This is a genomic window from Bacteroides sp. 51 (assembly GCF_010500965.1).
In the GTDB taxonomy this organism is placed as follows: domain Bacteria; phylum Bacteroidota; class Bacteroidia; order Bacteroidales; family Bacteroidaceae; genus Bacteroides.
The window spans coordinates 57,672-98,366 of record NZ_QVMI01000036.1 but is presented as its reverse complement, the minus strand read 5'-3'; the positions used below and the strand labels follow the sequence as shown (position 1 = coordinate 98,366).

Genomic DNA, 40,695 nt, shown 5'->3' with positions numbered 1-40,695 from the left:
AGATAGAAATTTAAAGTTGCTTGAGCCGTATGAAGGGAAACTTTCACGTACGGTTCTTAGGGGGGGAGGGGGCAGTAATGCCCCTGACCTACCCGGCAAAGCGATTGCGAAAGAAGGTATGGCAGAGTACATTAAATATCTCTTTAAGACTGTTCGTAAGTTCTTCGGCGAAGCTATTGTTGTTACGCAGGAAGTGGACGATATTATCGCTTCTCCCATCGTAAAAGAGAGTATTATCAACAACTCCGACTGTAAAATCCTGTTAGACCAACGCAAATACATGAATAAGTTCGACAGTATTCAGGCGTTGCTCGGACTGACCGAAAAAGAAAAATCGCAGGTACTCTCTATCAATATGTCTAATGTTCCCAGTCGTAAATACAAGGAAGTGTGGTTCGGTTTGGGTGGTGTTCAATCGGCTGTCTATGCCACAGAAGTTAGTTTGGAAGAGTATTACACATACACAACAGAAGAATCCGAAAAACTGGAAGTGATGCAGCTTGCCGAAAAACTGGACGGGAATATGGAACTGGCGATTAAGCAAATTGCCGAGAGCAAACGACAGGAGTAACACCATGAAAAGAAAAAGTGATAAGCCGGCTACGGCACTGCAAATACAAACCTCTTTTCCACTTCGTGATATATGTGGGACATGGGAAAGCCTTTGCGGTTCTCCAACTATTAGGATATACCATGACGGTAGTCGATTCCGGTTGCAGTTTATTTACAAACACGATACGGCGTTTACCGTCCCACTCATCCAATGTTGGGGATATACCTTTTTCAATTTCTACGGTATGATACGCATTGCCTACGATAGTGAGCGGGATATACTTCTGCTCACTACCGAAGGCGAATACAAAAGAGTGTACGATTAAGGTACACAAAATCAATAATCATTAAAAAGTAAAAAGTATGAAACGAATATTTATGTGCCTTGTAGTGGCACTTTCAATGTTTTCTTTTCAGGCGAAAGCACAATGGGTCGTTTCTGATCCAACCAATCTGGTGCAGAATATCATCAGTGCAATACAGGGTACTTCGACGGCATCCAATATGATAAACAACCTGAATGAGAGTATCAAAATCTACAAACAAGGTAAGGAATACTACGATGGTGCGCCCGTATAGGTGATATAATAAATATAGCATTGGCAAGCTATTAGGTATGTGTTCCAATAAATTACCTATCATCACCAGCTTATCTGCCCACGAAAGGACGGCAGGGAGTATAGCACGCTGGAAAGCCATAAGTCAATTAGTTATCAAATTGCAACTGAATGGGGAGATGAAACAGATAGATATGAGGATAAAATCCAAACTGATTAAATGATAGTCCAAGTGGTCATAGTACGGTCTATAGTGAAAGATAGCTTAACTCGCTATATCGTAACACCTCTGATGCGAGCGTCGTGTAGCAGAGGCAGGAACTTGTTACGACACAACTGCAATAAGCAGGAACGGACGGAAGTCATATCCGACAATCTATCACAGCCATGTTATTGTATCATAAACGGGGATTGCCTAAACCAGAAAGCCAGTTGTAAGGCTATGAGGTACCGACCTCTGAATATCTGGCAAGGCAACGGAGCTTCCGTAGTAGTCCGAGCAAGGGAAAGCCTTGTACATGGCGAAGGGAAGCAGCTAATAATTTTAATACAAATAAAGGAAAATGTGAGAGACATTATGAGAAATCCAGCGAATGTATTAAACAGTCTAACGGAACACAGTGAAAATTTTAATTACAAGTTTGAACGCCTGTACCGTATCTTATTCAATGAGGAAATGTATTATGTTGCCTATCAACGTATTTATGCAAAACCGGGTAATATGACAGCAGGTGCAGATGGACAAACCATTGACCAAATGAGCCTGAGCCGAATTGAAAAGTTGATAAACTCATTGAAAGATGAGAGCTATCAACCACAACCCTCAAAAAGGGTGTATATCCCAAAGAAGAATGGGAAAATACGTCCATTAGGTGTACCAGCTTTTAATGATAAACTTTTGCAGGAAGTGGTCAGAATGATATTGGAAGCCATTTATGAAAGACAGTTTGAAAAAACGTCCCACGGTTTTCGACCTCAACGAAGTTGCCACACTGCATTATCCGATGTCCAGAAGACATTTTCAGGTGTTAAATGGTTCGTAGAAGGCGATATTAAAGGTTTTTTCGACAATATCAGTCATGAGATATTGATTGGCATTTTGAAAAAACGTATCGCTGACGAAAGATTTATTCGCCTGATTAGAAAATTTCTGAATGCAGGTTATATCGAAGACTGGAACTTTCATAACTCCTATAGCGGGACACCGCAAGGGGGAATTATCAGCCCTATCCTGGCAAACATATACCTTGATAAGTTAGATAAATTCATGAAAGAATACACCGAGAAATTTGATAAGGGGAAAGAACGGAAGAGAACAAAACAGGCAGTATCACTTGAAGGTAAACGACACCGTATTCTGAAACAATTGAAATTGGTAGAAGATGAAAACGAAAGGTCAGAATTGATAAAGCAATACAAGACTTATCAACAGGAAGGTTTGCTGTATTCTGATGGTGATGAAATGGATATAAACTACAGAAGATTCAAATACGTGAGATATGCAGATGATTTTCTAATTGGAATTATTGGCAGTAAACAAGAAGCTATCATTATCAAAGAGGATATCAAGAACTTCCTCCATGAGAAACTGACGCTCGAACTGTCTAATGAGAAAACTCTCATTACCCATGCGGAAAATGCTGCAAAATTCCTCGGATATGAAATCAGTGTACAAAAGTCCAATGACACCAAAAGGAACAAATATGGAGTATTAAGACGTGTCCACAATAAGAGGGTGCAATTAACTCTTGGAAAGGATTTATACAAGAGAAAGCTACTCGAATACCGTGTTTTAGAAATAAAACTCCATAACGGAAAAGAGTACTGGAAAGCAAAATCCCGCCCCAAACTTTCAAACAACAATGACTTTGAGATTCTTGACAGGTATAACAAGGAAATAAAGGGCATGTATAATTACTACTGTCTGGCTAACAATTGTAGCAGCCTGTCAAAATTTGGTTATATCATGAAATATAGTATGTACAAAACCTTTGCGCAGAAATATCGGACAACGATGTCGCAAATCCGAAAGAAGTACACCAAGAACGGGCATTTTTCGGTTAGATACTATTTAAAAAATGGTACAGCCAAAGACTTAACCTTTTACCATGGTGGGTTCAAAAAGAAAAATCCAATGAAAATTATGGATTTAGACAGCTTACCAAAATTTACATACTATGCTACAAATACAAACCTTATAGACAGGTTGAAAGCAGAAAAATGTGAGTTATGCGGAGCAGTAGATAAGTTAGTGATGCATCATGTCAGAAAATTAAAGAATCTACAGGGAAAAACTTCCTGTGAGAAACAGATGATGGCTCGCAAACGAAAAACTATTGCCATTTGCAGTAAGTGTAACAAAAAACTCAGTAACAATGAATAGATTGATATTATTAGTAGAGAGCCGTATACGCGGAGACGTGTACGTACGGTTCGGGGGCGAGTGTCCGAAAACCCACCGTAGTAATACGGCAGGGCGTTGGATGCTTAGCCTACCCCTGAAGTCTGTTCACAATTTGGTTAAAGATGCCCGAAAAGTAAAAAAGACTATTGAAATGGTCAGCGAGATTACCAATATCTATGTTACCGGATTTAATAAAATGGTGGGTGATCCCAATTTTACACCGAATGAACTGGCGGCAATCTCGACAGGTTACGCCAAACTGCTGGAAGAAGGGGGTGCACTGGTAACGGATTTGAAAAACGTCGTTACCGGAAGCAACGGGCTTTCTTTGTCCGATAAGGAGAGAATGGATGCGATAGACCAGATTTACAACAAGATGTTGGAGTATCGTAATCTGACAAAATACTACACTCAGAAAAGCATTTCCGTGTCTTATATCCGCGCCAAAGAAAAGAACGATACGGATAGGGTATTATCTCTTTATGGCAGTCCTGCCGAAAGGTATTGGTAATCAAAATTAAAACAATCAGTTATGAATTTTGATAACCTACATCAGATTCTTGCGAATCTGTACCAAGATATGATACCTCTTTGCAGCAACATGATTGGGGTTGCAAAGGGGTTGGCGGGGCTGGGAGCTTTGTTCTATGTGGCTTACCGTGTATGGCAGGCATTAAGTCGAGCAGAGCCTATCGACGTGTTTCCGCTTCTTCGCCCGTTTGCAATCGGTCTGTGTATCATGTTTTTTCCAACGATAGTTTTAGGAACTATCAATGCGGTTATGAGTCCCATTGTTAAAGGAACAAACGGCATTCTGGAATCCCAGACACTTGATTTGAAAGCCTATCAGCAACAAAAAGACCAGTTGGAATACGAAGCACGGGTACGTGAAGGCAAAGCATGGCTCGTTGATGACGAAGTGTACGACCAAAAAATGAAAGACCTCGGTATTACCGACACGCCCGAAATTATTTGCATGTGGGGCGAAAGGCTTTGGTATGATATTAAAGCATGGTTCCGGGAAGTAATCAGGGATTTCTTTGAGCTGCTGTTCAATGCTTCCGCATTGGTAATCGACACAATCCGAACCTTCTTTTTAGTCGTGCTGGCCATACTGGGGCCTATTGCGTTTGCCTTTTCCATTTATGACGGATTTCAGGCAACACTGACCCAGTGGCTTGCACGCTATATCAGTGTCTATCTGTGGCTGCCTATTTCTGATATTTTTTCCTCTGTTCTTGCACGGATACAGGTATTAATGCTTCAACAGGACATCGCACTGCTGCAAGATCCGAATTATATACCTGACGGTTCAAACGGAGTGTATATCGTATTCCTGATAATCGGCATTATCGGATATTTCACGATTCCGACAGTAGCAGGTTGGGTAATACAAGCCGGAGGAATGGGCGGATATACCGGAGCGGTAAATAAAACAGCAAGTAAAGCGGGCGGTATTGCCGGAGGTGTTGCCGGATCGGTAGCAGGTAATGTCGGAGGTCGCTTGCTTGGTAAGTAAGCGGCAAGCCGCCGCAGGCAATTAACAATTAATCAAAAAAATAATGGAGTTCAAAAGTTTAAAAAATATTGAAACAAGTTTCAAGCAAATAAGGATTATCGCCATTGTGTTTGTCGTATTGTGTGCCGGGATTACCGGATATGCAGTCTGGAACTCATTCAGCTTTGCTGAAGCACAACGGCAGAAAATCTATGTATTGGACGAAGGAAAATCGCTTATGTTGGCTCTTTCGCAGGACTTATCACAAAACCGTCCTGTGGAAGCCCGTGAGCATGTGAAACGGTTCCACGAACTATTTTTTACGTTATCCCCCGATAAAAGCGCCATTGAATCGAATATCAACAGGGCATTGTTCCTTGTCGATAAAAGTGCATTCAAATATTATCAGGACATGCAAGAGAAAGGCTACTACAACCGAATTATATCGGGGAATATCAATCAGATTATTCAGATTGATTCCGTAGTCTGCAACCTCGATGCCTATCCTTATAAGACTACTGTGTATGCAAAGCAAATGATAATCAGGGCAAGCAACGTAACCGAACGTAGTTTGGTTACACGCTGCGACCTTAGAAACTCTGTCCGGAGCGATAATAATCCACACGGCTTTATCATGGAACGCTTTGAAATAATAGAAAACAGGGATTTACGAACAATAGACCGATAAGCCATGATAAAGAAGAAACTTACAGCCGTAAGGGACTGGATGGAAGACGGTCTGCGGTCATTGTTGGGACAGATAACACCTGACGGACGGATTATTATAATCCTTGTAATGCTTTTTGTATTTGGTGCCGGTTCAATTTACATGACGGTTTCTTCCATATATAATATGGGAAAGAAAAGCGGTCAGGAGATGCAGATAGAACATATCAAACGCTTGGAACTGGAGCATACGCAAAAAGCGGATAGTATAAACCAAATAAACAGATTTGATTATGAGTAATGCAAATGAAGGTAACGAACTAAAACCGGACGTTACAGAAAAAAAGAAAGAGAGTAAGCCTAAAAAGGAGCTTACTCCGCAGGAGATTCAGAAGCGAAAAAAGATGCTTGTCTATCCCTTGTTCGTTTTGCTGTTCATCGGGTCGATGTGGCTCATTTTTGCTCCTTCAGGCGATAAGGACGAACAGCAACCTGACGGTTTCAACTCCGAACTGCCTATTCCCAAAGATGAAGCAATCGTAGGGGATAAACGGACAGCCTATGAGCAAGAAGCCATGCAAAACAAGCAAAACGAAAAGATGCGGAATTTACAGGACTTCGCTTTTATGCTCGGAGAGGAAGAAAACCGTAAGGCACAGGAAGTAAATACTTCTATCCCGTCCGACAATCAGGAAGTAGCGACTAACAATCGCACTCCACAAACGGGAATCCAATCATCGGCTCACGCCTATCAGGATGTAAACCGACAGTTGAATGACTGGTATGAACAACCTGTAACAAAGGTAGATGACCAAGCGCAAATAGAAATGGAATCCCGTATTCAGGAGTTGGAAAAGCAACTGGCTGAAAAATCGGCTACTGACCAACAACTGGAACTTATCGAAAAATCCTATGCGATTGCAGCCAAGTATATGCCCAATACGCAGGAACAGGCGCAAACAGCACCGGTAACCGATATACGGGAGAAGGTTGTTCCGAAGCCCGTTTCACAAGTACATCAAAGTGTTGTTTCGCTTTTGGCTGCTCCGATGGAGAATGATGAGTTTTTGGAGCAATACGGTAAACCCCGAAACATGGGATTTATCACGGCTGCCGGAAACGAAGCGGTAACGGATAAAAACAGCATCAGGGCTTCGGTATATCAGACTATTACTCTTTCCAATGGAAAAGAATTGCAACTACGTTTATTAGAACCTATGCGAGCCGGAAATATGCTGATTCCTGCTAATACAATTCTTACCGGAAGTGCAAAGATTGGCGGGGAACGCCTGCACATTACCATTACTTCAATCCAATATGCAGACAATGTGATACCCGTTGAAATGGAAGTGTACGACATGGACGGTATGCAGGGTATTTCTGTTCCGAATTCGGATGAAATAACCGCAATGAAAGAGATTGCCGCCAATATGGGTACATCAATGGGTAGTAGTATTACCATTACGGACGATGCAGGTTCACAACTTGCAGCCGATTTGGGGCGAAGCCTGATTCAAGGGACATCGCAATTTTTCAGTAAGAAAATGCGTGAGGTAAAAGTTACCCTGAAAGCAGGTTACAAAGTATTGTTACTCCCGAAAGCATAAGTAAAATAATCAGGGCGAAAGCCCACCACTAAAAAAAACCAATAGTAATTAACAATTAAAACAATTTTCGTATGAAACGATTTCTTTTAATGATTGCGGTATCTGTATGTGTATTTACCGTCAACGCACAGGAAGTAGTTGAAGAAAAAGCTACTGTAACACAAACTAACCCCTCTACGGGCGATTATTTTGAAGGTCTGACCAGACCGCTGACCTTTAACCGGATGATACCTCCGTATGCACTGGAAGTTACTTTCAGCAAAACGGTACATATTATTTTCCCGTCAGCAATCCGCTATGTAGACTTAGGTTCTGCCGACCTGTTGGCAGCCAAAGCAGACGGTGCGGAAAACGTTCTTCGTGTGAAAGCTGCGCTTCGGGATTTCTCCCGTGAAAGCAATCTGGCGGTTATTACTGAAGACGGTGCATATTATACTTTTAATGTAAAATATGCCGATGAGCCTGTAAAATTGAGTGTCGAAATGACCGACTTTATCCACGATGGGGAAGCAGTAAACCGACCGAATAACGCAATGGAGATTTACATGAGGGAGCTGGGAAGCGAATCGCCGTTACTGGTTAAGCTGATAATGAAGTCTATTTACAAAAACGACAATCGGGAAATAAAGCATATTGGCTCTAAGCGCTTCGGTATTCAGTACACACTCAAAGGAATTTACACGCACAACGGCTTGCTTTATTTCCACATGCAACTCAAAAATTCTTCCAATGTGCCCTTTGATGTGGATTACATTACTTTCAAAATAGTTGATAAGAAAGTAGCCAAGCGTACCGCTATTCAGGAACAGGTAATCATGCCATTGAGGGCGCACAATAATCTGACATTGATAGGGGGTAAGAGAACGGAACGGGTGGTGTTTACCTTGCCGAAATTTACGATTCCGGATGATAAGCATCTTATTATTGAACTGAACGAAAAAGAGGGCGGACGGCATCAGTCGTTCGTGGTGGAAAATGCCGACCTCGTGAGATCCAAAGTAATCAACGAACTCAAAGTAAAGTAAGATGAAACGGTTATCTATTATCGTAACGTTTGTGCTGTGCCTGGTCTTTGCAGACCAAGCCCATGCACAGCGTTGTTTACCCGGTATGCAAGGCATACAGGTAACTGGTGGGATGGTGGACGGATTTCATTCATCAGATAATAAAAACGAATTGGGGTATTATTTCGGGTTATCTATGGCCACCTATACCAAACATGCCAATAAGTGGGTATTTGGTGCAGAGTTTTTGAATAAATACTACCCCTATAAGGAAGACAGGATACCTGTCAGCCAGTTCACGGCAGAGGGCGGTTATTACCTGAAATTCTTATCAGACCATAATAAGATAGTCCTTTTCTCTTTGGGCGGATCTGCACTCGCCGGATATGAAACAAGCAATTGGGGAGAAAAGACACTCTTTGACGGTTCCACGCTTCGGGATAAAGACAGCTTTATTTATGGCGGTGCGATTACGTTGGAAATGGAAACGTATTTATCCGACCGTGTTGTATTTCTTTTGACTGCCCGTGAGCGGGTATTGTGGGGGACATCGACGGGGCATTTCCATACGCAGTTCGGAGTGGGGTTAAAGTTTATAATCAATTAATATATGACTACAATGAAAAAGACATTAGCATACTTCTTATACACGCTATTGCTATCGGCAATAGTCTGTGCCTGTAGTGACAATTTGGATGTTCAGCAGGTTTATTCATTTGATCTTGTTACTATGCCCGTCCAGAAAAAAATCGTTCAGGGCGAAAGTGCGGAAATTCGCTGCCAACTGGTAAAAGAGGGCGACTATGACCAAGCAAAATTCTTCATCAGGTATTTCCAAACAGACGGAAAAGGCGAACTACGATTGGATGATGGGCGTGTATTATCGCCTAACGACCTTTATCCTTTGAAAAAGGAAACGTTCAGGCTTTATTATACTTCTCATTGTACCGACCAACAGGTGATTGATGTGTACATCGAAGATAACTTCGGTCAGGTGGCACAAAAAAACTTCAGTTGGCAGAATGACAAAGGAGAGGAAGAAGATACAGAAGACGAGGAATAAGAAAAGTTGAATGAGTAAAGTACCCGAATTGTTTCGGGTACTTACTGTATTTACAGATTGATTATGAAATATATAATAACGTTCTTCATTGCGTTGCTTCATCTAACAGCATGGGGACAGCCAAACAGAAAATCGGAAATAGCAAAATGTACGGAACAGGCTTATTCAGTAAAAGAGTTTCAGCGTATAGCCGATTCCATGCAAATGACTATCGAAGAGCTATCCGACTATCCTGTAATTTTTCCGATTAAGAAGCCGTTACGGATTTCATCAGGCTTCGGAATGCGTTATCATCCTATCTATAAGATACGGAAATTCCATACAGGGATTGATATACCCAAAACAAAAGGTACTCCTGTATATGCCACTGGAAACGGGATAGTAGTCCGTAAGGGTTATTGTTCGGGATATGGGAACTACATAGAGATTGAACACGCAGGAGATTTCCGTTCATTTTACGCACACCTGAGCAAGACAGTAGTAAATATCGGGGATTCGGTAAATGTCGCTACACAAATTGCTTGTGTGGGAAACACGGGAGTAGCAACTGGTAGTCATTTGCATTATGAAGTCCGAAAAGGTAAACGTTTCCTGAATCCGACCGGGTGGTGCTACTGCCTGATTGAAATATGGAGCAAACAAATTATAAACGAAAAAACAGCATGAAATTTCTTACCACATATTTACAGCCCGGAGAGGAAATAATGTATAGGGCACGGATACATATATTCTTGTTCCTGCAACCTGCCATACTATTGGCTATCGGGTTTATGTGTTATTTTGATGAAATGAAAATAACGCATTATTTAGGAATCACACTTCTGTTCTTAGGATTGGTTTCCCTCGTACAACGTGTGTTAGTGAAAGTTGGTTCAGTCTATGCCGTAACCAACAAACGAGTTATTATTAAAACGGGAGTAATAAGTCGTAGGACAGTTGAACTGGTACTTGCTAAATGTGAGGGTATTCAGGTAGTACAAGGTATTGCAGGGCGTATTTTCGGATATGGCTCTATAGTGGTTACTACGGGTGGAGCTACCAACTGTTACTATTATGTTGCCAATCCGTTCCGGTTTAAGAGGGCGATAAATATACAAATTAGATAGTTTTTGATAATTCTAATTTCTATTACAAAAAGCAATCCGAAGCCAATTAAAGGTTTCGGATTGTTCATTAATTGGCTTTTTGTTACTTTTTCTCCCGCCAATTTTCTTTGCTCATGGAAAAAGTAACGGGCGAAAAATCGCCCGCCTGTCATTTCTCTTGTTCCTTTTTTTGAAGTTCCTTCAGTTGCTCCAACATATACCGATGATTTTCACCAACTGTATGCCCCGAAGCCATTTTGTAGGGGCTGTCGGAGCAATTAATACATTGCTGAATAGCTGCTCTAAGGTTGGTAACTTCAATTCTGTTTCCTTCAATGTCCTTTATTGTTGTCATACTCTTTGAATTATAGTTTTTTCTTTTTTAGTAACCATTCGTCCCGCTCTTTTCGGCATTGTTCCAATGATTTGGCAACCGTAGAGAACAATTCTCCGTCCGTGTGGCGGTAGTCGTATTGGTAATATTCCGTACCTCTGAATGCTCCTGCAATAAATGTTGTGTAATTCTCTTTGCCTTGCTCGCATACTGAGCAACCGTTTTTGTTGATTGAATTTGTTTTCATTGCTACTTAGTTATGTGTTGATAATCTTTAATATAATCCTGTTTTTCAAGCCACTCTATTATGTTCTCCATATTGTATTCGGAGGTTATGATTGCCGTATCCCTTGAAAACTGCGTAAAACGGCTACTTTCGTAGTTGTCTATCCATTCCTTTAGGTTTACCGTTCCCCATGTGCTGTAATTCTGTGCAAACATTCGGTCAATCTCGGCTATCTCTTTATTGAACTCGACCACGATAGTTTGATATTTGTCGTCAATGATTTCAAGGTGATGCAATGAGCCGAACTCATCATGTAGGCGAGCCGAACTCCAATCGCTTTTGTAGGTGTGATTACCCCATCTATGTGGGTTATCGAAACGCACTTTAACTTCTGCTGTGTACTCAGTTATCTTGATTTCTTCGATAACGCCTGTTACCATTAAGCCTGTAAAAATGCTCTTACAACGCTTGCCTATAATACTATCGTTTACTTCTATTGTTTTCATGTCTATTTGAATTTTGTGGGCAGATTACTCCGCCCGGTTTATAAATTATGCTGCCAATCGTTGTTCTATGAGTGGCATATTGCTATTTACAAGTGAAAGTATCTGACTATGGTGTTCGCTGTTCTTGTTGCATAAACCCCTACATTGGATTACTTTCAGTTTGGAAATAGATACCTCTACGGTTTCAATGCGTTTGCCGTCAATGGTTGCCGAAAGGATAAGGGAGTCTTCTTTGGTCGAATAACTACCTACACAATGGTGCATCGCTTGTCCCTCTGCTACTATCTCCTGTACGCTTTCAAGTACACGGACACTGATACGCCCATCGGAAAATATAAGTCCGAAAAACTTAGCTTTAATCGCCCTAAATTCGGCTTCTTTTTCAAGTTGCTTTTCCAACTCCGCTTGTGCATCGGCTTTGGCTTTCTTCAGCATATATCGGTCATGCTCGGCTTTAAGGTCGGCAGGGCATACATATTTGGCGTTATACAGGTCTTTGCCGAAGAAACGGAGATTGTCTATATAGTCGCACCAAAGCGTAGCATCGTTGATTTTGTAGCCGTTTCGGATGCAGATGCGGACGGATTGCCAATACCTGTCGATATTCTTCCAACCGCTATCCATGATGCGTTTTAATAGCTTGGTATATCCTGTCTTCATAAGCGTTTCGGCTCGGCTGTCGGTCAGTAGGGTACGGAACAGGTCTAACGGCTTTTGTCCGTATAATCCCTTTTTGTAGCCTGTTCTTTTCAGTTCGGGGATTAGTTTCATTCGGGGGTAAACCACGCCTGTAAATATTTTGTCATATACATTTATGTAATATTTGTTATTGCTGTTCTCGCTACGCAATTCCAAATCGGTATGGAATATCCACGCATCATAGTAACAAGTACCCATTGTCTGACGGAGTTTTGCGAATGTGCAATGTTTACCATTGGGAGCAATCCACCGTTGCATAACTTCTGAATAGTCGTATTTAGGCGTTTCTCCGACCTTTACCGAACAGAATAGCATTACAGAGCGCAATACCTGATAACCTGCATGGGTGGTTACTACCGTCATGTAGTAACGAGCGTTGAATGTTCGTTTCTTGGTGGTTTCTACCTTCAGTTTGGTATTACAGTTCGGACAGTTACAGTCCGTTAATGTTGCAACCAAATACCCTGCTCCCTGCCACGAATGACCGCATTTAGTACAGGTTATTACTCCCTTATCGGTTCTGCGCCCGATATGGTCGATACCATTCTCATAACCCCATTGAATTTGCTCTTTCGTGAGTTTCGGCAGGGTTTTACTCGCTTCTACTACTTGTTTTTGGAATTTATTCTTCGCTTTCATAGGATAATGCTTAAAAATCAAACAAAGATGGTTGGGGATTTAATACTACTTTCTTGCTTTTTTTGACAGGCTGTGTTATCTTCCTGTATGCTTCGTCCTGTGCCTTTTGTATAGCATCTCGGCGAGCCTGTTCCTTTTCTTCTTCAGTCAGTTCTACTACATGATTTACTACTACATGGGCGTTTATTTGCTTACCGATTTCGATATTATCTTCATCATAATAGTGTACCGCCATTGAATAGATTTCATCGTCTGCAAAACCATTGCAACCGCTTTTCTGTACAGTATTGAGAATATAGGTAACACAATCGTCAATATTCTTTTCGGGTTTGCTGTATTGGAATGAGAACAATACATCTGTTTCGGCTCTCTTATCTAAGTATGCCTTAATTGTATTTTTGAAATGATTTGATGCTTTCATACTTTTGAGTGTTGTGGGGCAGAAAGGCTCTGCCCCGTATTACTACTTAATCCAATCCGAAATAATAGGCTAAACGTTGCTCTTGTGATTTAGGAAAAATCCAACCTGCCAACTTCTTACCGTTGAACGTCAATCGGCTGTTAAAGCGTCCGCCCATTGCTTTGAGTTCGTCTTTTATGGCTCTCGTTTCTCCGAATACCGCTACCGCTTTGGCTGAATATTCTACCAATGTGCAACCGCTATTAGTATCTGTTGTGGGATTACTATTCTTTGGTGTTGTGTCAGACTTGCTGATATGTATGTTGTCTTCGTTCCCTGCGGTGTAGGCAAATTCCTCTATCGTGCGCTCACGGTTATATACAGGCTCTTTTTCAATTATCCAACCGCTATACTTGCTTTTCCCCAAGTAATAACCGTCGCCCATGCTGTACTTTTCCCTGTGTTCGTAGTCCTCGTTAAACTCGGCTAAATAGGCGGTTTCATCAAAATTGGATGCGTGTTTACGCATTTCGGAAAACAAGTCCCTTTTGTGCTTGGAAAAACCTATGATAACCGTCCGCTGTGTGCTGTATGAGTAGTAGTCGGTATAGCTGTCGCTTTCGTTTTGTCTTAACCGTGCTACGATAACCGCCTGTGCATCTTCGGGAAATATCTCGGCAAAGCGTTTGCGCCCGATTTCCTTAACCTGCTCTACTCTGATTTTTTCCTGCTCGGCTTCGGCTTCCTCTGCCTTTTTCTGTTGTTGGGCTTGCTGAAGAAGCATTGTAACCTCGAAACTGTCCATGAATTGCGGGTTTTCGCTGTCATAGTAATAACCAATACCGAATTTTTCTTTCAATGGTCTGATAATGTCGGCTGTTTGATACTCCTTTGTACGCAGGTTAATCAGCTTATAAGCAATGCCCCAATCGTTTTTGCGGATTTCATAGACAACATACCTGTCGTAACTGTAACCCTCCATTTGGATTATTTGATTAACCTCTACGACTTGTTTGGCTCTGTCAATTTCCTTATTTGCTCCTAATAAAAATACTTTGCTCATAACTCTAAATTTTAAGGGATTATAAAAAGGAGAAAAGAATGAGAAAAAACAGGATTATAGCACCTAAACCCACGAAGAAGGAGAGGATACCCCGAATAACAGGAAGAAAGAGATACAAGCCCACTAAAGCCCAAATAAACCCTGTTCCCCACACGGAGCAACCCAAAGCCACGAGAACGATTTTTACAACCAATTTTATGCTAATTGGAAGGTTACTACCTTGTTTCCTATTTTTTACTATACTTCTCATAATTTCTGACTTTTTTTTTATGCCGTATCGGAGCCGGTGTACTGACCTTATGTTTCGGATACGTGAAAAGGTCGGCTGAATCCGCCGAAGACAAATTTTGAGGGAATAAATACGCTCGCCCGTAGGGAAAGAGGAAGATTTTTCAGGCAACAATTTGGCGACAGGATTAGCCGAAATACCTTTGTATCCTGAACATGGGTCAATAAGTACCCGGTTTGATACTCGCTAATGAGGAAGAAATTATACCGGAGAGAAGTGTAGTAAAAAGAAATTGGATTGACCTATAATTCATGTTTACAACATATAACATGCAATCGCTTTCCATATCGAAGGGAAAGGCTTATTTTTGTAATCTTATTGCGGGATTGATATATGAAAAAAATAAATGAATATTTAAACAGGCTAATTCCAATTGCTGATGAACTGATTTCAGCAGAGGTTGACTTGTATTCAAGTCCCGTTCCCGCGGGCTTTCCAAGTGAAGCCTACAACTATGTTGAAAAAGGAATTGACTTTAATAAGTTGCTTATCAAAAGTAAGGAAACGACGTTTTGTTTGATTGCGGGAGGAGATAGTCTAAGTGGAGATGGAATCTTTCCCGGCGATATGCTTGTTGTAGATAAGCTGGAAGAGCCTTATGAAAATGCCATTTTAATTTTTTCGATAGATGGAGAGTTTACGATGAAGCGTCTTGAATATCGAAAAGATCATGTAGCATTAATATCGTCAAATCCGGCTTATAATCCTATCATAGTGAAAGAAGGCGAAGAACTTAAACGTTGGGGAGTTCTCCGATATGTAATAAAGGAGTTCTGAGTATGTATGCTTTGTGTGATGGTAATAATTTCTTTGTTTCTTGCGAACGAGTCTTTGATTCTTCGTTAGAAGGCAAACCTGTCATTGTGCTATCGAACAACGACGGGTGTGCCATAGCAAGAAGCAATGAAGCCAAAACATTAGGCATTAAGATGGGTGCGAATTATTTTGAAATTGAAAACCTCGTTAAAAAGCATAATGTACAAGTTTTTTCTACAAACTATGTTCTTTATGCTGATATGTCCATTCGGATGAAAGGATTATTATCTCGGTTTTGCCCAGATGTAGAAGATTACTCTATTGATGAAGCCTTTTTGGATTTCACTGGCTTTGATAAAATAGATTTAAGAAAACATTGCCTTGAAATGGCTCGAACAGTCAAACAAGGCATTGGTATTCCTGTCAGTATCGGTGTAGCACCGACTAAAACATTAGCGAAAATTGCCAATAAGTTTGCTAAAAAAAGAGGCTGTCTCACAATGATGAGATGGCCTCATATTTTTTGGGGAGGATTATACAAAAGCAGCAAGCCTTCATTTCACAAAACAAAGACTTGCTTATGAGCTTAAAGATTTGTATCTTTAAGTGTCTCCTCAAAAACAAATATAATGTTTAAATCCTACACTACCAACGATAATCTGTTATTACCTCCCTCTTTAGGTGAGCTAATCCCTGATAATGATCGCGTTCGTGTTGTTGATCGTATCATTGAACAGATTGATTTAACTTCTTTGTACCGCAAGTATTCTCGTTTGGGCAGCCACGCTTATCATCCTCGCTTGATGCTCAAGTTGCTTGTCTATGCTTATTTGCGTAATGTATATTCTTCCCGGCGTATCGAAGATCTTTGCCGTAAACCCGTATCAGTAAGATTGCTGAGCAACTAAATGAGCTTTGGGCGTATGCCGAGTCTGTAACCAAGCAGGAGCTGATGGAAGAAACACCTCTGCTTGCTGAAGATATCAGCGCCGATAAAGTGGCTCAGGTGGTGGATCGTATCGATGAAGCTTTGCGTGATGTGGATTGTGACAAGAAGGTAAAGCAGAAAGTAAAACGGGTAAAGAAAGCCTGGCCTGAACAGTTGAAGCGTTATGAGCAGCAAGAGCAAATTCTTGATGGTCGGGGTAGCTACTCTAAGACTGATCCGGATGCAACTTTTATGCGTATGAAGGAAGATCACATGTTAAACGGTCAACTCAAACCGGCTTTCAATGTACAAATCTCTACCAATGAACAATTCATCAGTAACTATACCCTTCACCAAACTACTGCAGATACCACAACATATACTGAACATATAGAAGAGTTTAAGTCATTATATGGCTTTTACCCTCAGGAATCTATTGCTGATGCCGGATATGGGAGTGAGGAAAATTATCTTTATGCCAGAAGCAAGGGTATTAATACTTTTATCAAGTATAACTACTTCCATAAAGAACAAACAAAGAAGTGGAGAACGGATCCCTTTCGTTCTTCTAACTTCTACTACAACGGTACGCAGGATTGCTTTTACTGTCCAATGGGACAACCTATGAGATGCATCGGAAAGCGTAAATAGTACACCAAAACGGGGCTTGAGCAAGAAATACATGTATATCAAGCCGTTCGTTGTCAGGGATGTCCACTAAGATCACTCTGCCACAAGTCAAAAACAAACCGTAGGATAGAAGTGAATCACAGATTGAACAAACTCAAAGCGGAAGAAAAAGAGAAACTGCTCTCACCCCAAGGGTTTGTACATCGAAGCAATAGGCCACAGGATGTGGAAGCTACCTTTGGAAATCTAAAAAACAACAAGAACTTCAAACAATTCCTTTGCAAAGGCAAAAACAAAGTTGAGGTGGAGTTTGGGTTACTGGCTATTGCACATAATATAGCTAAAGTAGCATCATAGGGCCAAAATACCTCCCCCTATGAAACCTTTATTAAACCGGAATATTGGAAAAAGGGATTATATGAAGCAATGTAGACAATAAAAAAGAACGAATCGGAAACAAAAGAGAAAAAGCAATCAGAAAAAAGGAAAAACGAAAAAAGGCCATCTCATCATTGTGAGACAGCCTCCTTCTTGTGATGTTAGGGCTGTTTAGTTTCCAAATATACTTTTGCTTTTATATACCTGGATAAATATATTTATCAGTTACCCATTGGTTTCTCCGAACGGAGAGTTGGTGTAATAGGCCAGTAAAACTGCTGCCAATCATCTGGATGACAAGGGTCGAAATCCTGCCATTCAGAACGAAGATAGTATATGAGTGGGATGTTGTTGGCCTTAAATCCCATCACTATAAGTTTGCATATTTCGAACGCACCAAAAGCATTTGAGTGAGTATCATCTTTAAGTTCTTTCGTCTGCCCAATATAAGCGTTAGCTGGATAATAAACAAAAAGTCGCTTACTCAGAGAATCACCCAACGAATTGTATAGTTTGGTTGTAGATATAGTAAGGTCAATGAGTGGTATGTTTTCACGTTCAGCCACAGCACGGATAGCGGCAGGATAGTCTCCATGAGTGGCATTGATCTTATTATCTTTAAAGTTTCGTCTCTCAGTAGGTGTAACCAGTATTATTTGAGCACCTCGTGGACGTAATTCATCAATGAATCGCTTAAGATTGTAGGCAAAGTTATACCATGCACCACTACCTGGCTCACGATCTTTTTCGTCATTATGACCAAATTCAATTAAGATAAAATCGCCTTGTTTCACTTCATTTGCAATCTTTGCTAAACGGTTCTGAGCAATAAATGATGTTGTACGTAATCCACTCATGGCAATATTTTCAACGGAGATGTGCTCATCGAACCAGTAGGGAAGAATTTGCCCCCAACTAGTATATGGTTCAGCATCTTGGTCAGTCACAGTGGAATTTCCACAAAGCCAGATTTTATGTTTTATATGATTTGGTTCAATCCTGATTCTACTGACTGCTGGAGCATAGCCATTGAACTCAAGGGTCAGTCGATCATCCCATCCCCAGTCTTTTCTTTCGCGTTCCTGTAGGACGACATATTTCTCACCATCAATATATGGCATTCGTACATTCACATTAAATGTAACATCACGTAGTTCTCCTTTCTTAGTTGTCATTTTTTCAATTACCATTCGCCTTGTCTCAGCCCGTAAAGTGGTAACTCCAGCATAATCTTTGCTACCAATTGTAACTGTTACTTTGTAGTCACCTTCGGGTACTTTAACAGAGAAGAACATTGGTTGCATCTGTTTTTTTGATATGGAAGATGTACCTCGTTCATATCCATAACCAGTCTCTTCGCTATAGACTGGCTGTGACTTGGTCATATCAAAATCAAAGTTTAAAACTTGCCCACACACAGTAGACATATTATCAATCATCGGCAATAACACTACCAGTAAAATTATAATCTTTCTCATTGTATAATGTTTATTGTGAAATTATAAAAATGGACTTACAAAATCCTCTTGTGAACTTACAGATAAGGGAATGAACGATTTTTATTATAATCTCTAAAAAAGTGATAAAGCAAACGAATATATTATTATTTTTGGCAGATTCCAATAGTTCAACACCAACACTCAGAATTTGATTAGGTAGAAAATTTTCTATTCCATATCCTCAGTATCTTTATCCAGATTTATGACTCCGGCGGATTTTATATACATTGAAGGTGAAACTCCAAATTGCTCTTTAAAGCATCGACTAAAATAAAATGGATGGCTAAAACCAACTTGATAAGAGACTTCACTTACATTATAACGACCATCTAACAATAACTCAGCAGATTTCTTTATTCTAATAACCCGGATATATTCGTTTGGAGAATACCCAGTGACACCGCGCACTTTCCTAAAAAAAGAGGTCCGACCCAAATTCATTTTCGCAGCAAAGTCCTCAGCATTAAGTTCCGGATTACCTATGTTTATTTCTATTATAGTATGCAGTTTTTCCAGAAATTTCTTATCTGTATCAGAAGAAATTACAGGTTGTGCAATACCTGGATTACTGACGAACTTTTTCCGTAATATTTCCCTTTGGTTAATAAGTTGAAACATTCTGGCCAATAGGAGTTTAGGACTGAATGGTTTGGTTATATAAGCATCTGCACCACTTTCAACCCCTTCTAATTGATTTTCGGCTGTATCCATGGCAGTTAACAAGACAACAGGAATGTGACTGGTTTCAAAATCATTCTTTATACGCCGCGTCACTTCATATCCGTTTAGCCCAGGCATCAGAACATCACAGACGATGAGATCGGCATCGCATGTTCGTGCTTGTTCAAGGCCAGAGACGCCATTCGACGCTGAATAGATTTCGAAATAAGTACTAAACTCTCTTTCAAGGAATTCGCGTACATCCACATTATCCTCAATAATCAGGATTTTCTTTTTATTTAAAGGAGTTATAAAATGAGGTTCCTCTTCTTGTAAAGGATCTGTAGCAAAACGTTTCAACATGAACGTCTCTTTAGTCAAAGGATTGGAAGACAGAAAATCGCTTTCCGTATATCCAGAAGAAGATAACGGCAGATAAACCGTAAATACTGATCCACCGCCTTCATTTTCATGGAAAGTTATATTACCTCTATGTGTATTAACTAATTCATATGTAAGGTGCAAACCAATCCCCATGCTATCATTAGAAAAATTACTTTGCATAAATCGAGAAAAGAGTTGAGATTGTTTTTCTTTGGGAATACCAATACCATTATCGGTAACGGTAATGACTAGCTTATCCTGAATTTTATCTACAATTACAGACATTGTAATTCTTCCTTCGTCAGGTGTATATTTGAATGCATTGGAAAGTAAGTTATAGACAATCTTATCCAACTTGCCTCGATCAATATACATGCGACAAGAATCGACAGAGGAAACAAACTTAAATTGTATTTTCTTCTTTGTGGCCGTTTCGCTGAAGCTATCGTATATATCGTATAAGAAAGCTATTACATCAACCTCCTGAATGGAAAGCGAAAGCTTCTTATTCTGCATCTTTCGGAATTCGAGTAACTGATTTACCAGTCGCAACATACGTTGGGTATTCCTTTCCATAATTCGAATAGAGTAAGTCAGTTCCTTGGGGAGCTTACCTACGTTTTCTATCTTTTCGAGTGCTCCTTGTATGAGGGTTAGCGGTGTACGGAATTCATGAGAGATATTTGTGAAGAAAATCAGTTTATATTCTGTTAGCTGTTTTTCGAAATGTATACGATTTCGTAGTGTATTAAACTTATAGATGGTGCGATATGCTACATATGCTGCTGCAATTATCAATATACAATAAAGAATATACGCCCAGATGGTTTTCCAAGAAGGAGGGGCGATCGTAATTTGCAGTATTGTTTCTTTATCACTCCAGGTGCCCACAGCATTACAGGCTTTCACATGAAGAACATAGTGTCCGGGCGAAAGATTTTTGTACGCTGCAAAGTTTAACAGTGATACATTATTCCACTCTTTATCGAAACCTTCGAGCATATAAGTAAACTTGGTTCCATTTAAAGTCTGATAATCCAATGTGGAGAATTCTACTATAAAAGAATTTTGAAAATGTTTCAGGTTTATCGCTTCGGTATAACTCATGGCAAGCTGCAAAGGAGAGTCGGTATCGCCAGGATGAGTGGATATTCCATTGATTTTCAAATCGGTCAATACTACATTGGGTATATTGTGTTGTTTTTTTATTTTTGTCGGATCAATAACCAACAAGCCATGATCGGTTCCAAAAAGCAGACGTCCATCCGAGAGCAGTAAGGAACTCTTTTCAATATATACATTGCCGGGAGTTGAAGTGCCAAAGATGAAATTTTCGAAATGCTCGGTTTCGGGCGTAAAACGAGACATGCCGTAACCGGTAGTCATCCATAACTTTCCTTCCTTATCTTCGATTATAGACAATAGCATATTGTTAATTAAACCGTCAGCTGTGGTATAATGAACAAATTGCAAGTTGTCATAATTGCCATTAGGTATGCATAAACTTACACCTCCACCCATTGTCCCAAGCCAAATACGTTCCTTGCTATCATAGAAAATAGACTTAACTTCATTCCCCGGCAGAAAATCATTGTCGTAGGAATAGCGGTAAAAATGATGTGGATTTTGTATCAACGAGTCTGGATGAAACACGCAGACCCCATCATCGGTACCCACCCACATCCAGTTATTTTTATCACTCGTAATTATACGAACTTCGCGCTGACTGAAATTATCCTGTAAAAAATGCTTAAAGACATATCGCCCGTTATCCGAAGGAATAGCCAGCTCTAAACCACCACCAAAGGTGGCAACCCACATTCTGTCTTTATGATCACAAAATATATCAGAGATTTTATTATGGCTTAACGAATGGGAGTTATCAGGTTCGTTCACATACCAACGACCATCAATGCAAAGTCCGTCCCCACCCGTTCCTACCCACAATTTGCCTGATGCGTCTTGAAGAGCACGAACAACCATGGTAGAGCAGTATTTACCGCTATATGTTTTTTTCGTCAATCCGGCATTATATTTATATAAATAACCTTTGCGGTTTCCCATCCATATTTCGCCATTATTCATCTGCGTCAGCATACGAATGGAACTGGATTGGTTGATGAGTTGATTATTATCGGGATAGATACGCGACTCTCCACCATTCACAATAGAAAGATGCGAAACACCCGACGACTCTGAACTTACCCAGATACTTCCCGTACGATCCTCCATAATATAAACCAGATTGTTTGAGTTTATCTGGTTGTATCCTGCCTGCTGGTAGGTGTAGCGCGCCATCTCATCTGTATCCGGATCATAAATATACAGGCCTTTGTCGTAAGTAGCAATCCAGAGTAGTCCGCGACTGTCTTGAATAACATTAAACCATTTTACATGAATCAATTCGTTGGAAAGCATAAAATCGAAATTCCTGACGTTTCCGTTCTTTGAATTGAAAAAGCGAAGCTGACCATAACTATTATAAAGCCACAGATTTCCGGCATTATCCCATTGTCTATGGGCATCAGGCATGTCAAAAGAACGATCATTTACAGGTTCCAAAGTAGAAAGATCAAAGACCTGCGTGTTTTGCTTGGTCACTATTATCCATTTATCACGGAAACGAAAATTTGTAATAGTCCGAAAAGGTTGACCGGCATTAGCCAAACTCATAACAAACCGGGCTTCTCCTCCATTTATACTCTGACGATAGACATCACCTTGTGCTGTAAGAAAGATTAAATGTGATTCGTGGATGAAAGCAGATAATATATGAAGTTCTCTGACCAATATTTCAGTTTGATCATTATAGACCTTGATTATGCCACTTTGAGTGCATATCCAGACATTATCCAAGCTATCTTCCAGCAATTGGGTAACATTATTTTCCGGAAGTTTTCCATTTTCCTTTCTGAAAACTACCGAAGAGAATTCACCTTTATTGTAACTGATTTTTCTACACCCATACAGATTGTGCCATAACCATGTATCGCCATTCGTCGTGTTCAGCATTCCCGTATATTTGTCTTTGTATTCTCCACATCCAGTAAAATCGACAAAGTAATTGCGTCGTAGGTCATAGCAACTGTAGAGTTCGGGAGATGTTTTAACCCAAAGGAATCCATTATTATCTTCAGACACCTCAAGCACATGTCTATCGGCCAATGATATGTGCTGACCTTTTTCCGGGCGAAATGTAACGAAGGAATAGCCATCATATCGACTTAAACCGTTAAGGGTACTCATCCAAATAAAGCCTTTACTATCCTGGTAAATATGGCGCACCAGATTGTCGGCTAAACCTTCATTTATAGTAAAAAAGGAGGAACGTATGTCTACCGAGGCTGAAACAGTCTTGAGTAAGCAGATACAAAAGGTAACTATTAAAATAAATCGGTGTTTCATAGTTTGTTTATTGCGGATGATTATCTCGTCACAAAGATAAAAAAACCGCCTGATAATCATCTATCGAACGGTTTTTTCCTCTTGTATATAGTTGGTACTAATGAGTGGATAGCTTCAACTTTGCCGGCTTAAGCCCCTGCGTAGAGGCCGTAAGCATAACACTGCCAGGGTTACAACCCGCCCGTAAAATAACAAGTGCGCTACCTTGATAGAGCCGTCGTTCATGTCCCACGTGTAGTTCTTCGGAACGAATGTCTCCATTATCCACAGCAACAATACGAGCATCGCCTTGCAATTGGAAACTCACAGCGTGTTCTGCCTGATGTACCCGGCGACCTTTAGAGTCGACTGCGAAAACGCGTATATGTTGCAAGTCCAATCCGTCAGCCTGCCAATTGCAGTTATCTGCTTCTAATTGTAGAGCAACAGGTTTGCCTGTGGTCTCCAGTTTATGACGAGCTACTTCTTTGCCGTTTATACGTGCAATAGCTGTGATATTTCCCTGCTGATAACCGATATCAGACCAATGTATAATATTGCGCTTTTCCGGATTATCCTTTTCGTTTTCCCTAACACCCACAGATTTGTTGTTAATAATCAGTTCAACTTCATCAGCATTGGTATAAATATAAAGGTCCACTATACTTCCTTGTTCATAGTTCCAGTGATCGGTTAAAGGCAGTATACCTACTTTAACCTCATTCCAAACCTCGGGGTTATTATCAGCTTTGTTCATTACGCTCATATGCACTACAGGAGTATCATCGAAGAGGCTTTTCATAAGCCAGGCCTGGGGCTTCGGTTCTAAAGACATCTGAAACACTCCACGATCCCAGCCTTTACGCGGCCAACCGCCCGACTCTCCGAGGTAGTCTATTGCTCCCCAATAAGCCAAACCGATTACTTTATCAAGTTCCATTCCGTAATAATTGGGACCCATACCATTGACACTAGCTTCGCTTTGGTAGAATATTTTATTGGGATACATCCGGCTATCCTCTTTAAAGTCTTTGTAGCGATAGTTGTAACTGGTTATTTCTGTTTCGAGAGCCAGTTCAGGTGGTAAATCCGCATTTCCGTTGCGACGGCGTGGAAACATGGCTACGGTAGTGGGACGGGTTTTATCATACCTTTTCACCAAAACATCCTGGAGTTTATAGGGTGTTACTCCCCAGTCGTAATATTCGTTCTCCCACCACATTTGCAGTTCGTTACCCAAGCTCCACATAATAACAGAAGGGTGATTACGGCTTCGCTTGATAAACTCAGGGATGGCTTGTGGCCATAATTGCATCCAGGGGATGCGATAACCGGCATATTGTTGACTCCACTTATCAAAAAGCTCATCCACGATGAGTATACCGTATGTATCAGCCAGCTTGAGAAAACTTTTGCTGTAAGGATTGTGGGAGCAACGGATATGATTAACACCAAAAGCCTTGAGTAGCTGAAAACGTTTCTCAATGGCACGTTCATAGGCAGCAGCTCCCAAGGCCCCAAGTTCATGATGATTGGCAATTCCTTTGAGTAGTACTTTCTTCCCGTTTAGTTCAAAACCGGAATGTGGTGAGTAGGCTATGGATCGTATTCCGAAAGTTTCCGTCAGTCGATCTATGATTTCCTCATTTGTTATACGATTGCGGATTGTAATTTCAGCAACATACAGGTTAGGAGTTTCACAAGACCAAAGCTTAGGCATCTCTATAGTAAGCTGCGGTAACGGGTATTCGCGTACCCTATAGCCTTTTCCCAATAGCAAAGGATGTGTCTGTTCAACTATTAGGTGACCTTCGGGGTCGAAAACACGGACGCAAATTTCCGTATCAAGATCCCGACCGGAATTGTTTTCTATTTCAGTTTGAATAGCCACGGTTGCCTGCCGGGCGGTTATCTTTGGAGTGGTGATGTATATACCGTGCCGGGCAAAAGAAGCATCGGCATTTGTTATAATGAAATTCACATCACGAAATAGCCCACCACCAGTGTACCATCGGGAGTTTTTTGGCGATTGGGTATCAGCTCGCACAGCAATAACATTCTCAGTATCAAACCGAAGATATTTTGTTATATCTATTTCGAAACCAAGGTACCCATAATTGGTTTCTCCTATTTTCATACCATTGAGCCAAACATCGCCTACCAGCATGATTCCTTCAAAATCAAGTAGCACTTTACGGTCTTTCCATGAGAGATGTGGGACGAAGGTTTTACGATACCAACCCGTTCCCATTTCTTTGTATCCACGAGCACTAAGACGTGTGCGAGTGTTGGCTGCCGGATTGAGGCTACCAGTCTCGGTTGGATCGGGCTCAACCCAGGGCTGCCCAATCTGGAAGTCGTGTGGCAAGTCCACATTCTGCCACAGTGAATCGTCCAGTGCAAGGTTAGCCCCATCGGGTAAATCACCTGCATGAAATTTCCAGCCCAAATTTATGTTTTGAATGCTCCGTCCGTATTCTTGAGAAAGAAGTCTTACTGTTGCTGGAAGAAGAAAGACTATAAGAAAAATATATTTTAGTTTCATAAGATTTATATCTTCTATTTATAGAGTTACCATGCCACAATGTCATCCACAGTTACAAAGCTATCTGTACTTCCAAACCGCGCTTTGCTCTTATCGCTCCACACAGGCATTACACCGGTTACTTCTATTTGCAGTGTATAATCAGTTAAAGGAAGCACCGGACTTAGAAAACGCATATTCCGATCTGTTTTCTTGCTATAAAAATCAACCAATGTAGAAAGAACTTCCTGTTTATTGGCATTCAATATACGAATGCGGGCATAACCACTGTTGGCATTCGATTCGCCAACGATGGCTATACGAGTACCCCGGAAAGAAGCCTCGAGTGTACTACCTTCAACCCTTGAAGTTAACTGACCGTTGTCTGTATTCCAATCGGTCTCGTTATTTAGTTTGAAACGATTTCGGACGATTGGGGTGCTTCCCTTTAGGGGATCGACCTGTTGCAATTTATCAACATCCCAGCTTTGCCAATACTCAGGGATGGAAAGATGCTCGCCATCGACCGACATAGGCATCCAGACATAAGTAGCAGCGGATGCCTGATGAGGATACGACCAACGGTCGCCCATAAACATTGGAATGGTATCCGTACCGCGCACCAGTGGAAATACAAAAGTGGTTTGCGAATAGTAAGTGAGGCTACCTTGAGGAGCAAAGAAACCTTGACGTGTCCAGGGACCTTCGATAGATGAAGCTGTAAAATAGTAGTTGTCGTTTTTCTCCCAACTGGTGAGATCGGAGTAAAGGAGGTAGTAAAGACCGTTCTTTTTGAACATAGCAGGCGATTCGCCTGAAGCTTGCAAATGCTCCAATATTTTAGCTTCGGCTGAACGGTAATCTTCGCTCAACCGGTAAATGATTCCATGATGAATCAGTAAATACCCTGTCCCGTCAGTATCCTGAAAAGTACCCATATCCCAGCGGCGAATGGGTTCACCTTCAAAAAGCAGAGGACCATGAAACTCATAGTCTCCGGCAATAGTTTTGCAAGTCGCATAGCCGATATGCGGATCTTTGTATCCCATATCATCGGCATGCATATACATCACATACTCACCTGTGGATGGGCATTTCATGACTTTTACACGTTCGCCCACGCGATTAGGACCGAGGATGCCTTCGGGCTGAACCCCTAAAACCACATTCTCGAACTTCCAGGTTACTAAATCGTCCGAAGAGTAACAGCTAAATCCCGGAAAGGCATTAGACTGATCAGATTTCCACTCTCCAAAAAGATAATAGCGACCACCATCTTCCACAATGCAGGCACCATGTGCATTTACAATGTTGCCATCGGTATCGTACCAAGGAACGCCGTTGCGAATAAGTTTATGGTAATCCTCGGTAGAGTTAACCGTACAGCCGGCAAAGAAAAAGATACATATTAAAATACAATGTTTCATACTTTAATGGAGTGATTTATTAAATAATACCTATATCGTTAAAGAAGAGGTCACTTCCGCCTATTTTCAGAAGTGACCTCTGTGTCATCCTGTTCTTTCTACCATTATTTTCTTGCCGATTGATCTGCCTCTACCGGCCAGTATGGATTTTGATAGATAGGCGATGTTTCCACACTCTTGCCATCCGATGCTGTCAGCAGGAACTGGTTCACCATTATTGGCGTGAGGTAGTGCGCCATTTTCCACGTCAGTCCGTTGTATCCACTTTGCTTAGGCGTCTTCTGGTATGGACGAAGATATTCGCTCTTATCACGTGAGGAGACTGTTGCCGCATCCGTTTCATCGGCAACCAAATCTGTGTACCAGCTTTCCATTGACGTTCCCCAAAGGTGGAATCCCTCTATGTGGTAAGCCGGTGTAGACATCAACTGATCCATTGCTCTCCAACGGCAAAGATCCATGTAGCGCAATCCTTCTGCCAGCAATTCGCTGCGACGTTCACGGCGTATATTATACAGGGTGGCATCCGTCAGCAATTGCCCGGCTGAGTATGCTCCCCAATCATTGGGGGCTTCATTTGTCATAATGGTAGCGGCAATCGTGGCATCGATATCATCGCTCACGTGTGCTCGTCGACGGATGATCTGCCAATATTCTCGTGCCGCAGCATCAAGTGTACCATTGCGTTCATAGCTCGCCTCCATATAGTTGAGCAAAGCTTCAGTGGCCCGATAGCCGATTGATGCAGTGAATCCATGACTGTTCAGATAATGCTTCTGGTTGAATGATGCCCCTTTGCGCAACAAATAACCCGTAACCGATCCGCGATCGTTTGTTGTTACCTTTGGATAAGGCTCCGTCAGCCAAGCCTCAGTACCAATCGGATTTTCGTACAAGATATTCTTTTGTCCCGGCTCTTTGAGAAAAAGTACCAAGCGAGAATCGCGATTCCGGCGTACATCAGCAATCTCCTTGTCACCCATATAATATCCATCGCCGTTAGCATACGTGCCATGCGTGTACACTGGTGTACCGTCGGCCATCAGGAAGTTGTTTACGTAAGCGCGAGTTACACCTACACTATTATTACCTTGGTTGGCATACACATTTACGTTGTGATCCACCAGGTTCTGTGCATACTGGCGCCACAGAAGTACCTCAGAAACAGACGACAAATCGTCTTGTGCAAACATGTCATAGTATGGATTGGGAGTTTCGGTAGCTGATTGCTGCAGGCTACCCGTGTTTTTTGTCAACTTTCCCTTATATGCCTCGGCAATGGTTTTCGATGTTTCCATAGCTATATCGAGGAAGTAATTTATTTCGCCATCGATGCTACCTGTGGGATATTGATATCCTGCATTATACTCCTTTTCAGCTCCTGGCCATCCTTCACCACCCGGCACAAAAGCTGTACCTTTGAAGTACTTCAGCCAGGTACCTTCAACAAGTGCCACACGCGATTTCAGTAAAATAGCTGCATCTTTGCCAATACGGATAGTAGACATGGTTTTAGCACCCAACAGGTCGATAGCTTTATCCAGATCGGCAAGAATAAAACGCGCCACCTCGTTACGCGGTTTACGCATACTAGCCTCGGTAAGTATTTCCATATTGTCAGGAAGCGGTTCGGTGATTATAGGAAAGTCACCAAACATCTGGTAACGCTTAAAGTATTCACAAGCGCGCAAGAAGTACATCTCACCCAGATAATGCTTAATCTCGTTGAGGTCGCCCTCAATGATATTGGCACTACCGTCTGCCGCCTCTCCATAACGTGGTAGTACATTGGCTAAGAAAAAATTACACTTATAGATATGTGTAAATAGCCAATTGTTTCCTTCTTTGTTAGGCACTTTCCAGAGATCGCTTGTAAAACGGTTGTGCACATCTTTCCCCGTTTGATTGTCTGTACCTGCGTCTTGTGCAAAGATACCATACGTATTGCCTGTTCCATGTGAGGGCAGAATATCCGAGTACAATGCGTCGCAGTAAGAACGCATTTGTGATGCATTTACGAAATATGTTTCGGGAGCAATCTTCGCCTTCGGTTCGCGATCCAGAAAGTCATCACAGGCCGATAGTCCAGTCAACAGGATTATAGCCGCAAGAATTTTATATAAATTTCTCACTTTCATTGTATGTATTAAATTAAAGGGTTACACTTAAGCCAAACGACCAGGTCTTGGATAACGGGTAGGCGTTGCCCGACATGTACGTCTGTGAGTTATTCTTATTATTGCTACCACCGTTTATCGTTTCCGGATCGAACAACTTCGTCAGATTCGTACCTGTCCATAAGTTCTCTCCCGAGAGGAATACGCGGCACTTCGTTAGTCCAATCTTTTGCATCCATGTTCCCGGCAAGGTATAGCCTATCTGGAAGTTTTTCAGACGGATATAAGATGCATCAAGCAAATAACGAGTTTGCGTACGGTGATTCATTGAGGTTCCATTATCCACAATAGGGCGTGGATAGTAAGCATCCATATTGGCAGGTATTTCGTGTCCGGGTAACCCGATGGGTTCAGCACGGAAATAATCTTCGTGTACTTTAAACCCGCGTGATCTCCACACACCTGAATAAATGCCCCAAAAGTGACCCGTATTCTGGAAGTAATCGCGTTTCATTACACCCTGAAAGAAACAACGCATATCGAAACCTTTCCAGTCGGCACTTAAGTCAATACCAAAGAAATAGCGTGGCGTACTATTACCAATAACTTTCAGGTCGCCATGGTCATCCAACGTGCGTGCACCTTCGGTAATACCAGGTTTTCCATCCAAGTCGGCATACATAATATCTCCGGCTGCCCATTTATTGCCAAAAGCAGCTTGTCCACCCACTTTATCAAGATGTGCTTGCATTTCAGCATCTGTTTTAGCAATACCTACGGTTTCTAATCCCCATATTTCGCCCATCTTTCGACCAGCCATATAAGAGTCTATTGAATTGGTGCTGTTACCCGGATAACTTTCGATGTAAGTTACCGCATCGGACAGGGATACCCCCACGCTATATCCCAGACCGTTCTTCAATCGATCACGCCAGTTCACTGACAGTTCCCATCCTTGAGTTTTCAGGTCACAGTTGTTTGTTTTAGGCACATCAGTACCCAATGTTTTAGGTAATTCCAGTGCTGGTCCAACCATATTGTCAGTATAGCGTACATAGTAATCAAATGAACCGGTAAGGCGATTGGAGAATAATCCAAAATCAACTCCGACATCCCATGTGCGTACTGTTTCCCAGGTAAGTGCTGTACTGATTAGTTCGCCCACACTGGAAACATCTGGCTTAGCGCCATTATTGAGCCATGTGCCTGTTGAGGGTTTCAAATCCATGATGCGATATGTTGGATACCAGCCTGAGGTATTTTGATTGCCCAACTGCCCATACGAAAAACGAAGTTTCAGCAGATTGGCCACACCCGATAATGGTTCCCAAAAACTTTCGTTGGAGATGTTCCATCCGGCTGAGAATGATGGAGACGTTTCCCACCGGCTTCCCCTGCGAAAGCGCGATGTCCCATCGTACCGATAGTTTACTTCGGCAAGATAGCGTCCTTGGTAGTCATAGTTCAAACGTCCGAAGAAGCCAGCCGTAGCCCACTCACTTCCATTACCTTTCACCGTTGTAGCCATAGCACTCCCTTTTCCGTTAGTTCCGGTAGTGAGATCAAAGTAAGGCATACCCTCTATCATTACACCGTACCGTTGCACAGATGAGACATCTTGCTTCATCTCTTCCGATTGAAATCCTGCCATCACCTTCACATTGTGGGCATCAAGAAAAGAATGGTTGTACTCGCTATAAATATTCAGATTCATATAGTTCTCCTTCTTCTGTTCCTGATACAGATACGAGTTCTTCTGTGTATCAATCAGGTTACCCTCTACATTGTGATCGTAACGCGGCAAGGAAGTTTCTTTCAGATCATAATTCATGATGCTGTAGTTTAATTCTACATGTGTAACCCAATTCTTTATGGGTTCAAGAATCAGTGCTCCCTGATAATAATGGCGATCCGTAACGGACGAACGCTTGCCACCCAGTGCCATAGCCATAGCCGGATTTCCACCGTCATTGCCGTTGCCATAATAATACCCATTCGGATCTTTCACAGGCAGATTGGGCCAGGTTGAACGACCGAAGTTATCGTAAAACGAATCACCGAAATATGTTGGGCGATAGTTCTTGCTCCGGGTAAAGCGAATGTTGTAGTTAAATTTCAGCCAATCTGTAATAGTGGCGTTCATTTTCCCTGTCAGGTTATAACGATCCAGTCCATCGTCGGCATGGCGTAGCAACCCACCCTGTTCCAGATAATTGAATGAAGCATAGTAGTTAACTTTCTCGCTACCACCCGTAACACTCATATTATGTTCTTGCGAGAAGACCTCACTCTTGTAAATCTCCCTATACCAATCTGTATTGGCATAGGCATTAGTGTAAGGATCGTACTGTGGTTTACCCCATTGTCCGTTAGACGAAGCCGGCAGGTTAGTTGTTAATATTCCCGCCTGATAATCGAGCATATTCTGCATCACCTGATCCGAAAAGAATTGGTTGGAGCCATTATTAAAATGAGCAGCGTTGAAGTAGTTGGCAAATGTGTACGAATCCATTGACTCGGGCAGGTTGATCGGCTTTGAAAAGCGGAAACTATTATTATAATTCACCGAAATCTTTCCTGCCTTACCACTCTTGGTTGTAACAAGTATTACCCCAAACGGTGCGCGCGAACCATAAATAGAGGAAGCCGCAGCATCCTTCAATACGGAGATATTTTCGATATCCTGCGGGTTCACACTGTTCAAGTCACCTTCCATACCATCAATCAGAATCAGCGGAGAGCCACTCGAACCTTCGCCAATAGTACCTGTACCCCGGATATTAATCTTCATATCCTTATCCATCTCTCCGGTGTTCGTTGTAATCTGCAATCCCGGCACAATACCTTGCAAGGCCTGGGTAGCCGATGTTACGGGACGTGATTCCAGGTCTTTAGCATCGGCAAGTCCCACGGAGCCTGTAAGGTTTACTTTCTTTTGTGTACCGAAGCCTACCACAACTACTTCATCCAAAGTTTGTGTATCTTCCGACAATACGATTCGCATGGTTTTGCCTGTTTCTGCCTTGATTTCCTGGGACACATATCCAATATAAGATATTTGCAGGATAGTATTCGATGTTACGGATAGAGAAAAATTACCATCAATATCGGTAATAGTACCATTCGATGTACCTTTTTCCAGTACACTGGCGCCAATAATGCTCTCTCCGCGAGGGTCTACCACTGTTCCGGTGATGTTCCGGTTCTGTGCCAGGGCGGTAGTTGCTCCTGCAAAAAAAACGATAGCTAAGAGCATCTGCCGGAAGATGGATGCACAGTTACCGGCATGTTTGTTGTTTTTCATACTGATAAATTAAAATTAAACAAATTAGATATTAGGTCACATTTGCATGTGAAGTGACACACAAAAATAGAAGTAACAATTCTATTAGCTTGCTTAATAATAAGAGTAAAACCTAACTATCAGTTCCTAATTTCTATAATCTAGTCCAAAAAGGTTGCGCGAAGTCAATAGTGTACTAAATCATAGGTATTTGTTATTTTATTATATGTATATAACGGATGGTGATGTACGGAATATGAAATTGATGACTGAAATAGTCGCAAATAACGACTTCTATATTTGAAAAATACCAGAAATAAGATCGTCTGTAATAGGCCACAGGATGTGGAAGCTACCTTTGGAAATCTAAAAAACAACAAGAACTTCAAACAATTCCTTTGCAAAGGCAAAAACAAAGTTGAGGTGGAGTTTGGGTTACTGGCTATTGCACATAATATAGCTAAAGTAGCATCATAGGGCCAAAATACCCCCCCCCTATGAAACCTTTATTAAACCGGAATATTGGAAAAAGGGATTATATGAAGCAATGTAGACTATAAAAAAGAACGAATCGGAAACAAAAGAGAAAAAGCAATCAGAAAAAAGGAAAAACGAAAAAAGGCCATCTCATCATTGTGAGACAGCCTCAATTGACACTGAAGAAAAGAGAATAAAAGCTCTTCAGCAAACAGAGATTGGAGACGTTTGGGGCATCGGAAGACAGCACAGTAAACGATTACAGGAAAAAGGGATTCACACTGCTTATGACTTCACACAACTGCCACAGGCGTGGGTTCGGAAACACATGACGGTGGTTGGAGAACGCACATGGCGTGAGCTTGTGGGAGAGCCATGTATAAAGATGGCTCCGGTCGAACCGGATAAGCAAAGCATTATGGTTTCTCGCTCTTTTGGGAAGATGATAGAAGATTTTGCCATAGTAAAAGAAGCGGTTGCTAATTATGCTTGTATGGCTTCGGCTAAATTGCGAAAGCAAAAGAGTTGTGCAAAATCGGTTCTCGTTTTTATTGATACCAATCCTTTCCGACAAGACTTGCCCCAATATAGTCAGCATATTATCATTAATCTTCCGGTGGCAAGCAATTCAAGTATGGAAATTGTGGACTACGTTGCGGAAGGATTAGAGAAGATATTCCGTCCCGGCTATAAATATAAAAAAGCGGGGGTGATGTTGATGGATATTTGTAATCAAAATGCCGTGCAAGGGAACATTTGGGACAAAATCGATCGTGAAAAACACAAACGTTTGATGGAAGTATTAGACCGCACCAATGATAAATATGGTCGTAATACGCTAAAGTAAGCAGTTCTTGGTGACGGTGAGCAATGGAAAATAAAACAAGAGCGACTATCGCCTTGTTATACCACAAGGAAAAACGACTTCCCTAAAACCAAATAGATATGTGTTTCTACAATAGTCAAAGTAAACGGGCATTAGCTTTAGCCAAGCGTTATGGAAGAAAGACAGATATTCTTGAAATTTGGCAGGAAATCATGGAGGAAAAACGCAGGAATGGTGAAATATTAGACCTTACTGAAGGTGCGTATAGCATTCCCGCCTTCAAAAGTCCGTTCTCGGCAATTATTACCCATTCCAACCAGCTACAACCCATGTGGTGGGGACTTGTCTCTCACTTGACAAAAGATAGGGAAACCATTATCGAAAAAGACAAAAAGAACTGGTATAAAAATGCAAGGGCAGAAAGTGTGTTTGAAACATGGCCATATAAACTGGTCATATCCTTGCAACGCTGTATTATTCCATCTACCGGTTTCTTTGAGTGGCATGAAAACCCCAATGGCTCGAAAATACCATACTATATTCACATGCCTGAAGCTGAAATCCTCTCAATCGGTGGAATGTGGGATTTGTGGATTGACCAGATGACAGGAGAGAAAATCTTATCTTATGTGATGATTACTACTTCAGCGAATTCCTTGATGAAAGAAATCCATAACAGTGGTCAGAATCCATATAGAATGCCGTTAATCCTCCCTGACAAGGATATTGACAACTGGTTAAACCCTAATTCGCCAAAGCAAGACATCATTAGTATGATAAAGCCGTTTCAAGACAATGAATTGGAAGCATATCCTGTTGATAAGGATTTTCGAGAATTGGAAAATATCTTCAATCCAGACATTATTCGGAAGATTGCATGAATCATCCAACATGGAGATATGAACAAAGTGCAATAGTATATATTTCAACTTAAATCACTATCTTTGCGGAAGTATTAAGACTGTATAATTGTAGAACTCAACATTCTACAATTCATATATATAACATAACGTTCGCTGAACGTCTCACTACGAAAACTGGCAAGTTTTATCAAAAGAAGAGACCTAAGTGCAATGTTCATGCTATACAACTGTATAGCGTGGGCTTGCCTGTCTTCTTCTTTGGGTATGCCAGTACCTCGTGGTGGAGCAGTGTGAGTTCCACGCTTCTTTTTTTGGTCTGGCGAATGTTCTTGAAGGATGAATTTATAAAAGGACAAGGGCATGAAAAAGTTGAAATTGTACATTACGGCATCGAATGATGGTTATATCGCTACACCAGACAGCGATTTGGATTGGTTAATCGGCTATCCCGTTCCTTCGAAAGAAGATCACAAAAACTTTGTAGATTCGGTCGATACCGTTATAATGGGCGGTAATACCTATCGCAATATGCGAATAATGGATATTCTCTGGCCATATGAGGATAAGAATGTCTATGTTGTTACGCGCAATCCAATAATGGAGAAAGAAGGAGTGAATTTCATTACCGAAAATGCTGTTGAAGCAATCTCTAAACTTAAAGCTGAGAACGGGAAGGATATTTGGCTTGTTGGTGGAGCCGAACTAACATCAATGCTTCTCGATAATGATTTAATTGATGAAATTATTATCACATATATTCCCGAAACTCTCGAAAAGGGAATATCACTATTCTCACAAAAACCTGAAGAAATGGGTTGGGTTTTAAGCGAGGATAAAATATACGACAATAACGCTGTGAGAAAGAATTTCATAAAGGCGTAGCAGATATATAAAACAGAAAGCCTACTTCGCATCGAAATAGGCTTTCTGTTTTATATGATTTTCTTAAATACCTTTCTTTTCGTAGCATTTACTACCATCAGGAGATAGGTAGAAATCGAAAGTTTCTTCTTTAGGAGTTCCCGATAGTTGAACGGAATACTTGCATCTGACAATAATCGCAAGTACATCACTGGTGTTTCTTTTATCGTATCCTTGTAAGTTATCAGGCACAAGGTTTTTGAGTGAATCTATACGGGTATTCATAACGGCAATATCCGCATTGTATTTATCTATATCACTCTGTTTTTTGGTTTGAGCCAATAGATCTTCACTCATTTTCTTGGCAAGTTCAATACGGCTGATTACTGGTTGCTTATCTTTTCTAAACTCGTCAGTAAGATAAGCGATACTGTCGGCAACGGTAACATTACCCTGTTCGTTTAACTCAACAATTTTGAAGTTGAGATTTTCTTTTGTGTCGCTACCTTTTAGCAGATAGCCAGTAATGGTTTTTTCATAGTTGCTCTTTGATGAGTTTGAGCCGCACGCAGGAAACCAAGAAAACCGCAATTAATAGATAGATTACATTTTTCATGACTATATTTCTGTTTATAAGAGTTTGAATTAATTTAATGTTATTGCAGGAAGTTTTGATGATAGGTTGTACACAATCAAAACATCTGCTTCTCTTTTCGGTTTCGTCCGGGTATATTCGGTTAATGCTTTCATAACCCATTCCCTGAACGCTTGCGCTTCAAACGAAGCTATTCGATAACTGACAAAAATCAATGCTTCCAGATTGTATAAAGTCATTTCACATTGACGACCGCTGTTCTCGTATTTGTGTATTTGCGTAACGTTTTCTTCCCGCAATAAGCCTGATTTGAATATTGACCGCAGGTTATTACCAACCGAGCTAACAAATACGTTGAATAAATCAGCTATCTCATGCTTTGTCATCCACAGGGTGCAATTTACGAGTTTTGCTTCAACAATCAGCTGACTTTCATCATTTTCTTTAATTTTGATATATCCCCGTTCCATAATTATATTATTCTTCTTCATCTTGTTGAACATTAAAACCAATGCGCTTACGGGGCTTGTTTTCCTGTTCCTTTTGTGAAGCAAGTTCCGTAAGAGCCTGATAAATATCGCTGAACTGCATATTGGTTTCTATCATAAAATCCTCCAATTTACGATTTAATTCAGCGTAACCCAGTGCATATTGACGTAAAGCAACGAAAGCCCTTATAATTGATATATTTACTTGAATAGCTAAAGGACTGTTGAGTACACTCGAAAGTTGGGCGACCCCTTGTTCGGTGAATGCGAATGGGGGATAACGACTACCTCCCCAACTTGAGGTGCCAAAATTGCACCTCAAGTCTTCGTTTTCACTATCTGTTAGTTCAAACATAAAATCCTCCGGGAAGCGTTCCATATTACGCCTTACAGCACGTTTTAGATTTTTTGTTTCTACTTGATACATTTCTGCTAAATCAAAATCCAAAAGGACACGCATCCCTCTGATTTCGTAAATTTTACTTTGTATGATTTGTAGTTCCATGAGATTTATTTATTGATTAATCGCAAATTTTGTTTCCAATTTTTTAAGTTTGCTTGCAAGATTAGTCATATCATCACTAATCTTATTATCGGTAATCCGAGCATAGATTTGTGTCGTTTTAATGTTGGTATGACCTAACATTTTACTTACGCTTTCTATTGACACGCCTTTTGATAGCGTTACGGTTGTAGCGAACGTGTGGCGTGCGAGGTGGAATGACAAATTCTTATCAACACCACACACGGCTGCAATTTCCTTCAAATAAGAATTCATCTTCTGATTGCTTATGATAGGTAATATTTCGTCATTTGGCAAAGTTCCTTTATACTTTTCGATAATTCTCATAGGAATATCTAATAAAGGGACTCTATAACTAACGCCAGTTTTTACACGTTTACCAATAATCCAAAGACTTTCGTCAAAGGTGGTTCGGATATTACTTTCTCGTAAATTAAAAACATCAACATATGCCAAACCCGTGAAACACGAAAAAACAAATACATCCCTTACGGTTTCAAGGCGTTTGATAGGGAATTTCTTTTTCATAATAGCTTCCAATTCCGGCTCTGTCAGATATTCTCTTTCAGACTTCTCAAATTGCAGCTTATAGTTTAGGAAGGGATCGACTTTAATCCACCCGTTGCTTTTAGCTATAAGAATTATGGACTTCAATCTCTGCATGAATTTAGCGGTAGTATTTTGTCCGCAACTATGCATCGTTTTCATATATACCTCAAAATCGCAAAGAAAAGAATGGTTTATTTCTTTCAGGTGTATGTCTGAAATATTGTACTTGTATTTCATGAAATCATAGAGCCTGTTCCTTGTCCGCAAATACTTCATATATGTATCTCGACTAACATCCTTTCCTATTTGTGCTTTGAGATTTTCAACGTGATGGTCGAATAAATCCAACAGGGAATCTTCACGAGTTTGTAAGCCTAAAAAAGCATTTCTAACTTTTTCGGCAGTAACGCAACTATCCCAATCTGTTATTTCTCTGTAATGTTGGGTAAGACTTGCTCTGAAATTATCCAATAACCCATTCAACTTAATGGCACTTGCAGACTTGCCATTCGCTTTTCCTGCTTTGGGGTTCCAATCTGCGGGGTCAACCTCGCATTTTACACTAAACTGGGCAATTTCTCCGTTTAAGGTTATTCTTGCCATTATGGGAGCTTTCCCATTGCTCTTAATCGCATTCTTTTTAATGTAGAAAAGAATTTTAAATGTACTACGCATAATTACTCAATTATTAAGATTACAAAATTACTTTCTTGTGATCTCATATGAGGAATTTCTGCTACGCCAAATTGCGACAAATCAACGCCTTATCGCGACATTCGTTACCTTTTTGTTTTTTTAGAAAATGGGTAATGATTTGGTAACGGAACTCTGTCCGACTTTGGCTTTTTAATGACTTTAGTGTGTCCTAAAGGGATATAAAAAAAGCCTGTAAAATGCTATTTTACAGGCTTTTTGTCTTCGTAATCGACTGATTGTCAGTCTTTTAAGCGGTATGGACGGGACTCGAACCCGCGACCCCCTGCGTGACAGGCAGGTATTCTAACCAACTGAACTACCACACCAATTTTACTTTTTAGGGTAACAATCTCTCTCGATTGCGGATGCAAAGGTAGATGTTTTTTTTAAACCTGCAATAGTCTTGCGCACTTTTTTTAGAAAGATTTCTAGGTTTATCTTTAAACTTATTGTTCGTATTGTTTCTGAATTGGCATAATTTCGTTACTTTTGTGCCCTCAAAGAATGATTTTAATGACAGATAATATCAAAAATGAATATGAGTACAGCCAAACTGTTATTACACTGTCCCGATAAACCCGGTATTCTGGCAGAGGTTACCGACTTTATAACCGTTAATAAAGGAAACATCATCTATCTGGATCAATACGTTGACCATACGGAGAACATGTTCTTCATGCGTATCGAGTGGGAACTTGCCACTTTCTTGGTACCCAAAGAAAAGATTGAAGACTATTTCGAAACCCTCTATGCTCAGAAATACGGGATGAGCTTTCGTCTTTACTTCTCCGATGTGAAGCCGCGTATGGCTATCTTCGTTTCAAAAATGTCTCATTGTATATATGATATACTGGCTCGCTATACTGCCGGCGAGTGGAATGTGGAAATTCCACTTATCATAAGCAACCACCCCGACCTGCAGCATGTAGGAGAGCGTTTTGGAATCCCTTTCCATGTTTTTCCTATCACCAAAGAAAATAAGGCAGAACAGGAAGCCAAGGAAATGGAATTGTTGAGGCAACATAAGATAAGCTTTATTGTATTGGCACGCTATATGCAGATCATTTCCGAAGATATGATCAAGTCATATCCGGATAAGATTATCAATATACATCACTCTTTCCTACCCGCATTTGTGGGAGCAAAACCTTATCATGCTGCATTTGAGAGAGGGGTGAAGATTATCGGAGCTACCAGCCACTATGTGACCACCGAACTGGATGCCGGACCAATCATTGAACAAGACGTGGTTCGTATTACACACAAGGATGCCATCTCCGACCTGATAAACAAGGGGAAAGATCTGGAGAAAATTGTACTCTCCAGAGCCGTACAGAAACATATTGAGCGAAAAGTACTCGCCTACAAAAATAAAACCGTAATATTTAGCTAAGTTGAAAGTTGAAAATTGAAAGTTGAAAATGCCAGAATGAAATATATATATTATTTTTGCATTTTAACTGACCGATAGCGGAGCTATAATTTTCAACTTTCAACTTTCAACTTTCAACTTTCAACTTTCAACTCTAATGATAGCAGTAGTAAAATATAATGCAGGTAATATCCGCTCGGTGGATTATGCGCTGAAGCGCCTCGGAGTAGAGGCAATGATCACGGCAGATAAAAAAGAACTCATGGCCGCCGATAAAGTAATTTTCCCCGGAGTGGGCGAAGCTGAAACAACCATGAACCACCTTCGGGAAACAGGACTTGATGAAGTGATTAAAAACCTCTGCCAGCCGGTTTTCGGTATTTGTGTAGGCATGCAATTAATGTGCCGCCACTCCGAAGAAGGTAATGCCGATTGTATGGGCATTTTTGATGTCGATGTAAAACGCTTCATCCCTGAAAATCAATCCGATAAAGTGCCCCATATGGGCTGGAATACGCTGCTGGATACAAAAACAAACTTGTTTAAAGGATTTACCCGCGAGGAGTTTGTTTACTTTGTACATAGCTACTACGTTCCGTCCAACGAATATACCATTGCAGATACCAACTATATATTACCCTTTAGTGCTGCATTGCATAAAGATAATTTCTACGCCACGCAATTCCACCCGGAAAAGAGTGGGGCAGTAGGTGAACGCATTCTTAGAAACTTTTTGGAACTATGATAGAACTGATACCGGCTATTGACATCATTGATGGTAAGTGCGTACGCCTTTCGCAGGGCGATTACGGCACAAAGAAAGTATATAACGAGAACCCGGTGGAGGTTGCCAAGGAGTTTGAAGCCAATGGCATTCGCCGTT

General features: G+C 41.0%; 38 protein-coding genes, 1 tRNA gene and 3 pseudogenes (1 of these 42 cut by a window edge). 25 read left to right on the top strand and 17 right to left on the bottom strand.

All coding sequences use genetic code 11. The features are described 5' to 3' along the window. The 14 genes and pseudogenes from D0T87_RS20535 to D0T87_RS20470 all read left to right on the top strand — a co-directional run. Positions 1-571, top strand: a 571-nt coding sequence (locus D0T87_RS20535; protein ID WP_239063801.1) for a TraG family conjugative transposon ATPase, incomplete at its 5' end; no start/stop codon positions are given. Positions 572-575: 4 nt separating this feature from the next. Further along, the gene (locus D0T87_RS20530) at positions 576-878 is read left to right on the top strand and encodes a DUF3876 domain-containing protein (protein WP_163177598.1); all 303 of its coding nucleotides are present in this window, start codon (positions 576-578) and stop codon (positions 876-878) included. Positions 879-915: 37 nt separating this feature from the next. Continuing rightward, a pseudogene (locus D0T87_RS20525) lies at positions 916-1,116 on the top strand (DUF4141 domain-containing protein); the annotation flags it as partial. A gap of 570 nt (positions 1,117-1,686) precedes the next feature. Continuing rightward, positions 1,687-3,492, top strand: a complete 1,806-nt coding sequence (locus D0T87_RS20520) for a reverse transcriptase/maturase family protein (RefSeq protein WP_163177608.1) — start codon at positions 1,687-1,689, stop codon at positions 3,490-3,492. Beyond that, positions 3,485-4,024, top strand: a complete 540-nt coding sequence (locus D0T87_RS20515) for a conjugal transfer protein TraI (protein WP_163177594.1) — start codon at positions 3,485-3,487, stop codon at positions 4,022-4,024. The genes D0T87_RS20520 and D0T87_RS20515 overlap by 8 nt, the downstream gene beginning before the upstream one ends. A 21-nt stretch (positions 4,025-4,045) precedes the next feature. Beyond that, positions 4,046-5,032 carry a conjugative transposon protein TraJ gene (traJ, locus tag D0T87_RS20510; protein ID WP_163177592.1) on the top strand — a complete coding sequence of 329 codons (987 nt, stop codon included), beginning with the start codon at positions 4,046-4,048 and terminating at the stop codon, positions 5,030-5,032. A 43-nt stretch (positions 5,033-5,075) separates the two neighbouring features. Continuing rightward, positions 5,076-5,699 (top strand): conjugative transposon protein TraK, encoded by a 624-nt coding sequence (traK, locus tag D0T87_RS20505; protein ID WP_163177590.1) that lies wholly within the window; start codon positions 5,076-5,078, stop codon positions 5,697-5,699. Positions 5,700-5,702: 3 nt separating this feature from the next. After that, a complete protein-coding gene (locus D0T87_RS20500) occupies positions 5,703-5,978 on the top strand; it encodes a TraL conjugative transposon family protein (protein WP_163177588.1) in 276 nt (91 codons plus the stop codon). Beyond that, positions 5,971-7,284, top strand: coding sequence for a conjugative transposon protein TraM (gene traM / locus D0T87_RS20495; RefSeq protein ID WP_163177586.1), 1,314 nt, complete (start codon positions 5,971-5,973; stop codon positions 7,282-7,284). The genes D0T87_RS20500 and traM overlap by 8 nt, the downstream gene beginning before the upstream one ends. Before the next feature lie 71 nt (positions 7,285-7,355). Beyond that, positions 7,356-8,309 (top strand): conjugative transposon protein TraN, encoded by a 954-nt coding sequence (gene traN / locus D0T87_RS20490; protein WP_163177584.1) that lies wholly within the window; start codon positions 7,356-7,358, stop codon positions 8,307-8,309. Position 8,310: 1 nt separating this feature from the next. Next, positions 8,311-8,895 (top strand): conjugal transfer protein TraO, encoded by a 585-nt coding sequence (locus D0T87_RS20485; protein ID WP_163177582.1) that lies wholly within the window; start codon positions 8,311-8,313, stop codon positions 8,893-8,895. A 12-nt stretch (positions 8,896-8,907) separates the two neighbouring features. Beyond that, positions 8,908-9,351 carry a DUF3872 domain-containing protein gene (locus tag D0T87_RS20480; protein WP_163177580.1) on the top strand — a complete coding sequence of 148 codons (444 nt, stop codon included), beginning with the start codon at positions 8,908-8,910 and terminating at the stop codon, positions 9,349-9,351. A 63-nt stretch (positions 9,352-9,414) separates the two neighbouring features. Next, the gene (locus tag D0T87_RS20475; protein ID WP_163177578.1) at positions 9,415-10,017 is read left to right on the top strand and encodes a M23 family metallopeptidase; all 603 of its coding nucleotides are present in this window, start codon (positions 9,415-9,417) and stop codon (positions 10,015-10,017) included. Then, positions 10,014-10,457: a PH domain-containing protein gene (locus D0T87_RS20470; RefSeq protein ID WP_163177576.1), complete on the top strand. Its 444-nt coding sequence runs from the start codon at positions 10,014-10,016 to the stop codon at positions 10,455-10,457. Before D0T87_RS20475 ends, D0T87_RS20470 begins: the two co-directional genes overlap by 4 nt. Before the next feature lie 148 nt (positions 10,458-10,605). Here the strand turns inward: D0T87_RS20470 and D0T87_RS20465 are convergent, their stop codons facing one another. From D0T87_RS20465 to D0T87_RS20440, 6 genes are read right to left on the bottom strand one after another with little or no spacing between them, the layout of a single operon-like run. Then, positions 10,606-10,791, bottom strand: a complete 186-nt coding sequence (locus D0T87_RS20465; protein WP_163177574.1) for an NADH-quinone oxidoreductase subunit F — start codon at positions 10,789-10,791, stop codon at positions 10,606-10,608. A gap of 10 nt (positions 10,792-10,801) precedes the next feature. Beyond that, positions 10,802-11,017, bottom strand: a complete 216-nt coding sequence (locus tag D0T87_RS20460) for a DUF3873 family protein (protein ID WP_163177572.1) — start codon at positions 11,015-11,017, stop codon at positions 10,802-10,804. A gap of 2 nt (positions 11,018-11,019) precedes the next feature. Further along, positions 11,020-11,502, bottom strand: a complete 483-nt coding sequence (locus tag D0T87_RS20455; RefSeq protein ID WP_163177570.1) for a hypothetical protein — start codon at positions 11,500-11,502, stop codon at positions 11,020-11,022. Between the two features lie 45 nt (positions 11,503-11,547). After that, on the bottom strand, positions 11,548-12,840 hold the full coding sequence (locus tag D0T87_RS20450) for a PcfJ domain-containing protein (protein ID WP_163177568.1): 1,293 nt from the start codon (positions 12,838-12,840) through the stop codon (positions 11,548-11,550). Between the two features lie 10 nt (positions 12,841-12,850). Next, positions 12,851-13,261 carry a PcfK-like family protein gene (locus D0T87_RS20445; protein ID WP_163177566.1) on the bottom strand — a complete coding sequence of 137 codons (411 nt, stop codon included), beginning with the start codon at positions 13,259-13,261 and terminating at the stop codon, positions 12,851-12,853. A 46-nt stretch (positions 13,262-13,307) separates the two neighbouring features. Beyond that, positions 13,308-14,303: a fusion protein gene (locus D0T87_RS20440; RefSeq protein WP_163177564.1), complete on the bottom strand. Its 996-nt coding sequence runs from the start codon at positions 14,301-14,303 to the stop codon at positions 13,308-13,310. A 622-nt stretch (positions 14,304-14,925) separates the two neighbouring features. On the opposite strand from D0T87_RS20440, the gene D0T87_RS20435 reads away from it, so the two are divergent. The 3 genes and pseudogenes from D0T87_RS20435 (at position 14,926) to D0T87_RS20425 (ending at position 17,263) form a co-directional block, all read left to right on the top strand. Next, positions 14,926-15,369: a LexA family transcriptional regulator gene (locus D0T87_RS20435; RefSeq protein ID WP_163177562.1), complete on the top strand. Its 444-nt coding sequence runs from the start codon at positions 14,926-14,928 to the stop codon at positions 15,367-15,369. Between the two features lie 2 nt (positions 15,370-15,371). After that, complete coding sequence (locus D0T87_RS20430; protein ID WP_163177560.1) at positions 15,372-15,932, top strand: hypothetical protein; 561 nt, start codon at positions 15,372-15,374, stop codon at positions 15,930-15,932. Between the two features lie 45 nt (positions 15,933-15,977). Next, positions 15,978-17,263: pseudogene (locus D0T87_RS20425) on the top strand (transposase). A gap of 242 nt (positions 17,264-17,505) precedes the next feature. Here D0T87_RS20425 and D0T87_RS20420 read toward each other — a convergent pair. The 6 genes from D0T87_RS20420 to D0T87_RS20395 form a co-directional block, all read right to left on the bottom strand. Continuing rightward, positions 17,506-18,762, bottom strand: coding sequence for a rhamnogalacturonan acetylesterase (locus D0T87_RS20420; protein WP_239063799.1), 1,257 nt, complete (start codon positions 18,760-18,762; stop codon positions 17,506-17,508). A 189-nt stretch (positions 18,763-18,951) separates the two neighbouring features. Next, positions 18,952-23,232 (bottom strand): two-component regulator propeller domain-containing protein, encoded by a 4,281-nt coding sequence (locus D0T87_RS20415; RefSeq protein WP_163177558.1) that lies wholly within the window; start codon positions 23,230-23,232, stop codon positions 18,952-18,954. A 97-nt stretch (positions 23,233-23,329) separates the two neighbouring features. After that, complete coding sequence (locus D0T87_RS20410; protein ID WP_163177556.1) at positions 23,330-25,756, bottom strand: glycoside hydrolase family 2 TIM barrel-domain containing protein; 2,427 nt, start codon at positions 25,754-25,756, stop codon at positions 23,330-23,332. A 26-nt stretch (positions 25,757-25,782) separates the two neighbouring features. Continuing rightward, positions 25,783-27,162 (bottom strand): family 43 glycosylhydrolase, encoded by a 1,380-nt coding sequence (locus D0T87_RS20405; RefSeq protein ID WP_163177554.1) that lies wholly within the window; start codon positions 27,160-27,162, stop codon positions 25,783-25,785. Positions 27,163-27,266: 104 nt separating this feature from the next. Then, positions 27,267-29,300, bottom strand: coding sequence for a RagB/SusD family nutrient uptake outer membrane protein (locus D0T87_RS20400; protein ID WP_163177552.1), 2,034 nt, complete (start codon positions 29,298-29,300; stop codon positions 27,267-27,269). 13 nt (positions 29,301-29,313) lie between these two features. Beyond that, entirely contained in the window at positions 29,314-32,583 is a 3,270-nt protein-coding gene (locus tag D0T87_RS20395) for a TonB-dependent receptor (protein WP_163177550.1), read from the bottom strand. Positions 32,584-32,862: 279 nt separating this feature from the next. Here D0T87_RS20395 and D0T87_RS20390 point away from each other — a divergent pair, with 279 nt between their 5' ends. The 5 genes and pseudogenes from D0T87_RS20390 (at position 32,863) to D0T87_RS20370 (ending at position 35,610) form a co-directional block, all read left to right on the top strand. Further along, positions 32,863-33,039 carry a transposase gene (locus tag D0T87_RS20390; protein ID WP_239063798.1) on the top strand — a complete coding sequence of 59 codons (177 nt, stop codon included), beginning with the start codon at positions 32,863-32,865 and terminating at the stop codon, positions 33,037-33,039. 385 nt (positions 33,040-33,424) lie between these two features. After that, entirely contained in the window at positions 33,425-33,886 is a 462-nt protein-coding gene (locus D0T87_RS20385; protein WP_163177549.1) for a hypothetical protein, read from the top strand. Positions 33,887-33,901: 15 nt separating this feature from the next. Then, positions 33,902-33,982 (top strand): annotated as a pseudogene (locus tag D0T87_RS25180) (DUF4113 domain-containing protein); the annotation flags it as partial. Between the two features lie 2 nt (positions 33,983-33,984). Further along, entirely contained in the window at positions 33,985-34,746 is a 762-nt protein-coding gene (locus D0T87_RS20375) for an SOS response-associated peptidase (RefSeq protein ID WP_163177547.1), read from the top strand. Positions 34,747-35,088: 342 nt separating this feature from the next. Then, entirely contained in the window at positions 35,089-35,610 is a 522-nt protein-coding gene (locus tag D0T87_RS20370; RefSeq protein ID WP_163177545.1) for a dihydrofolate reductase family protein, read from the top strand. A gap of 63 nt (positions 35,611-35,673) precedes the next feature. Here D0T87_RS20370 and D0T87_RS20365 read toward each other — a convergent pair whose 3' ends face one another. The 5 genes from D0T87_RS20365 to D0T87_RS20345 form a co-directional block, all read right to left on the bottom strand. Then, on the bottom strand, positions 35,674-36,180 hold the full coding sequence (locus D0T87_RS20365; RefSeq protein ID WP_163177543.1) for a hypothetical protein: 507 nt from the start codon (positions 36,178-36,180) through the stop codon (positions 35,674-35,676). A 54-nt stretch (positions 36,181-36,234) separates the two neighbouring features. Then, the gene (locus tag D0T87_RS20360; RefSeq protein WP_239063796.1) at positions 36,235-36,675 is read right to left on the bottom strand and encodes a hypothetical protein; all 441 of its coding nucleotides are present in this window, start codon (positions 36,673-36,675) and stop codon (positions 36,235-36,237) included. Beyond that, positions 36,662-37,177, bottom strand: a complete 516-nt coding sequence (locus tag D0T87_RS20355; RefSeq protein ID WP_163177541.1) for an ORF6N domain-containing protein — start codon at positions 37,175-37,177, stop codon at positions 36,662-36,664. Before D0T87_RS20355 ends, D0T87_RS20360 begins: the two co-directional genes overlap by 14 nt. A gap of 9 nt (positions 37,178-37,186) precedes the next feature. Continuing rightward, positions 37,187-38,419: a site-specific integrase gene (locus D0T87_RS20350; RefSeq protein ID WP_203558749.1), complete on the bottom strand. Its 1,233-nt coding sequence runs from the start codon at positions 38,417-38,419 to the stop codon at positions 37,187-37,189. A 273-nt stretch (positions 38,420-38,692) separates the two neighbouring features. After that, a tRNA-Asp gene (locus D0T87_RS20345) sits at positions 38,693-38,766 on the bottom strand. 212 nt (positions 38,767-38,978) lie between these two features. On the opposite strand from D0T87_RS20345, the gene purU reads away from it, so the two are divergent. The 3 genes from purU to hisA all read left to right on the top strand — a co-directional run. Beyond that, entirely contained in the window at positions 38,979-39,833 is an 855-nt protein-coding gene (gene purU / locus D0T87_RS20340) for a formyltetrahydrofolate deformylase (RefSeq protein ID WP_203558748.1), read from the top strand. A 136-nt stretch (positions 39,834-39,969) separates the two neighbouring features. Then, a complete protein-coding gene (hisH, locus tag D0T87_RS20335; protein WP_163177537.1) occupies positions 39,970-40,557 on the top strand; it encodes an imidazole glycerol phosphate synthase subunit HisH in 588 nt (195 codons plus the stop codon). Then, positions 40,554-40,695: the 5' portion of a 1-(5-phosphoribosyl)-5-[(5-phosphoribosylamino)methylideneamino]imidazole-4-carboxamide isomerase gene (gene hisA / locus D0T87_RS20330; protein ID WP_163177535.1), read on the top strand. The gene runs 581 nt beyond the window's last position; only the first 142 of its 723 coding nucleotides appear in the window; the start codon lies at positions 40,554-40,556; its stop codon lies beyond the right edge, outside the window. Before hisH ends, hisA begins: the two co-directional genes overlap by 4 nt.

Excerpts from the sequence above, each read along its gene's own strand:
- D0T87_RS20480 (WP_163177580.1), top strand. The coding sequence starts at position 8,908 with ATGAAAAAGACATTAGCATACTTCTTATACACGCTATTGCTATCGGCA.
- D0T87_RS20455 (WP_163177570.1), bottom strand. The coding sequence starts at position 11,502 with ATGAAAACAATAGAAGTAAACGATAGTATTATAGGCAAGCGTTGTAAG.
- D0T87_RS20485 (WP_163177582.1), top strand. The coding sequence starts at position 8,311 with ATGAAACGGTTATCTATTATCGTAACGTTTGTGCTGTGCCTGGTCTTT.
- D0T87_RS20410 (WP_163177556.1), bottom strand. The coding sequence starts at position 25,756 with ATGAAACTAAAATATATTTTTCTTATAGTCTTTCTTCTTCCAGCAACA.
- traJ (WP_163177592.1), top strand. The coding sequence starts at position 4,046 with ATGAATTTTGATAACCTACATCAGATTCTTGCGAATCTGTACCAAGAT.
- D0T87_RS20415 (WP_163177558.1), bottom strand. The coding sequence starts at position 23,232 with ATGAAACACCGATTTATTTTAATAGTTACCTTTTGTATCTGCTTACTC.
- D0T87_RS20385 (WP_163177549.1), top strand. The coding sequence starts at position 33,425 with ATGGCTCCGGTCGAACCGGATAAGCAAAGCATTATGGTTTCTCGCTCT.
- purU (WP_203558748.1), top strand. The coding sequence starts at position 38,979 with ATGAGTACAGCCAAACTGTTATTACACTGTCCCGATAAACCCGGTATT.
- D0T87_RS20435 (WP_163177562.1), top strand. The coding sequence starts at position 14,926 with ATGAAAAAAATAAATGAATATTTAAACAGGCTAATTCCAATTGCTGAT.
- D0T87_RS20430 (WP_163177560.1), top strand. The coding sequence starts at position 15,372 with ATGTATGCTTTGTGTGATGGTAATAATTTCTTTGTTTCTTGCGAACGA.
- D0T87_RS20500 (WP_163177588.1), top strand. The coding sequence starts at position 5,703 with ATGATAAAGAAGAAACTTACAGCCGTAAGGGACTGGATGGAAGACGGT.
- D0T87_RS20515 (WP_163177594.1), top strand. The coding sequence starts at position 3,485 with ATGAATAGATTGATATTATTAGTAGAGAGCCGTATACGCGGAGACGTG.
- D0T87_RS20530 (WP_163177598.1), top strand. The coding sequence starts at position 576 with ATGAAAAGAAAAAGTGATAAGCCGGCTACGGCACTGCAAATACAAACC.
- D0T87_RS20475 (WP_163177578.1), top strand. The coding sequence starts at position 9,415 with ATGAAATATATAATAACGTTCTTCATTGCGTTGCTTCATCTAACAGCA.
- D0T87_RS20465 (WP_163177574.1), bottom strand. The coding sequence starts at position 10,791 with ATGACAACAATAAAGGACATTGAAGGAAACAGAATTGAAGTTACCAAC.
- hisH (WP_163177537.1), top strand. The coding sequence starts at position 39,970 with ATGATAGCAGTAGTAAAATATAATGCAGGTAATATCCGCTCGGTGGAT.
- D0T87_RS20460 (WP_163177572.1), bottom strand. The coding sequence starts at position 11,017 with ATGAAAACAAATTCAATCAACAAAAACGGTTGCTCAGTATGCGAGCAA.
- traK (WP_163177590.1), top strand. The coding sequence starts at position 5,076 with ATGGAGTTCAAAAGTTTAAAAAATATTGAAACAAGTTTCAAGCAAATA.
- D0T87_RS20470 (WP_163177576.1), top strand. The coding sequence starts at position 10,014 with ATGAAATTTCTTACCACATATTTACAGCCCGGAGAGGAAATAATGTAT.
- D0T87_RS20395 (WP_163177550.1), bottom strand. The coding sequence starts at position 32,583 with ATGAAAAACAACAAACATGCCGGTAACTGTGCATCCATCTTCCGGCAG.
- D0T87_RS20350 (WP_203558749.1), bottom strand. The coding sequence starts at position 38,419 with ATGCGTAGTACATTTAAAATTCTTTTCTACATTAAAAAGAATGCGATT.
- D0T87_RS20450 (WP_163177568.1), bottom strand. The coding sequence starts at position 12,840 with ATGAAAGCGAAGAATAAATTCCAAAAACAAGTAGTAGAAGCGAGTAAA.
- D0T87_RS20370 (WP_163177545.1), top strand. The coding sequence starts at position 35,089 with ATGAAAAAGTTGAAATTGTACATTACGGCATCGAATGATGGTTATATC.
- D0T87_RS20420 (WP_239063799.1), bottom strand. The coding sequence starts at position 18,762 with ATGAGAAAGATTATAATTTTACTGGTAGTGTTATTGCCGATGATTGAT.
- D0T87_RS20440 (WP_163177564.1), bottom strand. The coding sequence starts at position 14,303 with ATGAGCAAAGTATTTTTATTAGGAGCAAATAAGGAAATTGACAGAGCC.
- traM (WP_163177586.1), top strand. The coding sequence starts at position 5,971 with ATGAGTAATGCAAATGAAGGTAACGAACTAAAACCGGACGTTACAGAA.
- D0T87_RS20375 (WP_163177547.1), top strand. The coding sequence starts at position 33,985 with ATGTGTTTCTACAATAGTCAAAGTAAACGGGCATTAGCTTTAGCCAAG.
- traN (WP_163177584.1), top strand. The coding sequence starts at position 7,356 with ATGAAACGATTTCTTTTAATGATTGCGGTATCTGTATGTGTATTTACC.
- D0T87_RS20445 (WP_163177566.1), bottom strand. The coding sequence starts at position 13,261 with ATGAAAGCATCAAATCATTTCAAAAATACAATTAAGGCATACTTAGAT.
- D0T87_RS20360 (WP_239063796.1), bottom strand. The coding sequence starts at position 36,675 with ATGAAGAAGAATAATATAATTATGGAACGGGGATATATCAAAATTAAA.
- D0T87_RS20405 (WP_163177554.1), bottom strand. The coding sequence starts at position 27,162 with ATGAAACATTGTATTTTAATATGTATCTTTTTCTTTGCCGGCTGTACG.
- D0T87_RS20520 (WP_163177608.1), top strand. The coding sequence starts at position 1,687 with ATGAGAAATCCAGCGAATGTATTAAACAGTCTAACGGAACACAGTGAA.
- D0T87_RS20355 (WP_163177541.1), bottom strand. The coding sequence starts at position 37,177 with ATGGAACTACAAATCATACAAAGTAAAATTTACGAAATCAGAGGGATG.
- D0T87_RS20400 (WP_163177552.1), bottom strand. The coding sequence starts at position 29,300 with ATGAAAGTGAGAAATTTATATAAAATTCTTGCGGCTATAATCCTGTTG.